Annotated in this window: 48 protein-coding genes (1 of these 48 running past the window's edge); 30 read left to right on the plus strand and 18 right to left on the minus strand. The window is 64.2% G+C overall.

All coding sequences use genetic code 11. The features are described 5' to 3' along the window. Positions 1-1,089 (plus strand): hypothetical protein (locus NQJ30_RS00005; protein ID WP_255767579.1); only part of this gene is annotated, 1,089 nt, incomplete at its 5' end. On the opposite strand, the gene NQJ30_RS00010 is transcribed toward NQJ30_RS00005, so the two are convergent. Further along, entirely contained in the window at positions 1,086-3,443 is a 2,358-nt protein-coding gene (locus tag NQJ30_RS00010) for a HelD family protein (protein WP_255767580.1), read from the minus strand. The genes NQJ30_RS00005 and NQJ30_RS00010 overlap by 4 nt on opposite strands. Positions 3,444-3,679: 236 nt before the next feature. Here NQJ30_RS00010 and NQJ30_RS00015 point away from each other — a divergent pair, with 236 nt between their 5' ends. Beyond that, positions 3,680-4,609 carry an HNH endonuclease gene (locus tag NQJ30_RS00015; protein ID WP_255767584.1) on the plus strand — a complete coding sequence of 310 codons (930 nt, stop codon included), beginning with the start codon at positions 3,680-3,682 and terminating at the stop codon, positions 4,607-4,609. Between the two features lie 6 nt (positions 4,610-4,615). On the opposite strand, the gene NQJ30_RS00020 is transcribed toward NQJ30_RS00015, so the two are convergent. Beyond that, positions 4,616-4,930, minus strand: coding sequence for a hypothetical protein (locus NQJ30_RS00020; protein ID WP_255767585.1), 315 nt, complete (start codon positions 4,928-4,930; stop codon positions 4,616-4,618). Positions 4,931-5,124: 194 nt separating this feature from the next. On the opposite strand from NQJ30_RS00020, the gene NQJ30_RS00025 reads away from it, so the two are divergent. Further along, on the plus strand, positions 5,125-11,559 hold the full coding sequence (locus tag NQJ30_RS00025; protein WP_255767588.1) for a DUF4011 domain-containing protein: 6,435 nt from the start codon (positions 5,125-5,127) through the stop codon (positions 11,557-11,559). A 930-nt stretch (positions 11,560-12,489) separates the two neighbouring features. Here NQJ30_RS00025 and NQJ30_RS00030 read toward each other — a convergent pair. Both NQJ30_RS00030 and NQJ30_RS00035 read right to left on the minus strand, forming a co-directional pair. Further along, a complete protein-coding gene (locus NQJ30_RS00030; protein ID WP_255767594.1) occupies positions 12,490-12,717 on the minus strand; it encodes a hypothetical protein in 228 nt (75 codons plus the stop codon). A gap of 69 nt (positions 12,718-12,786) precedes the next feature. Further along, positions 12,787-14,067, minus strand: coding sequence for a hypothetical protein (locus tag NQJ30_RS00035; protein ID WP_255767595.1), 1,281 nt, complete (start codon positions 14,065-14,067; stop codon positions 12,787-12,789). Between the two features lie 316 nt (positions 14,068-14,383). On the opposite strand from NQJ30_RS00035, the gene NQJ30_RS00040 reads away from it, so the two are divergent. Then, entirely contained in the window at positions 14,384-15,001 is a 618-nt protein-coding gene (locus NQJ30_RS00040; RefSeq protein WP_255767598.1) for a DUF4230 domain-containing protein, read from the plus strand. A 278-nt stretch (positions 15,002-15,279) separates the two neighbouring features. On the opposite strand, the gene NQJ30_RS00045 is transcribed toward NQJ30_RS00040, so the two are convergent. Next, the gene (locus NQJ30_RS00045) at positions 15,280-16,197 is read right to left on the minus strand and encodes a GIY-YIG nuclease family protein (protein ID WP_255767600.1); all 918 of its coding nucleotides are present in this window, start codon (positions 16,195-16,197) and stop codon (positions 15,280-15,282) included. 315 nt (positions 16,198-16,512) lie between these two features. On the opposite strand from NQJ30_RS00045, the gene NQJ30_RS00050 reads away from it, so the two are divergent. From NQJ30_RS00050 to NQJ30_RS00065, 4 genes are all read left to right on the plus strand, one after another. Next, positions 16,513-17,178, plus strand: coding sequence for a DUF3841 domain-containing protein (locus NQJ30_RS00050; protein ID WP_255767601.1), 666 nt, complete (start codon positions 16,513-16,515; stop codon positions 17,176-17,178). A 187-nt stretch (positions 17,179-17,365) separates the two neighbouring features. Continuing rightward, positions 17,366-18,727, plus strand: a complete 1,362-nt coding sequence (locus NQJ30_RS00055) for an NAD(P)H-dependent oxidoreductase (RefSeq protein ID WP_255767603.1) — start codon at positions 17,366-17,368, stop codon at positions 18,725-18,727. Positions 18,728-18,799: 72 nt separating this feature from the next. Further along, positions 18,800-19,540: a FadR/GntR family transcriptional regulator gene (locus tag NQJ30_RS00060; protein WP_255767604.1), complete on the plus strand. Its 741-nt coding sequence runs from the start codon at positions 18,800-18,802 to the stop codon at positions 19,538-19,540. Between the two features lie 94 nt (positions 19,541-19,634). Further along, positions 19,635-20,960 (plus strand): MFS transporter, encoded by a 1,326-nt coding sequence (locus NQJ30_RS00065; RefSeq protein ID WP_255767606.1) that lies wholly within the window; start codon positions 19,635-19,637, stop codon positions 20,958-20,960. Between the two features lie 137 nt (positions 20,961-21,097). Here the strand turns inward: NQJ30_RS00065 and NQJ30_RS00070 are convergent, their stop codons facing one another. Beyond that, on the minus strand, positions 21,098-22,396 hold the full coding sequence (locus NQJ30_RS00070; protein ID WP_255767607.1) for a GAF domain-containing protein: 1,299 nt from the start codon (positions 22,394-22,396) through the stop codon (positions 21,098-21,100). A gap of 183 nt (positions 22,397-22,579) precedes the next feature. Between NQJ30_RS00070 and NQJ30_RS00075 the strand changes: the two genes are divergently transcribed. The 5 genes from NQJ30_RS00075 (at position 22,580) to NQJ30_RS00095 (ending at position 27,653) form a co-directional block, all read left to right on the plus strand. Then, entirely contained in the window at positions 22,580-24,370 is a 1,791-nt protein-coding gene (locus tag NQJ30_RS00075) for an NAD(P)-binding domain-containing protein (protein ID WP_255767608.1), read from the plus strand. Positions 24,371-24,394: 24 nt separating this feature from the next. Then, complete coding sequence (locus tag NQJ30_RS00080; protein ID WP_255767609.1) at positions 24,395-25,450, plus strand: 2,3-butanediol dehydrogenase; 1,056 nt, start codon at positions 24,395-24,397, stop codon at positions 25,448-25,450. Between the two features lie 114 nt (positions 25,451-25,564). Further along, positions 25,565-26,602, plus strand: coding sequence for an AAA family ATPase (locus tag NQJ30_RS00085; protein ID WP_255767612.1), 1,038 nt, complete (start codon positions 25,565-25,567; stop codon positions 26,600-26,602). 67 nt (positions 26,603-26,669) lie between these two features. Then, positions 26,670-27,254 carry a class I SAM-dependent methyltransferase gene (locus NQJ30_RS00090; protein WP_255767613.1) on the plus strand — a complete coding sequence of 195 codons (585 nt, stop codon included), beginning with the start codon at positions 26,670-26,672 and terminating at the stop codon, positions 27,252-27,254. A 21-nt stretch (positions 27,255-27,275) separates the two neighbouring features. Continuing rightward, positions 27,276-27,653, plus strand: coding sequence for a VOC family protein (locus NQJ30_RS00095; protein WP_255767614.1), 378 nt, complete (start codon positions 27,276-27,278; stop codon positions 27,651-27,653). A gap of 175 nt (positions 27,654-27,828) precedes the next feature. Here NQJ30_RS00095 and NQJ30_RS00100 read toward each other — a convergent pair whose 3' ends face one another. Beyond that, complete coding sequence (locus NQJ30_RS00100) at positions 27,829-28,671, minus strand: hypothetical protein (RefSeq protein WP_255767616.1); 843 nt, start codon at positions 28,669-28,671, stop codon at positions 27,829-27,831. Positions 28,672-28,888: 217 nt separating this feature from the next. Between NQJ30_RS00100 and NQJ30_RS00105 the strand changes: the two genes are divergently transcribed. Both NQJ30_RS00105 and NQJ30_RS00110 read left to right on the plus strand, forming a co-directional pair. Next, positions 28,889-29,566 carry an aspartate/glutamate racemase family protein gene (locus NQJ30_RS00105; protein WP_255767618.1) on the plus strand — a complete coding sequence of 226 codons (678 nt, stop codon included), beginning with the start codon at positions 28,889-28,891 and terminating at the stop codon, positions 29,564-29,566. 34 nt (positions 29,567-29,600) lie between these two features. After that, positions 29,601-30,110: a DUF2087 domain-containing protein gene (locus NQJ30_RS00110; protein WP_255767619.1), complete on the plus strand. Its 510-nt coding sequence runs from the start codon at positions 29,601-29,603 to the stop codon at positions 30,108-30,110. A 25-nt stretch (positions 30,111-30,135) separates the two neighbouring features. On the opposite strand, the gene NQJ30_RS00115 is transcribed toward NQJ30_RS00110, so the two are convergent. After that, entirely contained in the window at positions 30,136-30,612 is a 477-nt protein-coding gene (locus NQJ30_RS00115; RefSeq protein ID WP_255767622.1) for an HNH endonuclease, read from the minus strand. A 122-nt stretch (positions 30,613-30,734) separates the two neighbouring features. Then, positions 30,735-31,181, minus strand: coding sequence for a hypothetical protein (locus NQJ30_RS00120; protein ID WP_255767623.1), 447 nt, complete (start codon positions 31,179-31,181; stop codon positions 30,735-30,737). Positions 31,182-31,902: 721 nt separating this feature from the next. On the opposite strand from NQJ30_RS00120, the gene NQJ30_RS00125 reads away from it, so the two are divergent. The 4 genes from NQJ30_RS00125 to NQJ30_RS00140 all read left to right on the plus strand — a co-directional run bounded on the left by NQJ30_RS00125 (position 31,903) and on the right by NQJ30_RS00140 (position 35,783). Next, the gene (locus NQJ30_RS00125) at positions 31,903-32,637 is read left to right on the plus strand and encodes a DUF5058 family protein (protein WP_255767625.1); all 735 of its coding nucleotides are present in this window, start codon (positions 31,903-31,905) and stop codon (positions 32,635-32,637) included. A gap of 22 nt (positions 32,638-32,659) precedes the next feature. Further along, a complete protein-coding gene (locus NQJ30_RS00130; RefSeq protein WP_255767626.1) occupies positions 32,660-33,391 on the plus strand; it encodes a hypothetical protein in 732 nt (243 codons plus the stop codon). Between the two features lie 57 nt (positions 33,392-33,448). Next, entirely contained in the window at positions 33,449-34,693 is a 1,245-nt protein-coding gene (locus tag NQJ30_RS00135; protein WP_255767629.1) for an amidohydrolase, read from the plus strand. 100 nt (positions 34,694-34,793) lie between these two features. Then, positions 34,794-35,783: an Lrp/AsnC family transcriptional regulator gene (locus NQJ30_RS00140; RefSeq protein ID WP_255767630.1), complete on the plus strand. Its 990-nt coding sequence runs from the start codon at positions 34,794-34,796 to the stop codon at positions 35,781-35,783. Between the two features lie 83 nt (positions 35,784-35,866). On the opposite strand, the gene NQJ30_RS00145 is transcribed toward NQJ30_RS00140, so the two are convergent. The 6 genes from NQJ30_RS00145 to NQJ30_RS00170 all read right to left on the minus strand — a co-directional run bounded on the left by NQJ30_RS00145 (position 35,867) and on the right by NQJ30_RS00170 (position 45,364). After that, positions 35,867-37,243: an MFS transporter gene (locus tag NQJ30_RS00145; protein WP_255767633.1), complete on the minus strand. Its 1,377-nt coding sequence runs from the start codon at positions 37,241-37,243 to the stop codon at positions 35,867-35,869. Positions 37,244-37,458: 215 nt separating this feature from the next. Then, positions 37,459-38,532: a tellurite resistance/C4-dicarboxylate transporter family protein gene (locus tag NQJ30_RS00150; RefSeq protein ID WP_255767637.1), complete on the minus strand. Its 1,074-nt coding sequence runs from the start codon at positions 38,530-38,532 to the stop codon at positions 37,459-37,461. After that, positions 38,529-39,869: a Wadjet anti-phage system protein JetD domain-containing protein gene (locus tag NQJ30_RS00155; RefSeq protein WP_255767644.1), complete on the minus strand. Its 1,341-nt coding sequence runs from the start codon at positions 39,867-39,869 to the stop codon at positions 38,529-38,531. Before NQJ30_RS00155 ends, NQJ30_RS00150 begins: the two co-directional genes overlap by 4 nt. Further along, positions 39,859-43,266 carry an ATP-binding protein gene (locus NQJ30_RS00160; protein WP_255767646.1) on the minus strand — a complete coding sequence of 1,136 codons (3,408 nt, stop codon included), beginning with the start codon at positions 43,264-43,266 and terminating at the stop codon, positions 39,859-39,861. Before NQJ30_RS00160 ends, NQJ30_RS00155 begins: the two co-directional genes overlap by 11 nt. Continuing rightward, positions 43,263-43,925, minus strand: coding sequence for a DUF4194 domain-containing protein (locus NQJ30_RS00165; RefSeq protein WP_255767647.1), 663 nt, complete (start codon positions 43,923-43,925; stop codon positions 43,263-43,265). Before NQJ30_RS00165 ends, NQJ30_RS00160 begins: the two co-directional genes overlap by 4 nt. Continuing rightward, the gene (locus NQJ30_RS00170) at positions 43,922-45,364 is read right to left on the minus strand and encodes a DUF3375 domain-containing protein (RefSeq protein WP_255767650.1); all 1,443 of its coding nucleotides are present in this window, start codon (positions 45,362-45,364) and stop codon (positions 43,922-43,924) included. The genes NQJ30_RS00165 and NQJ30_RS00170 overlap by 4 nt, the downstream gene beginning before the upstream one ends. Before the next feature lie 244 nt (positions 45,365-45,608). Here NQJ30_RS00170 and NQJ30_RS00175 point away from each other — a divergent pair, with 244 nt between their 5' ends. From NQJ30_RS00175 to NQJ30_RS00190, 4 genes are read left to right on the plus strand one after another with little or no spacing between them, the layout of a single operon-like run. After that, a complete protein-coding gene (locus tag NQJ30_RS00175) occupies positions 45,609-46,124 on the plus strand; it encodes a hypothetical protein (protein WP_255767651.1) in 516 nt (171 codons plus the stop codon). Further along, positions 46,121-47,350: an Nramp family divalent metal transporter gene (locus NQJ30_RS00180; protein ID WP_255767654.1), complete on the plus strand. Its 1,230-nt coding sequence runs from the start codon at positions 46,121-46,123 to the stop codon at positions 47,348-47,350. The genes NQJ30_RS00175 and NQJ30_RS00180 overlap by 4 nt, the downstream gene beginning before the upstream one ends. After that, positions 47,347-47,757 (plus strand): hypothetical protein, encoded by a 411-nt coding sequence (locus NQJ30_RS00185; protein ID WP_255767655.1) that lies wholly within the window; start codon positions 47,347-47,349, stop codon positions 47,755-47,757. The genes NQJ30_RS00180 and NQJ30_RS00185 overlap by 4 nt, the downstream gene beginning before the upstream one ends. Next, positions 47,744-48,091 (plus strand): PRC-barrel domain-containing protein, encoded by a 348-nt coding sequence (locus tag NQJ30_RS00190; protein WP_255767656.1) that lies wholly within the window; start codon positions 47,744-47,746, stop codon positions 48,089-48,091. Before NQJ30_RS00185 ends, NQJ30_RS00190 begins: the two co-directional genes overlap by 14 nt. A gap of 27 nt (positions 48,092-48,118) precedes the next feature. On the opposite strand, the gene NQJ30_RS00195 is transcribed toward NQJ30_RS00190, so the two are convergent. Beyond that, positions 48,119-49,702: an alkaline phosphatase D family protein gene (locus NQJ30_RS00195; protein WP_255767658.1), complete on the minus strand. Its 1,584-nt coding sequence runs from the start codon at positions 49,700-49,702 to the stop codon at positions 48,119-48,121. A 268-nt stretch (positions 49,703-49,970) separates the two neighbouring features. Here NQJ30_RS00195 and NQJ30_RS00200 point away from each other — a divergent pair, with 268 nt between their 5' ends. The 5 genes from NQJ30_RS00200 (at position 49,971) to NQJ30_RS00220 (ending at position 53,773) form a co-directional block, all read left to right on the plus strand. Beyond that, entirely contained in the window at positions 49,971-50,708 is a 738-nt protein-coding gene (locus NQJ30_RS00200; RefSeq protein WP_255767659.1) for a hypothetical protein, read from the plus strand. Between the two features lie 188 nt (positions 50,709-50,896). After that, positions 50,897-51,187, plus strand: a complete 291-nt coding sequence (locus tag NQJ30_RS00205) for a hypothetical protein (protein ID WP_255767660.1) — start codon at positions 50,897-50,899, stop codon at positions 51,185-51,187. 246 nt (positions 51,188-51,433) lie between these two features. After that, positions 51,434-51,796 carry a cupin domain-containing protein gene (locus NQJ30_RS00210; RefSeq protein ID WP_255767661.1) on the plus strand — a complete coding sequence of 121 codons (363 nt, stop codon included), beginning with the start codon at positions 51,434-51,436 and terminating at the stop codon, positions 51,794-51,796. Between the two features lie 220 nt (positions 51,797-52,016). Continuing rightward, on the plus strand, positions 52,017-52,538 hold the full coding sequence (locus NQJ30_RS00215; RefSeq protein WP_255767664.1) for a MarR family winged helix-turn-helix transcriptional regulator: 522 nt from the start codon (positions 52,017-52,019) through the stop codon (positions 52,536-52,538). Positions 52,539-52,645: 107 nt separating this feature from the next. Continuing rightward, positions 52,646-53,773, plus strand: a complete 1,128-nt coding sequence (locus tag NQJ30_RS00220) for an FUSC family protein (RefSeq protein ID WP_255767666.1) — start codon at positions 52,646-52,648, stop codon at positions 53,771-53,773. On the opposite strand, the gene NQJ30_RS00225 is transcribed toward NQJ30_RS00220, so the two are convergent. Together NQJ30_RS00225 and NQJ30_RS00230 are read right to left on the minus strand one after the other, a co-directional pair. Beyond that, on the minus strand, positions 53,659-55,155 hold the full coding sequence (locus tag NQJ30_RS00225) for an APC family permease (protein WP_255767672.1): 1,497 nt from the start codon (positions 55,153-55,155) through the stop codon (positions 53,659-53,661). The two genes, NQJ30_RS00220 and NQJ30_RS00225, sit on opposite strands and share 115 nt — an antisense overlap. Before the next feature lie 418 nt (positions 55,156-55,573). Then, positions 55,574-55,981: a cupin domain-containing protein gene (locus NQJ30_RS00230; RefSeq protein ID WP_255767673.1), complete on the minus strand. Its 408-nt coding sequence runs from the start codon at positions 55,979-55,981 to the stop codon at positions 55,574-55,576. 493 nt (positions 55,982-56,474) lie between these two features. Here NQJ30_RS00230 and NQJ30_RS00235 point away from each other — a divergent pair, with 493 nt between their 5' ends. Both NQJ30_RS00235 and NQJ30_RS00240 read left to right on the plus strand, forming a co-directional pair. Then, the gene (locus tag NQJ30_RS00235; protein ID WP_255767674.1) at positions 56,475-56,855 is read left to right on the plus strand and encodes a cupin domain-containing protein; all 381 of its coding nucleotides are present in this window, start codon (positions 56,475-56,477) and stop codon (positions 56,853-56,855) included. A gap of 73 nt (positions 56,856-56,928) precedes the next feature. After that, positions 56,929-57,527, plus strand: the start of a protein-coding gene (locus NQJ30_RS00240) for an NAD(P)-binding domain-containing protein (protein ID WP_255767675.1). 802 nt of this gene lie beyond the right edge of the window; 599 of the gene's 1,401 nt are visible here — the first part of the coding sequence; its start codon is at positions 56,929-56,931; its stop codon lies beyond the right edge, outside the window.

Consider the following 57,527-nt stretch of genomic DNA (forward strand, 5'->3'; position numbering starts at 1 on the left):
CTGGAGCTGCGGCTAACCCCGCCAGCCATAAAAGCGTTGTCTGGTTGGGGGACACAAGACGAACCTTCCGCCCTACCTACGTCTGAGTCGACAGAAACTCATGATGTGGCGGAAGGGGAGGCCGCGGTTTCGACGTCCAGCACGTCTGACATCGTGAAGGCTTCACAGGCTGCAACGGACGGGTATTCGGAAGCTCAGACAACCGATGCCCCCTTGGGCGAGCAGGCCGAGATTTATTTGGCGCTGCGTTCACTGGTCGAAGAGTATGCAGGCGGTGAGACGTCCCTCGCGGCCGTGGAGACTGTCCGAGGACTATTGGAAGCCGGTGTTGCAGCTGAGGCATTGAGCACGCGTCTCCTGGCCAAGATCGACCAGAAGTCGGCCGCGCTCGATGCAGCAGCCGTTGAACAGGCGAAGCTGCGCCACCTCATAGACGACCTCGAGCTAGACGCCTGGGACACATGGGAGCAGCTCGAAGCCCAGTATTCGCGAACCCGAAGTGCCCATGACGCAGAACTCAAGCTCCGGGCGATGCTGGCGAAAGCGGGCGGTGACGTCGACTGGACCCAGCTAGATGAAGCTCCACCTGCCGAGCTTTCCGTGCCGCAAAACTTCAACAGCCTGGTGGAAGCCTTTGCTGACCTTCCCTATGTCTTGTACACGGGGGACAAAGACGTCACCGCAGGCCTTGACAACCATGATGCGGTTGGCCGCTGGTGTGGCATGACATGGAGCATTCTGGTGGCGCTCAACGACTACGCGCGATTCAAGGCCCAAGGGGACGATATCGGGGGCGTGCAGGCTTACCTAGAAAGCCCTCCGCCAGGTGGCCGAACGTACCATCCTGGGCGACACGCTCGAGATGAAAGCGAATCCGTCAAGAACAATCCAAGCTACTCCGTTCCGCGGACCTTGGTCGTCCCAACGATGGTTGATCCTAGTGGCGAGGCGTTTATGGGGGCGCATTTCCGCATAGCAAAGCATGGATTGGTGTCCCCGAGGCTGCACTACCTTGATGCGACCGCAGTCGCGGGAAAGATCATCGTTGGCTACATCGGGCCACACCTGCCGAACACGCAGACTAACTAGCTGTCAGGGCCTGAGCCTTCTATATTGTCCCAAAGGAGATCAACGACTCGCTGCTGAACGCTGGGGCCCATTTCGCGAAGAACCTCAAAGAAATCCCTGGCAATACCCTGAGCCACATGTTCAAGCATGGGTTTCAGCTCGCCGTTCGAAACCGACACTGCCGGTGATGCCTCGTCGTCAGTGCTGGGAGTATCCTTCTCGGCGCTAGTGCCCTGATCGCTTTTTGCGGCGTAATTTTCGATGTTTAGCGGCTCGGCCCCAGCTTTAGGTTGGCCGTCGCCGCCTTCTTGGGAGTCCGCAGCTGGGTCTACAGCTTCGGTGGCACTGGGGACGATGAAGTCCGCAAGCATTTCCGGAACCCTGTCGGCGCGCAGGATAACGTCGAGATGGTGGACTGTACGCGTCAAAGCAATGTAAAGGAGTTTGTCCCCTTGCGCTAGTTCCAGTATTGCTTCTGGCTCGACGACTACCACGGCATCAAACTCAAGACCCTTGGACTCCTCAGGGGAAACCAAATTAATGCCCTGCGACAACCCACCATCGGCCGATTCGCTGTACTTGATTCCAGCTGAGCGGAATGCGGTGCGAACGGAAATCATCTGGGCTTCCGCGACAACCACGCCGACAAACAAGCCTCGTGAACTGTAATCCTTCACCGACATCACTACCGAGTCCATCAACTCGTCTGCGGCCACAACATGCCATCGTGGCTCTTCTTCGATCTGCCGCGGGAATGCCTCCGGCGCAGCCAGCCCGGGCGCTGCCGTGGCGAGGACTCTTGCTGCGACCGCCAAGACAGGTGCCGGGACGCGATAACCGATGCTCAGCTCAGCTTCAGTGAAGTTACCTTCGGTGCCAAGGGTCGTTAGGACTTGGTTCCAGTCTTTGCGTGAATAAGCTGAAGTTGCCTGAGCGATGTCGCCAACCACAGTCATGGACCCGTTCTGGCTGCGCCTGCGGACTGCTCGGAGCTGCATATAGGAGAGGTCCTGTGCTTCATCGACGACAATGTGCCCATATCGACTGAGCGTGCCACTAATTGCATCTGCCGCACAGTCGATGACGCCCAAGTCCGCCATCGTCCACGGCTCGTCCCCGATTTTCGGGACCGCTGGCCTGTAAAGAAGCCCAACTTCAGATTCTGTGGCGCCTGCTCGAATGAGCCGATCCTTCGAGCCGTATAACTCCCGAACAAACTGCTGGGGAGAGAGCGATGGGTACACCCTCTCGGATTGCTCTTCCAATGAAGCTCGGTCGATCAGCGGTGCGGAGTCCCTTCTTCCGGCGTCTATCCTGCCAGCCACGGCAGTTTGTAGGGCAGCTCGGAATTGAGCCCGACGGCGATTATATAGACCGCTGTTGGCGATACCTGCCAGGAGCTGTTCGACCTCCTCCTTCGAGACGGAGACAGACAGTGCAGTATCGGTCCGTTTCACCTCAAGCCCATCGGCTGGGACGCGCGCTCGTCCACCCAGCCCCTTCTGGACGATTGACTCCATTTTTGCAGAGCCCTTTTTGCGCGCCACGTCTGGCGTGTCGAGGCCCCGCGGAACGAAGTCGCCCGCAAGCAACTGTGCAAGCGACTGTTGAACAACGTCGATATCTCCGAGAGTGGGCAGTACGCGCCGGATGTACTTTGTGAATGTCGGGTTGGGCCCGACGACCAGTACGTCTTTCGGCTGCAACTCTTCTCGGTGGTTGAACAGGATCCAGGACACACGATGAAGGGCTACGGCGGTCTTGCCCGTCCCTGGGCCGCCCTGAATAACGAGCAGTTGGTCCTTGGGGGCTCGGATGATCCGGTTTTGTGCGGCTGTGATGGTCCGCACGATATCTCTCATGAACTCGCCGCGACCACGCCCAAGGTCCTCCAGCAATGGGTCTTGCTCACCGACGAAAGTTCCCGCCGAGATATCGTCGGAAAGCTCCTGGAAGATCACGTCGTTGAACGATTCGATTCGGTTAAACTTCGTGGTGAAGATTCGCTTACGCGTAAGCCCTCGTGGTTCTTCGTGCGTTGCCTCATAGAAGATTTCGCCGACTTGCGACTGCCACGGAGCAACAAGGAGGTCATACTTTTCGTCCCGGATGGCGACGCTGCCAAGGTAGATGGTCTCGCCATCCTCCAAGTCCATTCGGGCCGTGGCGACCGCCTCGGAGGGCTCAAGGGTTCTGCGGTCCATCAGCGCCGCGCGCTGACTTGAGCGCTCGTGGACGTTGCCGCTGACTGTCGAGGAGCCGACGTCGGCGCGCCGCTTGTCGTAAGCCTGCTTTGCTACGTCAAAATAGTCTTGCTCCAGTGCCTTTTCGGCCTCAAAAGCGTCGTGATCTGTGTCCTGCAACTGTGCAGTCATGGTGCCCCCTGTGACTCGTGGAACAAATTAAAGCAGAGGGGAGCGACAACGACGGTATATGGCATGCGCGTCTATGCGAAGGTCGACCTTGCGTCGAACGCCACTGAGGTATTGGCGGTCAAGACCGGCTGGATGCCAAATACGAATCGTCACGAGTACGCGAAAAATTTCTGCCTTTCCGCTGGTGCAGGGGCTGTACGATTTACAGGCAAGAATCTGGGCAATAGCCTGGTCCAATGTCTAGTAATGCGGGCCGAGTGCCGGACGATTTCGATACGAGGCTTCGCGCTGCTGCTTTTGCCTGGCTCACGAGCAAAACGCTCCAACGCACAGGGAACCTTACTTACTCCGAAGTCCAGAGTTTTATTTTTGACGGACGGCCAATTCCGCTCAAGGATCGAGTCAAGGGGATATGGAAACCCGCAAGCTTATCTTCGGCACTTTCGATAACGACGACCTATCGTCCGCCGGGGGTTCTTCGGCCCTACGACGATCTAATTCACGAGGATGACGGGCTGCTGAGGTATAAGTGGGAGGGACTCAAACGGGATGAGTCGACAAATCGCTCGTTGAGATCGGCGATGCAGTCTGGTGTTCCGTTGATCTGGTTTTTCGGTGTCGGAAAAGGTGTCTTCAAGCCGATTTTCCCGGTTTACGCCGTCGATGAGGAAGAGGAGAACAGGCAATTCATTATTGACGCTGACCCCGCAGCTATTGCCGATCATGCGGAAGGCATCGCGGAGCAGTTCCTTCGTCGATACCTCAAAGTAGAAGCGCGGCACCGACTTTTCCAAGCTGTCTTTCGTGGAACAGTGATGCGCGCTTACAAAGGGCGATGCGCGGTGTGCCGTCTTCAGCATGGCCAACTGTTGGACGCTGCGCACATCATTCCGGACCGCGACGAGGACGGTATTGCGAGCGTCGTCAACGGGATGGCGCTCTGCAAGATTCATCATGCAGCGTTCGATGTCGGCATTCTGGGCATTCGGCCGGACCTCGTGGTCCAGATACGGTCAGAACTGATGCGTGAAGTAGATGGCCCGATGCTTCGGCATGGACTGCAGGAGATGCACGGGAAGCGAATCGCAGTGCCGAGTGCGAGAGCTGAGAGGCCACGAGAGGACCTTCTTGAGCGCGCTTTCGAGCGGTTCCGGCGGGCTGGCTAAAGAGAGTCAGAGCTTGTCAATCCAGGTGTCTTCATCTCGATTGTCCCAAGCAGATCCCGAGGTGGGCTTGGACGGGAGGCTTCTCTCTGCGATACGCCGGAGTACGAGGCGCACATCCTTTGCCAGAAGGTCTCTTATGGTAGTTACCCGACGGACAGTGCAGCTCTCGATAATTGCTCGCCGCTCGTCCATAGAGTCGATACCAGCGGCGGCAAAGGCATCCCGGAGCTGCTGCACCTGGATGTCGCGGATTGGTATGTCGGCGAGGCCTTCAGGCACGTTGTCGGGCTGGGCAAAGATGTCAAAGGTGCTGTCGTTCAAGGTGCTTCCTCGTCAATTTCTCAGGGCTCTAATCCTCCCATGCACCGGCTACTCCAAGGAAGCAAGGATATCGGCGCGTGAACGTCCAGTAGCTCCCGGGCGGGCGTTGACGACTTCAGGATTGGGAGAGCCCTCTCGTGGCATTACTCTGAGCTAAGTTGATGGTCGGCGATCGCCGAAGATGGGGGAACACAATGGGGCTTTCCAACCGCGAATACGTCGGACGTGCACTGGAGGCGTTGGCCACGGATCTTGGGTCGTACATTGCGTCCGTGCTTGCGGGCGTCGCGCCTGGCATCTCCTGGCCCAAGCTGCTGGAACACAAGGACGCAAGCGCGGGCCGAGCACCCACTACGTATTCCGCCTCTGATCTGAGCGTGCAACTGCGGGTTATGACGGAACCGTTGGGATCCCTTGGTTATCCATTCAACCTCGCCCACGACGCCCGCAGCTACACATCGGAGCTCCGCCAGACCCGTAATCTCTGGGCCCATAACGAGGCATTCGACGACGCAGACACCTACCGCGCGCTCGATACTGCTGGGAGGCTAGCCAAGCACTTGGAGCTAACCGGAGCAGCGGAAGAACTTGGCACTCTTCTCGACGAATTCAAGACGCGCGGAGAAGTCGTCTTAGTACCCGAAGTCACAGAGACGACCGTTGGAACCGAATCTGATCAGCCGGTCGGCCAGCCCGACGCGGAAAACCACAAGCTCCTGCAGCATGCGGTGAGCGTCGAGATCACGGCGGCGGAGTCTCTCAGTTACGCCATGGTGCACAACGGCTTCAAGTTCGTGCGGCAGATCAAAATCACCAATCCCGGTGTTGAGATCCGCGGCGCCGTCGTTCGGATAGAGGTCCATTCCAGCGCCGGCAAGATTTCAGAAGACTTCCAGCAATACGTGGATCTTGCGGCAGGCCAGGCCATGGTCCTGGACGACGTCGACGTGCACGTGTCCGCCACGACCATGTATGAACTCAACGACAAACAGCCAGGGCGCCTACTGGTAACGATCGAGTCCGCTGCCGCCGGCGCGGAAGCCGCCGAAATCGGCAAGGGAGAAGCGAGTCTGCAGCTCCTCCCGGCCCAGCTCTGGATCGCAGGCAAAGGACTCGTTTCCTACGAATTCCTGGCAGCATTTGTCCAGCCACATCACCCTGCTGTTGCCCAGCTTGTCTCCGAAGCATCCGATGCTCTAGGAAAAGCCACGGGCCGGAGCAGCCTGGACGGCTACACAGAAGGCGCAGAGCGCGTGGACGACATCGTCTTCGCTCTCGCCCAGGCAGCCAGCCAACGCGACATCCGCTACAGCATGCCACCCGCCAGCTGGGGCTTGCAGGGCCAGCAGGTACGCACACCAGCCCAGGTTCTTGAGGGCCGCCTAGGCACCTGTCTCGACACCACAGTCGTGATGGCAGCAGCGCTGGAGTTCTGCGGAATCGCGCCGCTCCTCTGGGTCGTGGACGGTCACGCCTTCCTCGGATACTGGCGAGAAGACATGACCTTGCCGACGGCAGCATCGGAGGACGCCCTCGAACTCGTGAGTCTCGTCCAAAGAGGCTTCATTGGCTTGGTCGAGACCACCGTGCTTACCGGCAGCCACCCGATCACGCCAGCACTGCTGCGGAGCAGCCCCGAATCTGACTACATCGAAACAGGCCACGACAAGATCCAAGCCGTCACCGACGTCCGGCGGGCGCGATTGGACGGAATTTATCCTCTACCTGCGCGGACAACCAACGAGTCCGGGGCGCCCGTAGTCACCAACTACGTCCCGGAAGCCAAAGCCGCGCCAGTAGCACCCGAAAAACACGGCCGGGGAGCGGCGCCCGGCCGTTCGACGTCGAGCATTCCGCCCCGGGTTACCCAATGGAAGAACGCCCTCCTGGATCTCAGCCTCCGCAACCGGCTGATCAACTTCACGGACACCGCCCGTTTCCCGCTCGCAGTCCCCAGCTCGTGGATGGGCCGGTTTGAAGACCTCATCAACAACGGCACTCCCATCAGCCTGCTCCCGGCCAACCAGCTCAGCGCCATCCACCAGGAACGCGGGATCCGGTTCGGCAGGGACCTTCCCCAGGACGAGCTGATTGCGTTGCTGAGCTCGAAGAAGGCCGTGTTTGCCGAGGTGACTGAGGACGCCTACAACGCCAAGATGCGTGGCCTGGCGTACAAAGCCAAAACCCAGCTGGAGGAGACCGGCGCCAACAACCTTTACCTGGCCCTCGGCAGCCTCCTCTGGGAACTCGATGGCCGCACACTGCGCTCGCCGCTGGTGCTGGTACCCGTGAACCTGACCTCCGCCGGAAAGCAGGGCCTCTATCGGGTCACCCTTGACGAGACGGGTCAGTCAACGCCGAATTACTGCCTGCTGGAGAAGCTGTCCCAAGCGCACGGGCTCAAGATTCCCGGGCTGGCCGAACCTGCCGAAGACGGCTCGGGCATTGATCTCGACGCCGCTTTCCACGCCGTCAGGGAAGCCGTCTCCGCCAAGGGCCTCGCTTTCCGGGTGGAGAACACGGCGGACCTGTCGATGCTGCAGTTCGCAAAGTTCCGGCTCTGGAAAGACCTGGACGAGAGCTGGGAGCAGTTCGGGAAGAACCGCCTCGTGGACCACCTCATCAGCAGCCCGACCGAGCTCTTCCAGGATCCCGTGAAAGCAGCTGAGGAGCCTGACCTCGACGCCCTCGCCGCGACATGCCCGATCCCCGCAGACTCATCCCAGCTGCAGGCCGTTGCTTCCGCCGTCGCCGGCCGGACGTTCGTGCTCGAAGGACCTCCGGGGACAGGCAAATCCCAGACCATCACCAACCTGCTGACGCGGGCCATCGTCGAAGGTAAACGGGTCCTCTTCGTTGCTGAAAAACGGGCCGCCCTTGATGTCGTCCAGAAGCGTCTCGAAGAGGTGGGCATGGGTCCCTTCTCCCTTGACCTGCATGACAAGGGAAGCAAACCAGCCATGGTCCGCGCCCAGATCAAGCAGGCACTGGAGCTTAGTCTCAGTTCGGATCAGCAGCGTCTGGACACCGCTTCTACAGACCTGGCTGCTGCACGCCGGGGACTCGTTCGCTACGCCAGCCACCTTCACGAGGAGAACGGCGCTCAGCTGTCGCTGTACAGCGCGCGCACTAAAGCGCTGACTTTCGATCCCAGCGACCCTATGCTCCCGCTGACTACGCAGTTCACGTCCACCGCCGACGGCACTGTCCTCGAGCCGGTCCGGGCGCTGCTTCGGGAACTGCCCGAATTCACCGACAGGGCCCGTCCAGCAAAGAACCATCCGTGGCGCTTCCTCGCGACTCCACCGGATGCAGCCGACGCCCTTCGGATTACGGATGCGGGCCGCCGCATCGATGAAGCGCTCGACGCCGTCCGTTCAGTTGATGAGTTACTTTCAGTTGCGGTGTCGGCGACCTCCTCCTCGGAGCTTCGCGTCCTTGCTGCCCTGCTTGAAGACCGCAGTGTCCCGGTTGGGACACTGGACGACGTTAGGTCCGGTCAGTGGTCAGCCGGAGCGCAGCATCTTGAAAACTTGGTGGCAGCATTCGCGGCTGTGAATCATCCCGGTCTGGACAAAGTCCGGCCGGAGGCCATGGATCTGCCTCTTCCGGAGATTCTCGGACGCGCCGAGCAGGCCGCGGCCAGCGGCTTCTTCGGGCGCAAGAAAAGGCTGCTTGCGGTGGCCGCCGAGCTCGACGCCGTCATGCACCCGGGGGCCGGGATCCGGCCCAAGGAGCTGGTACCACTGCTGCAGAATCTCGCAAATACGCAGCATCAGATCCGTGGTCTTCAAACCGAGGCACATGGCATCCCCGGTGTGGCCGTCCCGGAAGGCTGGAACCCTCTTACTGAGCCTGCCAAGGAGGCCCTCAACCGCAGGCTCGGCTGGTTGCGGTGGGCAGCGCAGGCTGTCCAGCCAAGCGCCGGCAACGAGGCTCCGTTCCAGACCCGGCTGCGCGCGTTCCTTGAAAGCGGCCGACCGGTACATGAAAATGTGATCGCGTGGCTGTACGAACTGGCCGCTTCGTGGGATGCACTCACCGAAATTCCTGCCGTGGACGCTACTGAGCTGGAGCGGTGGACGGGAGCCACTCCGTTCTTGGAAGTCTGGGGGGACACTCGTGGAGCACGTGCCCTCGACGCCACAGGATCCCACAGCCTGGACCGGTGGCTTGAGCTGCTGCGCCACGTAGAGCCGCTGAGGTCTGTAGGGCTTCCGGACGTCCGGTCGTCGATCCTCAATGGTGAACTCGAAGCCGATGACGCGGCAACGGCCTTTGAACGGGGACTCGCCGAGAGCTCCCTGGAAGAACGGAAGCTGGCGACCGGTCTGCAGGATTTCGATGCCAGTTCCCACGAACGCGCCATCGACCGCTTCACGACGCGAGCCACGCTGGTCCGTGAGCTTCTGAAACGAAACTTGGCCGCCGGCGTCGTAAATTCCCGGCGCGTTTCCTCTTCGTCTACATCTGGACGCATGGGGGAGCTGCAGCGCCAGCTGACCAGGCAACGCGGTGGCCTCACCGTCCGCAAGCTGATGGAGGGCTATGCGGACCTGATCACACAGATCATGCCCTGCACGCTGGTCAGCCCTGATTCGGTGGCGCGGTTCTTCCCGGCGCGAGCGGATCTCTTCGACATCGTGGTCTTCGACGAGGCCTCCCAGATCCGTGTGGCTGATGCCGTGGGTGCCATGGGGCGCGGCGCGTCAGTGGTAGTGGTCGGTGACAGCAAGCAGATGCCGCCAACGTCGTTTGCTGAATCTTCCAGCGATTCCTTGGACGAGGTGGAGAGCGAGATCACCGCAGTCGAGGACATGGAGTCGATTCTCTCCGAGTGTGTCGAGGCGCGGGTCCCGCGGCAGTGGCTTTCCTGGCACTACCGCAGCCAGGATGAGTCCCTAATTGCGTTCAGCAACCAGCAGTACTACGACAGCAAGCTGTCATCGTTCCCGGGCCCGTCGCACGGCGCACCCAATCCGGGGATCCATGGTCACGGCGTGAACTTTGTCCGGGTCAACGGCCAGTTCCATCGCTCGGGCCCCTCCAAAGTCCTGCGCACCAACCCTGTGGAGGCGGCTGCCGTCGTCGAGGAGGTGCGGAAGCACTTCAACGGTGCCAGCGACTCGCCGTCAGTCGGCGTGGTCACGTTCAACCTGCAGCAGCGGGCGTTGATTGAGGGGCTCCTGCGAGACACGGACGATGCCCGGATTATCAAAGCCCTCGATGAAGATCCCGAAGGATTGTTCGTCAAGAACCTGGAGAATGTCCAGGGTGACGAGCGGGACGTCATCCTCTTCTCGACGGGCTTCAGCAAGAACGACAAGGGCTACCTTCCGCTGAACTTTGGACCACTGAACCGTGCCGGGGGAGAGCGCCGGCTCAACGTGGCCGTGACACGTGCACGCCGGCAGGTCATCGTGTTCTCCAGCTTCAGCCCATCAGAGCTGCGGGCCGAGGAGACGAGCTCCGTGGGCATCAAGCACCTGCGTTCCTACCTGGATCTCGCCGAGCAGGGGACGGGCGCCCTGCCCTATGACGGACGCCGTAGCGCTGCCGTGGACCTTCACCGGGAGGAGATCGCGGACGCACTGCGGGACCGGGGCTTTGTGGTGGCCACTGACGTGGGATTGTCGGACTTCAAAGTGGATATCAGCGTTGCCACACAGGACGCGCCCGGTCGGCAGTTGATGGCCGTTCTGCTGGACAGCCCTGCCTGGGCGGCCCGGCGCACGGCTGGAGACCGGGATGGTCTTCCCGGTGACGTCCTGACTCGGATGATGCGCTGGCCGGCTGTGGAGCGGGTTTGGCTGCCGGCGTGGCTTAGCGACCGGAACGTTGTGCTGGACAAGCTGGAGGCTGCTTTTACGAAGGCCAGTACAGCCGCTGCGGGGCCCGATGAAGAACCAGCTCTCTCCGGGGGAGACGAAGACTTGAACGACGAGCCGGACGCTTTCATGCCGGGCGTCAATCCTCTTCCGCCAGCCTTCACTTCCGCGTCAGCTGATACGCCTGCCTCGTTGCTGTCTACGGCGGGTGGAGGATCCAGGCAAGCGACGGTCATCGTCGAGTCGGGCCGCCTCAAATACAAGCCATGGGCTGTCCGTCGCCTTGGAGGCAGGGACGTGCTGGACGCGCTGCCTTCCCGGCGTTCCGTGTTTGCCGTTCGTGAAGCCCTCCAAGCGATCGTTGAAGCGGAAGGCCCTGTCCACCAGGAGCGTCTTGCCAAACTTGCCTGTGCCGCGTTCAACCTGAACAAGATGAACCCGCAACGCGCAAACTCAGTCCTGGATGTGGTGGATGAGTCCGTTCACCGCAGCGATGCGGACGGGTTCATCTGGGACGCCTCAATAGACCCCAAAGAGTGGACTGAATTCCGGGTGAACGGAGAGGAAATCGACCGGAAGCCCGAACAAATCAGTGTGGTCGAGCTACGCAATGCGATGGTCCACGTCGTTGGCCGTTCTGGGGGTATCTCCATCCGCGACCTGCACCGAGAGTCTCTTAAGTTGTTCGGTAAGACCCGAAGGACTCCGGCGGTGACGGCTCGGCTTAACGAGGGGCTGCAGTATGGCTTGGATACGGAACGCCTTGAATTGCGTGGCGAGGTGGTGCATCTTGCGGGGTAGCTCAAGCGAGCAGCGCCGGCTTTCTCACCGCGCACGAGAGTAGAGGCCGATGGGCTGGCGGGTAGCGGGCGTTGTCATAGCCTGGATTGCGTTCAGTATTGCCTTTCAGCAACCTCCGCTGGCCGTCCCCTTGGCATGTTTGGCCGGTTGGCTCTTCGGCCGCGGGCGAGAGCAGAGGGTATCGACGGCTCAACCGCCCGTCCCAGAGGATATCCAACCCCTGGAAAGAGCGCAGTCAGCGCCGGCCACGCCTGGCCCAGTGCCGGTGTCAACAGCAGCTGTGCCGACGGCAAGGTCAACAGCCGTGGAGGCGCCGAAGACGGCAGAATCCCCGAAGGCTCCGCGGCAGCTGGACAAGCCTGTACCGCAAAAACGGCAGCCGCGTGCCTCGGATGGGCCGGCACGGCCGAGTGCCCCGGCTATCGTGACGAGAACCTCGACCAATGACTCTGGCACCAGACTCCTGGACCCGTATGTCGGAACTGAACGCCGCTGGACTCGGAGTGAACAGGTGCAGCTCCTGGACCACTATGAGCGGGGACGAGACATACCGGGGATTGCCGCAGAAATGCGGATAGATCAACGAGAAGTCGCCATCCGGCTCATTCGATTGCTGTTGTCTCCTTCGGGAAACATCGCAGACGAAAGCGGTTGTCCCCGGCACGGCAAGAAATACGACACAGACGAAGTCCTTAAAATCGAAGATCTTCACAAAGGCGGCCTCCGGCTCCGCTCCATTGCGAATGAGGTCGAGCGAACGCAGCTCGGAGTAGGGTGGAAGCTATTAAGCCTCCATGTGCCGAGCGTCCCAGCAAGTTTGCGAGGGGACCTGCGCTCCGACAACATGACCTGAATTTGAAGGCGTGGCCGGGCATGGTCCGCCTGCGTTTTACACACGCAGGCGTTACGTGGACGCGACGGTGTCCGATGTTATTTCTTCCGCGCCTTCTTTATGATTTCCGCTGCTTGACGGTAGGCCGCTTTGGCCTCAGGGCTTGTGGCTGCACGATACATCCTCTTACCGTCTTCGAATAGTTTCTTGGCTTTAGCCTGCGAATCCGGGTCTTTGGCCAGGGAGTAAAGCTTGGCCCCACCGGCTTTTGCTTTGCCCTTTGCGTCTATCAATAACGCTGCAGCTTTGTTTACTTTTCCGGCCACCGCTGACTCCTTACCCTCCATTGTTCTTTTGCGTGAGACTAGTCCTGCATGAGCATGCATCAGCCGCGTTTAGCTGGCGTCACTGTTCGGCGAATCACTTGTGACGACTTCGTCACGGCGACGCTCTTCGGGCTCCACCTTTACCGAGCTGCTGGCTCGCTGCGCCTCAATTTGGCCAGCAACGCGGATAACCGCATCCCCACCAGCCTTTGCAATGCCCACCGGCACCGCTCGGGCTCCCGAGGAGACCACATTGCCAGTGGTTTTGGCGAAGTCGGTCAAGGACTTGCGCCAGGACTCCCGTTCCACTTCGCCGGTGGTCAGGCCGTCGAGACCGTAGATCTGAGCGAAGACCCCAATCAACTCCACAGCGCGCTCCGCGGAATCCAGCAGCATCTTGCTTTTCTGCGGACTACGGACCCGATTGAAGTCACTCACATTTGCTGCTGCCGTCAAGGAATCAACCAGCTCCTGAACCCTGGCAGTGACAGCAGTGGATCGATTGGCTGCAGCTGATCGGATCGCAGCAGCATGCGCTTCAACTGCATCGGGATCGTGCTGGCGTACATGCACAAGTTCGAGGGTCTCGAGCCGCTGCTGATTTGCCTGGGCCGCGGCAAGGATAACGAGCCAAGAGCGCAGCTCTTTGGCGGCAATGGTTTCCGCAGCAGAGGCCTTTTCTGCCAGCGACTTGGCGTTGAGCGTCTGGGTCATGGTATTGATCTGGGCCAGAGCATGAGAGCTTGCCTGTGCCAGAGACGTCGCGTGGCCGGCAATCTGAGACCAAGCCGTTTCGCTGATTCGTCCTGTCGCCTCATAAAGCTCGAACGCGCGGGTCAGAACCACCGTTAGGCCCTGCACGTCGCCCAGAGCCTTGGTTCTGTTGTCGTTCAGCAGCCGATCGAGCTTGACGTCCATGGCTTCCGCCAGATCTTCCAACCGGGCAACTGCGCTCCTCAACGCCATCGTCGCCGTCAACGTGGCGAGGTTCGCCATAGCCACCGGATTGATACCGCCCGTGGTGAACTGCGCAAACGAATCAATGCGGCCCATGGAACCGCGAAAGACTCCGCTGAACAAGCCATCTTGGGACAGATTGAACTGGGCAAGTTCTGCAAGCCTACGGGTGGACTCCGGAGTGAGCTGCACCCAGCTACCATCTATGGCGGCCGCTACTGCGGCAATCCCCGTTGCTTGGGCCAGGAGGTCAGCGGATCCTTGCCCCAACCGATCTGCATGCGTGCTGTCAATGTCCAACTTTGCCATCAAAGATTTAACCAGGCCAGGGTCTCCTGTCAGGACGGCTGCGTCGCCGGAGACGTGGATGCCAACTTCAGTCGTTTCGCTCATGTGAGCATTCTGGCACAGCGAGTAACCGACGACGGCACGCCAGTAACGAGGGGGAGAACGGCGTCCACGTGAACGCGCTGGCGAAGCATTTTGCGATCCGCCTGGCACCGCGGATCCGTCCTGTTGACAAAACCGTTAGTGCGTTTTGAACAGGGACTTGGGTTAGCCGCCACTGACGGCCCCGTAACCTCGGCGCACACACGCCATTCGAGTCGCGCCCGGGCGCTACACTGAGGCTGAATTAGCCCACCTGGCACCTGCCGAACGGGTCAGCAATCGGAACGGCTTTATGCGTTTCATGGGGGAGAAGGAGCCGATGATCGGCAAACTCACTAGGCGTATCGCTTTGGTTGTGGTTGGTGCGCTCATTGCGGTTCTGGCCGTTGCTGGTGTCAATATGAACGGGTTCAACCCCTTCCAATCAATTCGGACCGACCGGAGTCAGCCCGCGCTGCTGAAATCGATCAAGGACGTAAGTCAATACCACGCCGCCATTGGCAATTTTGAAGTGGTGGTTGACGTCGAGGACGGCGCCGGGTGGATGCCTGACATCATCGCCGGACGCCGGACACTGTTTGTCGCGGCGGGCACCGTCAACACCTACGTCGATCTCTCCGGCCTCGCCGACAAAGACCTGATGCTGTCCCCGGACGGGAAGACGGTGACGGTGCGGCTGCCCGAGGCGCAGCTCGACAGGCCCAATCTCGACCACGACCGGTCATATGTCTTCAGCCAAGCCCGTGGCGTGCTGGACCAGATCGCTGACGCGATCGAGGTGCCTCAACAAGCACAGTTCTTCAAACTCGCTGAAACCAAGATCACCACCGCGGCGGAGGAGTCGGAGCTTCGAAAGCAGGCCCAGGACAACACACAAGCGATGCTGACCGGCATGTTCAGCCGGCTCGGACTTCAGGTCACGTTCCTCGACAATTAAGCGGGCTGGGCCAACTGATCATGGGGTTGTGTTCCGAATCTCGATACGTCAATTGCCGCAGGCTACAAGTTTCGCCGTAGTGCCCCATACGGCTTGGCCCACGCCCAACAGTTGAACGTTGGCGTGGGGGCACTTACTGGTCCCGCAGTGTCGTTCGGCGGAACCGCTGAGCGCCCGATTCCGGTCTCGTGTGTATCTATGGCGGGCCCGGCGTCGCTCGGCATACGGCTCGTCACAGTCGGTCACGACCGAGGCGCTGGCTGAGGCGGTGTCTAGATTTATTTCCCCTCGGGCAGCGCGATTCCCTGTTCCTGCCACTGACCGTAAGTCATGCCCGTTGAAGGGATACGCCAACTGGTCCGGCCGTTGGTGGTCCGTCCCGCAATGACAGCACCCGCCGCACTGGGACTTTTGAAAACATGCGTCTTCCCGAAACGGGCTGCGGGCCCATCAGCAATGAGTACGCCCGCGGCGATCAGTTTTTGGTGAAGCTTGTCGTAGGCGTGATTGGTCCCGACCCACGCGGGCCGAGCTGCCGATCCTTCAAGAACGGCGAATTCGCCGTCAGTCTCTTGAGCATAAGCAGTAATTCCGAGGTTGGTAAGCGTCATCTCAAAGACCGGGGAAGTGCTTCCCGTGCCTGCCGGGCCACTGGCAGCTTCGCTTGGGGTGGGCAAGCTGCGTAATGCGTCGACACCAAGAACCGGAAGAATGATCTTGGCCTGATCGATGAAGTACTCCATGTCCGACCTGTCGGCTTCGGGGAGCGGAAGGGGAGGCGGTGCAGTCCCGTTGGTGACAGTGGTGCGGCCTGCGGTCTTGGCGATGTTGATGAAGCGGCTTTCCAGGTATCTGGCGTGCGCTTTTGTGAGGTTAGCGTCCTTACTGGTAAGGACGATGGCGCGGTTCCAGAAATCCTTGCCGCCCTTGTCTTCGGGTTTATGGTGCATCTTTAGGCGTTCGCCGACGTTGTCGCCTTCGCCGATGTAGATGAGCGTTTCATCTGGATCCTCCACACCATATCCGACCAGGACGTAGATGCCCGTGCGTTGGACTTCTTCACGGTGAAGCAGCTCAGCAAGGTCAGACCGGCTGGCCGCGATGACGTGCCCAGTCCAGTTCATGATCTCTGCCGTCAGCATTCCCCCTGGAGTGCCGTCGACCAGAAACAATCGAACCTGCTTACCAACAGCCATGAGTCTCGTCCTCTGAACGTGTGCTTAGGCTCATCCAGCCACGAGCCGAAATGAGTCTAGGGCATTTCCAGCTCTTGTCTCGGCAACGCTTGGAGCGCGATATTCCTGGATTCCCATGAAGGCGTCGGAGTTCCCTAATCCGGTTTGCCGTTCACCTGTGTTTCCCAGACGCCACGCAGGTACGACGACTTAACGATCAACAAACGGCACTATGCAGTATGGATAGGGACATGATCAGGTCGTTTCCCGATGCACCGCGTAGAGCAGGTTGATCTCCCAGCGCCGAATGTCAGAGCCTTCCCCTATGCTCCTCCTGTGCCCAAGTTTCCTGTCCGCCGGTCTTTCCCCAACTGTGCGATTGCCGCCGGTCGCGTCGGCTACGACCTGAGTGCTGACCGTCTGCTGCTTCATACTTTCCAGACTGAGGAGGCCTTCGAGGAACTCCTCTCGACCGGGCAACTCCTGCCGGACCAGCGCTTGGCGGAGCCACTTTTCGCCGATGCCTATGGCTGGATGCAGCGGGAGATGGACCGTCGCTTGCCCACCACTGGAGACGGTGCGCTCTGGTTCTGGGCGCGCACAACCCGTGACTGCCTGGTGGACAGCAGCAGGAACCACCGGGGCGGGGTGCTGCTAACCTGCCGGATCCCTAGGGAGCGGGTGCTGCTCTCACACTACGTAGACTGGCACTGCGCCCTGAACGGATCTCCGCACGTACTCGAACTGCCCGGTGAAAGCGACGACGCTTACGACTCGCGGCGGCACAAGATCTGGGACGAGCTCGATGATCGCAAGCGCGCCGCCGGCGTCTTCCATGAAGGATTCCGGGACTGGCCCGCGGATGTCCGGTGGGACCTTGAGCAGGGCTGGGAGCACTTCCTTGACCCGGCAAACTTTGGTCGCTGGGACGCCGTTCAGGCAACCGCGCACCTGCTGCGCGCAGGAGACGTCGTGGAGGCAGTGCGGCTCATTTCGCGTTAGGCGCTCCTACCCGCATCGCCGCTTCTGTCACTATGAGGTAGACCACACAGGCCCAAGGGGTGCTTTTTTTCAGTAGGTGGAGCACCCCTTTCCACTCAACCCTTGACAGCCAAATCACCTTCTGAGACTGTTAATGCCAGATGGTCAGACCAACGGACCAAGTAACCACTACAAGGAAGTAGCAGCTGTGAATCTCTACTCATTGATGCAGAAGCGCACCGCCACCCAGGGCCCCATCAGGGTGGGCGTGATCGGCGCCGGCAAGTTCGCCTCCATGTTCCTGACGCAGGCCCTCAACACCGAAGGAATTCACGTCGTCGGCGTCGCGGACATCGACGTTCCCAAGGCGAAGGGCGCCCTTCAGCGCACCGGCTGGCCGGCTGAGCGTTACGCCGCCTCGGGTTTCGCCGAGGCGCTGCGCAACGGCACCACATTCGTGACCGACAGCTCGGTGGACCTCATCACGCAGCCGCAGATCGAGGTGATCCTGGAGGTCACCGGCAACCCGATCGTCGGCACTGCCCACGCCGTGCAGAGCATCGACAACGGCAAGCACATCATCATGGTCAACGTCGAGGCCGACTGCATGGTGGGCCCCATTCTTCAGCGCCGCGCCGAAGCGGCCGGCGTGGTCTACTCCATGGCCTACGGCGACCAGCCGGCCCTGATCTGCGAAATGGTGGACTGGTGCCGCACCGTCGGGTTCGACATCGTGGCCGCGGGCAAGGGCACCAAATACCTGCCCGAGTACAACTACTCCACCCCGGACACCGTCTGGAACTACTACGGCTTCTCCGACGAGCAGCTCGCCAGCGGCGACTTCAACCCCAAGATGTTCAACTCGTTCCTGGATGGAACCAAATCCGCCATCGAAATGGCCGCGGTGGCCAACGGCACCGGGCTCATTCCCCAGGATGAGGGGCTCTTCTTCCCGCCCGCCGGCGTCGACGATCTGCCCAATGTCTACCGCGAAAAGTCGGTGGGCGGCATGCTCACCCGCCGCGGTACCGTGGAAATCGCGTCCAGCTTGAACCGGGACGGCACCGAGGTGGACCGCGACCTGCGCTGGGGCGTTTACGTGACCTTCGAGGCCAAGACGGACTACGCCGTCCAGTGCTTCGCTGAATACGGCGTGAAGACCGATCCCACCGGCCGCTACGGATCCCTCTACCGCCCGTACCACATGATCGGCCTGGAACTCGGGGTCAGCATCGCCTCGGCTGTCCTCCGCGGCGAAGCCACCGGTTCGCCCACCGGCTTCCGCGGCGACGTTGTAACCACGGCCAAGAAGAACCTGAAGGCGGGGGAGGTGCTCGATGGCGAAGGCGGCTACACCGCATTCGGCAAGCTCGCCCCCGCACACATCTCCCTGGAGCGCAACGCCCTGCCGCTGGGACTCGCCCACGGCATGAAGCTCAAGCGCGACGTCCCCAAGGACGGCACCGTCACGTGGGACGACGTGGACGCCGACGAGACCCTGCTGGCCGTTCAGATCCGCCGGCAGCTCGAAAGCGAATTCCGCAGCGAGATGCTGTCGGTCCAGCGGTAAGACCATCAGGCCGAGAACTACGATTGAGGGAGTCCGGTGAAGGCCGGGATGAACAATCGAAAGGGAACCGGCATGCCAGCACCAGCATGGGAACCAGTACAGCGGGTCCGCACCTACGAACAGGTCATGACCCAAATAGAAGACCGCATCCTGGACGGCAGGCTCAAAGCCGGGGACAAGCTCCCCAGTGAACGGGACCTGTCAGCCCTCCTCAACGTTTCCCGGCCGTCACTGCGGGAATCACTCCGGGTCCTGGAAGCCCTCGGCATCGTGGACATCCGTCCGGGCGGCGGTGCCGAGGGCGGGGCGGTACTCGTTGGCGAACCCGGGTCAGGCTTCGTGAACCTCCTCAAGCTCCAGCTCGCCCTCGGGCAGTTCGACCACACCGAGGTGCTGGAGACCCGGATCGCGCTGGAAACCTGGTGCTGTGAGGAGGCCGCCCACCGGGCCACGGACGAAGACCTCCAGGATCTCGAAGTGATCCTGGACCAGATGGAAGACCCGGATATCACCACGGCGGAGTTCAACCGGCTGGACGCGGCATTCCACGTCCGCATCGCAGAATCCACCGGCAACTCCCTCACGGCACATCTGATGGGGTCCCTGCGGACCGCCATCAAGCGCCAAATGATCGAAGCCTACGCCCGGCTGGAGAACTGGAAGGAAACCGCCAAGGTGGTCCGGAAGGAGCACCGCGACATCCTCGAGGCCATCCGCCAACGAAACGCTGAAGAAGCCCGGCGTGAAGTTGGAAACCACATCCGCAGTTTTTACAACATCGAAAACGCAGAGGCGCTGACACACCAGCAGTGACGCCGGACTCCGGCGGCACACACGGGGGCAGCAGCGCTTAGCGGCACACCACCGCAGGGACAAAAGGTCCCGTATCAAAGGAGATATGAACGCGATGAGCGCTCTCACACAATCCCATGCCCGCCAGGCCGAGCATGGATCGCCGGACAAGCTCAAGGTTGCCATCGGCAGCGCCGTCGGCACCACCATCGAAAACTACGACTTCCTCGCCTACGGAACCGCCGCCGCCCTCTACTTCGGCACCGCGTTCTTCCCCGGCCAGGACCCGCTGGCCGCAACCCTGCTGGCCTTCGCAACTCTCGCCGTCGGGTTCCTCATGCGACCCCTGGGTGGCCTGATCGGCGGCTACCTCGGCGACAAATTCGGCCGCAAACCCGTCCTGGTGGGTGCCCTGCTGGTGATGGGCGGCGCCACCTTCCTGATCGGCGTCCTGCCGACGTACCAGCAGGTGGGCGTCCTCGCACCGATCCTGCTCGTGGCCATCCGCATCGTCCAGGGCCTGGCCTTCGGGGCCGAATGGGGCGGCGCCATCATGATGACCTTCGAACACGCCCCTTGGCGCAAGCGCGGGCAGTACACGGGTATTCCCCAGGCCGGCGTCCCGCTGGGACTGTTGCTGGCAAACCTCGTGTTCCTGGGCACCACCGGCTGGAACAACGAGTGGTCCTGGCGCGTCCCCTTCCTCGCCAGCTCCGTGCTCATCATCGCCGGCATCATCATCCGCATGAAGGTCAGCGAGTCGCCGGAGTTTGAAGAGACCAAGGCACGCGGCGACCTGGTCAAGAACCCGCTGCTCACCGTCATCAAGGAGGACTGGAGGAACATCCTCCGCGTCATCGGCCTCCGTCTGGCGGAATCCGGCGGCTTCTACGTGATCGTCACCTACATGCTGTCCTACCTCTCCACCAACAAGATCGTCGACCGGCAGGTGGGCCTGACCGGCCTCGTCCTCGCAGCCGCCATCGGCATCGTCGCCACCATCCTCTGGGGCAGGCTGACGGACAGGATCGGCCGCCGCCCGCTCTACATCGCCGGCTGCGCCGGCATCATCCTCTTCGGATTCCCCATGTTCCTCCTGGTGAACACCGGGGTGCCGTTCCTGGTGGTCCTTGTCTACGTCATTGCCCTCCCCGTCCTGCACGACATGCTAGCCGGCTCGCAGGGCGGCTGGTTCTCCGAACTGTTCAACGCCAACACTAGGACCTCCGGGGCCTCCATCGGCTACCAGTTCTCCGCCGCCCTCTCCGGCTTCATCCCGCTGATCGCAACCGCGACGGCGGCAGCGTGGGGCTGGGGCGGCGTGTCAATCGTCTACATCGGCTGCGGCCTCATCGGCCTGATCGCCGCCCTCGCCACCAAGGAAACCTGGAGCGGCCGCGAGATAGCCGAAGTGGACCAGCTCATCGCCTCCGGCAAGTAATTCCCACAAAGGGCCCGGGCTTCTGCCCGGGCCCCTTGGCGTCCCCTCGGACGCAAGCGGGAACGACGACGGCGGCACGCACGTTCCGCCGTCGTCCGTCCTTCCCGCAGCCGCGGCTCAGCCGCAGCACTCCGGGGCTAAGGCGCCAAAGCCCGCTCCGCGGCTGCCGCCCCGGCGCGGAACGCCAGATACCTCGGATCCCCGGGTCCCACCAGCCGGCCCAGCGCCTCGACGGCTGCCACATCAGCGGAACCCATATCCGTGCACAGCCATCCAATCAGCAGTCCCGCGTCGCCGCTGGACCGCACGGCCGAACCAACTGCAAGATCCAACCGGTCCCGCAACAGTTGCACCGCCAGGACCCCGGACCTGCTGAGCAGGGGAGCGGTGTATGCCTCCAGCGCGTCGGCCACCCGCCCGTCGCGCAGCCACCGCAGGACCCGCGCCGCATCCGAACAGCCGGCCAGGCCCGCAGCAAACCGGTACGGGTTCGACTCCACGGCATCGCCCAGCAGGGTGCGGACCCGGAACATCTCCGTCCGGATGGCCTGCGGCGTCCCCGCATCACCGTGCAGCTCGTAGGCCAGTTCTTCTGCAGTCCAGCCCTGGACCCGTGAGTCCAGCAGTGCCAGGATTTCCGCGCGCCGCAGCGTCAGGGGTACCCGCCTGCCGTCCCGGAAACCCGCGGCGGGCTTGTCACCCAGCAGCTCCAACGCCTCCACCGCAGCCACTGGCCGGGCCGCCTGCCGGGACGCACTTCGGCCAGATGGGGCACTCAAGGACCTCCCGCCGTCGGACGTTCCCAACAGTGCCTCCGCCACCCGGACGGCGCACCGCACCATCCGCAGCGTGTCCGCGCTGATGGTGTCCAGCGGTCCCGAAACGTCCAGCACGCCCAGCAGCGCACCCGTCAAAGGGTCCGTGATGGGCGCCGCCGTGCAGGCCCACTCGTGGTGGGTGCGGACCAGGTGCTCGGCGGAGAACAGCTGCACGGGCCGGCCGGCGAGCAGCGCCTCGCTGATGGCGTTGGTTCCGATGCCAGCCTCGGACCAGTCGGCCCCTTCGGAGAACTCCAGCCGGTCCGCGCGCCGCAGCACGTCCGGGCTGCCCACCCGCCACAGGATCTCGCCGCGGGCGTCGGTGAGCACCAAGAGGTGCCGCCCGGAACTGGAATCGTCGGCCAGCAGGTCGTGCAGCGCCGGCATGACCAGCTGCAGCCGGTGCTCCCGCCGCAGCTCCAGGACGTCGGAAACGTCGTGCAGGTGCCGCGGGCTGTGCTGGTCCGGGCTGATGCCCAGGGCCATGGAGCGGCGCCACGACTCCGCCAGGTCGTGGGGGATTTCCGGGCGCGGGACACCGGAGATGACCAGTTCGTGGGCGCGGCGCAGGGCCCGCGAGTACTTCGCCGGGTCCGAAAACCTCAGGCCATAGTCCAAAACAGTGTCCTCCTCACCGGCGGCACCCTTGCCGACAGTGCCCGTGTAACGCGGATGAAACCCCCACTGCGTTGCAATGGTGATTGCAGCTCACGCCCGTACCAGCTTAGCGCAGGGGATTCCGGCGGGACGGGGCCGCCGGGACCAACAGACATACGGACCATACGACACAAAGGAGTGGACATGACCGAAACACCCACCGCAGCCGCGCAGGCCTGGCTGACCGAATTGGATACCGCGCTGCAGCGGCGCGACGTGGACGCCGCCGTCGAGCTTTTTGAGGACGAAAGCTACTGGCGCGACTTCGTGGCGTTCACCTGGAACCTCAAGACGCTCGAAGGCAAGGCGGACATCCGGCAGATGCTCGAGGCGACGCTGGACCACGTGCAGCCTTCTGATTGGGCCCTGTCCGAGGACGCCACCGGCGCCGACGGCAGCGCGGAAGCCTGGATCACGTTCGAAACCGCCGCCGCCCGCGGCTACGGCCACCTCCGGCTGCGGAACGGCAAATGCTGGACGCTGCTCACCACCATGCAGGAGCTGAAGGGCTTCGAGGAGAAGAAGGGCACCCGCCGCGAGAAGAGCGTGGCGCACGAGATCATCAAGGGCCGCCGTTCCTGGCTGGAACAGAAGGAGGAGCGCGAGGCGCGGCTCGGCTACGAGGAGCAGCCCTACACGGTGATCATCGGCGGCGGGCAGGGCGGCATCGGCCTCGCGGCCCGGCTGCGGCGCCTGGGCGTCCCCACCCTCGTCATCGAGAAGAACCAGAAGCCGGGCGACTCCTGGCGGAACCGCTACAAGTCCCTGCACCTACACGACCCCGTCTGGTACGACCACATGCCCTACCTGAAGTTCCCCGACGACTGGCCCGTCTTCGCCGCCAAGGACAAGATCGGCGACTGGCTGGAGCACTACACCGCGATCATGGAGCTGAACTACTGGGGCGGCACCGAGTGCGTGGGCGCCGAGTTCGACGACGGCACCCAGGAATGGGTGGTCCGTGTAGTCCGCGACGGGTCGCCGGTGACACTGCGGCCCAAGCAGCTCGTCTTCGCCCTGGGTGTCTCGGGTTACCCGAACATTCCAGCGTTCGACGGCGCGGGGTCCTTTTTGGGGGAGCAGCGGCATTCCTCGCAGCACCCGGGCGGTGGAGACTGGACCGGGAAAAAAGCCGTGGTGATCGGCTCCAACAACTCCGCGCACGATATCTGCGCCGACCTGTGGGAGCACGGCGCCGACGTCACCATGGTGCAGCGCTCCTCCACCCACATCGCCCGCAGCGAATCGCTGATGGACCTTGCACTGGGCGACCTGTACTCCGAGCGGGCTTTGGATGCAGGGGTGACCACGGAGAAGGCCGACCTGCTGTTCGCGTCCCTGCCGTACCGGATCCTGCCCGGGGCACAGGTGCCCGTGTACCAGGAGATGGCGTCCCGGGATGCTGAGTTCTACTCCCAGCTGGAGGCCGCCGGCTTCGACCTGGACTTCGGCGTGGACGGGTCCGGGCTGTTCGTGAAGTACCTGCGGCGCGGCTCCGGCTACTACATCGACGTCGGCGCCTCCCAGCTGATCATCGACGGCCGGGTGCAGCTGAAGTCGGGGCAGGTTTCCAAGATCACGGGCAACGCCGTGGTGATGGCCGACGGTTCGGAGCTCGAAGCCGACCTCATTGTCTACGCCACCGGCTACGGCTCCATGAACGGCTGGCTGGCGGACCTGGTCTCGCCCGAGATCGCGGACCGGGTGGGCAAGTGCTGGGGTTACGGTTCAGACACGCCGAAAGACCCTGGACCTTGGGAAGGGGAGCTGCGCAATATGTGGAAACCAACCAACGTCCCCAACCTCTGGATCCACGGCGGCAACCTGCACCAGAGCCGCCACTACTCCGCCTACCTGGCCCTGCAGCTTAAGGCCCGGATGGAGGGGCTGGAGACGCCGGTGTACGAATTGCAGCCCAGCCACCACACCCGCTAGCCACATTCACAGCATGGAGGAATCATGAAGGCAGCACGTTTCCACGCCCGCAAGGACATCCGGATCGAGGACATCCCGGAGCCGGAGCTCAGGCCGGGAGCGGTGAAGATCGACGTCGCGTGGTGCGGCATCTGCGGGACGGACCTGCACGAGTTCCTGGAGGGGCCCATCTTCTGCCCGGCGCCGGGACACCCGCACCCGCTCTCCCACGAGGAATCACCGGTGACCCTGGGCCATGAGTTCTCCGGGACCGTGTCCGAGGTCGGCGAAGGCGTGGAGGGGCTGACGGTGGGTGACAACGTCGTCGTCGAGCCTTATTTCGTGGACGGCGACTGCGACATGTGCCAGGCGGGCAGTTACCACCTGTGCCGGCAGATGGGCTTCATCGGGCTGTCCGGCGGCGGGGGAGGGCTGAGCGAGAAGATCGTGGTGGACCAGCGGTGGGTGCACCCGATCGGGGACATTCCCTTGGATGAGGCCGCGCTGATCGAGCCGCTGTCCGTGGCGCACCATGCGGTGGCGCGCAGCGGCGTCAAGGCCGGCGACGTTGCCCTGGTGGGCGGTTCCGGGCCCATCGGCCTGCTCACCGCGGCCGTCCTCAAGGGCATGGGCGTCACCACGATCATCAGTGAGCTCACGCAGGCCCGCAAGGAGAAGGCCACCTCCAGCGGGGTGGCGGACCACGTCCTGGACCCCAGCCAGGAGGACGTTCCGGCGCGGGTGCTGGAACTGACCGGCGGCACGGGTGCGGATGTCGCGTTTGAATGCGCGGGCGTGAACGCGGTGCTGGACACCATGCTCGACGCCGTCCGGCCCGGCGCCGTGGTGGTCAATGTGTCCATCTGGGGTGCTCCGGCCACGGTGGACATGCAGAAGCTGGTGCTGAAGGAGATCGATCTGCGTGGCACCATCGCCTATGTGCGGGACCACCCGGCCGTGATCAGGATGGTGCAGGAGGGCAAGGTGGACCTCAAGCCGTTCATCACCGGCCGGATCGCCCTCGATGACCTGGTGGAGCAGGGCTTCGACACCCTCATCAACCACAAGGACACGGCCGTCAAGGTGCTGGTGCACCCGTAGGCTCCGGTGGGAAGGCGCTAGGAAGGACGACGGCGGGACGCACGTGCCGTCGTCGTCCTTCCTGCCTGGAGGCGAACCTGCGCGGGGTCGGTAATCGAGGTCTACAGTGGATGCATGGCTTCCGGCCGCAAACCGCTCGACGAGCTGCGTGAGACCATCGGCCACCTGGCCGATCAGCTCAAGCTGCCCGGCGGTTCCGAGCGCGTCGACGACCTGGTGGGCGATCTCATCGGTGTACGGCCCGGGCCGGCCCGGCCGTTGTCCGAGCTGCAGGCTGAACTCGACGCGCTGGTGGGACTGGAGACGGTGAAGGAACAGGTGCGGGCCCTCGTGGCGCTGCTTCAGGTCCAGGCCCGCCGCAAGGCGCACGGCCTCCCGGAGGTGGCCACCTCACAGCACCTGGTGTTCCTGGGAAACCCGGGCACGGGCAAGACCACGGTGGCGCGGCTTCTGGCCGAGATGTACCGGGCCGTCGGCCTGCTGCAGAAAGGCCATCTGGTGGAGGTGGACCGTTCGGGCCTGGTGGGGCAGTACGTCGGCCAGACCGCCATCAAGACGGACCGGGTGATCCGGCGTGCCCTGGACGGTGTTCTGTTCATCGACGAGGCCTACGCGCTGGCCCCGGAGGACGGCCGGATGGACTTCGGCCCCGAGGCGATCGAGGTCCTGCTCAAGCGCATGGAGGACCACCGCCACCGCCTGGTGGTGATCGTTGCCGGGTACCCGCGGCTGATGGAGTCCTTCCTGCTCTCGAATCCCGGACTGCGCTCCCGGTTCGCCCGCGAGATCACGTTCCCCGACTACTCGGTGGACGCCCTCCAGACGATCTTCCACCAGATGCTGGCCCAGCACGAGTACACGCTGGAGCCGGGGGCGGACCAGATGCTGCGCCGCATCTTCACTGGGCTCCACGCGGGCGAGGACTCCGGCAACGCCCGGTTTGCTCGCACTTTGTTCGAGCAGGCGATCAACCGCCAGGCGCTGCGGCTCTCGCTCGACGAGGAACAAAGCCTGGACGCGCTCGACCGCGAGGCCGTCATGACCATCACCACGGACGACATCGTCGGGGCCGCGCTGGCCTTGGGCGAGGAGCCGGAGCCGGAACCTGGGCCGGAGCCGGAGCGGCCACGCTGGTGGCACTGGCTGGTCTGACCGCGACAGCCAGGGCTGGTCGCAGGAGGAGATCTGAACGCGTCAGGTCCACGAGGTTGATGAGGTCATGAACCGCCGCGGAGCCAGTGAACACCGCCGCCGCCTTGTGGAAGGCCTGCACGGATTCGTCGTGGAGCTTGGGGCTGGGGCCGGGCCCTCCTTCTCGCTCTACCCGCCGGCGGTCACCCATGTCCTGGCCGTTGAACCGGACGACTACCTTCGGGGACTTGCCCTGCAGGAGGCACGCACGGCCCCCGTCAGGGTGACGGTGATTCCCGGAACCGCTGAGCACGTCCCGGCGGACACTGCCAGCGTTGACGCCGTGGTGGTCAGCCTGGTTCTGTGCAGTGTCCAGGATCAGGGCGCTGTCCTGGCGGAGATCCGGCGCATTTTGAAGCCGGGCGGGACGTTGGCCTACTACGAACACGTCCGCTCCGAACGGCCCCTCGTGGCAGCGGTTGAAGACCTGCTGACGCCTGTCTGGCAGCGCGCCGCCGGTGGATGCCACCCCAACAGGGACACGCTCAGTGCCATCAGGGCGGCCGGCTTCACCGTTCGGGACCATGAACGGTTCGGCTTCGCGCCTACTGCCCTGGCCCCTTCCGTGGCCCACATCCTGGGCAAGGCCACGAGCCCGGGCTTGCCCGGCTGAACGAACCGTACACTGGGGGTCATGGTCTCCCGTATCAGCGAACTGGTCCTGAACTGCGCCGATCCCGAACTGCTCGCGCGGTTCTGGTGTGGCGTCCTTGGCTACGTCGAGCTTGACCGGGAGGACGGCGCCATCGAGATCGGCCCGGCCGATGCCGGGTTCGGTGGCTTGCAGCCCACCATCATCCTGAGCCCCAGCACCAATCCGCGGACCGGACGGCTGCCACTGCACATCGACGTGAACCCGATGGACCGGGACCAGGACGCCGAGCTGGAACGGTTGCTGGCCCTCGGCGCCCGCCCGGCCGACGTCGGGCAGGCCGGCGGCGAGCAGTGGCACGTGCTGGCGGATCCTGAGGGCAACGAGTTCTGCCTCCTGCGCAGGCGGCTCGACGCCTAAGCCGCGGCAGGGCCCCTTCGGTGAGGCACCCAAGGAGGCGCCGCCGTCGGACGTTCCCCGAAGCGACTCTGCCGTCGCCTGCTCCAACGCTCTCGCACTTTTGGGTGCCCGGCGGGTCCGAGGGGTCACAGACGTCAAGCAGTGCAAGTGCTGGCAAAGGGATGTTCGAGCCGGTCTACGCCTTCTCGATGAAGCCGTCATTGGTAAGACGGAGAGCCGCTGTCATCGTGGGGCTTCCAAGCTGAAGCTGACCTTCCTCGCGATTCACCCGGACGAACTTGCCAAGGTCATCGAGCATCGTGGGCTTCGATGCCAGGATCAAGTCGAGCGCATTCTCAACCTGCTTGGGCGTCAGCGCTTGAACTGCACTGGCCAGCTCAGCCGTAAGTCCCCCATCTTCTACGCGAGCATTGGCCAGGAGCCGCATCTTCATATTGACGAATTCCTGGGCGATGAGTGCTTCGGCGAAGTGCTGTCGCGCCTCGGCGCTGGTTATGTTTGCCTCGTACGTTCTGAGGGCGTCACCGACCGCGTACGTCTCTTCGACGGAGATAGTTTGGGCGTCAGTTGTAAGCACGTCCGATCCTGCATGCTTGTCTGCCCTGCGCCGCGCCTTGCGCTCCTGCCATTGGTCCCGCTTCTTGTTGAAGAACGGGATCATGCGCTCGTGCCAGAGGCGCTGTAGGCGCGGCTGCGCCCACTCAGTGGCTTTGGCGAGGGCGAGCATGACGAGGAGTCCGAGCACTTCCTCAAGTTCCTCTTGCTCACGTGTTTTTTGGCGCGGAAGCTCGATGTATTCATCGGAGAAGGTGAAGTGAGGGTCCCTAGGTGTCGGCTCGTTCGCAGCGCTCTCGCTACCATCCTTGAGGCGAATTTCGACGTGCTCGGGCCCCTTGTCGGTGGAATTAGGTGTGAAGCCGCGACTCCATCCTTCCGTCTTCTTCGAGTCCGCCAGGCGCCCACCCTTAGGCATCCGTATGACTGCATCTACCTCGATGTAGTCCTCGCTTCTAGCCACGATCCGCCTTCCGTTGGCGCCACGGGCACCGCGTGCCGCTCAATGTCATGCGCCTCACTATAGGCCTCGGGTGGGCTGAAAGGGGATCCTCGTGGGGCGGGCAAACATCACGGGGAGAATCGACCCGGGATGATTTCGAATGCGGGAAAGCCGGTCGGTGCCTTATGGAGTACGACCGCCTCCACGTTGCGAGGACGCTCTGTTACAGTCAGGCCCCATGACCGAACTCCGTCTCGGCCCTTCCGGCACCGTCGGCTTCCTCCACACGGCCCAGGTCCACGTGGCCACGTTCGAAACCCTGTCCCAGGAGCTCCTGCCCTCCGCCCGCACGGTCCACCGGGTAGATCCTGACGCTTTGGAGCTTGCCCGGCAGGACGGAACCGCGGAATCGGTGCGCGCCGTCGTCGCTGCCCACCTTGCGGAACTCCGGAAGGCCGGGTGCGAGGTGGTCCTGTGCACCTGCTCAACGCTCGGCGAGGTAGCGGAAGAACTGTCGGGCGACGGCCTTCGGGTGATCCGGATCGACCGGCCGATGCTTCGCCGGGCCGTGACGCTCGGCCCGCGAATCGGCGTCGTCGCGGCGATCGCCAGCACGGTCGGGCCCACCACGAGAGTCCTCGCCGAGGAGGCTGCGGACGCCGGAGCCGATGTGTCGCTTAAGGTCAGCGTCGTGGATGGAGCGTGGGATGCCTTCCTCAGCGGAGATGCGGAGCTCTATCACTCCCGCATCGCGGAGGCGGCGCGTGCCCTCGCAGACTGTTGCGACGCCGTCGTCCTCGCCCAGGCGAGCATGGAACCCGCCGCCACCCGGCTGTCCGGGCTCGCGACACCCGTCCTGACAAGCCCCCGTGCCGCGGTCGAAGCGATGGCCGCGGGCATCCCGTCCCTTGGGTAGCTCCGCTCCGAATAGCAATGGGAGGTGGAGGCACATGAACGGACCGTCCGCTCACAGCGGGCCGCACTGGCGCCGGGTGATGGCGGCGCTTGCCAACCGGGACGCGCGGACCGCTTATGCGCAGATCGTGCTCGGTGAGGATGTCCATGCCGACGCGAAGGAGCAGCGCCGTGCCCGGGCAATCGCCATCTTGCTGGTGGCCGGGCTGGTGGAGCCGTCCGGGGACAACCGTTACCAGGCAGCCGAGACGGTCTTCCGGGAGTTGCTGTCCCAGCAGCCCAAGCGCCAGCCAAAGACCGGGGTGGACCGTTTCCTGCGCCTGGGCAGGATCGACAGGTACCCGGCCAGTGCGGCGGACCGGCGCGAGCTCCTGGCCTGGATCGTCAGCGAAGCCATCCAGCCGGGGGAGGACCTCACGGAGCGGCAGGTGAATGAGCGGCTGCTGAGCTACACGGAGGACGTGGTGCTGCTGCGCCGCTACCTTGTGGATTTCGGGCTGCTGGAGAGGACCGCATCGGGGTCCTCGTATTGCCGGCCGGAATGAGCACCGGCAGCTTAATCACCAGAGCTTAGAGCGGCTGCCTTTCGCCGACGCCCACTGAACCGCCGGGCAGAACGTAGTTCCGCCGTCGTTCTTGTATACGTTCCTGTTGGCCCGGCGACGGAATTCTGGCGCCTTTCGCCCTGTTGCAGCGGGCGCACGCCGCGACGAAGTTTTGCAGGCTCGTGGAGCCACCTTTGGACCACGGGTAGAAGTGATCCCCGTGCTCGGCTGGACGGGAACACCGGCGCCTGAATCCGGCTTCCATTTCGCATTGGCCGGCTGCGCGGGCCATCCCCTCGCGGCGCTGCTGGCGCGTGAAGCGCCTAACCGGATCCCGGCGTCGGACGTCGCGGCCCACTACGACTGCCGCCACGATGGCAAGGGCCACCAGCAAGCCTCCAGGCAGTGCAATTGCCTCCAGGACGCGGCTGGCCATGCCCTGGAGCACGCCCGTTACGCCGGAGATGCCCGGTCCCGAAGCTGTCACCGCGCTATTCGGCATGAGGGACAGGAGTATCGAAAATCCCAACCACAGAATCGTTGCCGAATAGGCTAATTTGAGCGTCTGCCGGCTCCAGTAGATGCGTCTCAACTCCACCATAGAGTTATCCGCCACCGCGCCGGTTACCGTTCGCACCCCACACCGTCCCGATCGTTGTCGAGACCATAGATGTCTGTTCCAATGACGGTGACAGGTCCCCTCACATACGCAGGCCCGTTACCGCTTCCTCCGGCGCAATCGACGTCAGACGCGATGGGCACACATGCTCCCGCGTAGTTCGGGTCGCATCCGGACGGTGCCGCTGGGGCGGCAGGCCGCACAGGCGCCTGCACCTTAGCGGCTGCCGCTGCGGCAGCTGCTTGCTGCTGGCGGGCTGTCTCAGCGGCAGCGGCCGCCTGACGGGCCGCTTCCGCAGCGGCCTGGTCTGCTGCTGCCTTGGCGGCGGCTTCCTGGGCCGCCTTGTCCGCGGCCGCCTTCTCCGCGACCTTAGCTGCCGCCGCCGCCCTCGCATCAGTTACGCGTTTCGATTCCGACTGCTCCAGCCACTGCAGTTTTCCGGCATCGGTCATGGTGCAAATAAAGACCTTCGGCGAATACTTTTCGGTCGCATTTTCGGTGAGGCAGGCAGACGAGGCCGGCGCGGTTGGAGTGGGGGTCGGCGATGCCGTGGAGGATGCGGACTCGCTCGACGGGGAAACAGCGAGGGAGGCCGCGGATTGGCCTCCGCAGGCTGTCGCTGAAATGACTACGGCGACCGACAGAGCCACACCAGCCACCCGCCGTCGGGAAATCCGTGGCTGCGGCCAAGGCCGGACCAAAAGGCCAACTCCTTTGTTGACAGGCTTCGGCGCGTCATTGCGACCAAAGAATGTATTCATTTATTGCCCCCATTTGTTCAAGTAGATGCGAAGCGTTCGCACAGCATGACCCGCGGCCTGCTGTTGGCAGGGAAATGAGCAGGGCCATCCAAGCAAGTCTGATGCCCGAGCCTCAACGTCTGCTCAACTTCGTCCCAGGTTTGGCGCAGGAACAGGGACGACTCGATAGGCGGCTCGTGACCGTCACGGCGGCCGACGGCATTGGCGACGCGGGCGAAGCGCTGCAACCGCACTCCGAAATGGTCTTCAGGTGCCCATAAAGCGGGATTATCGACACCATTCACCAAAATTGCTTGACTTATAGACACTAAATAGCGTTTCATGGTGGAAATCAGTAATCATGATGTGGATCACAGGCAGGCTAGACCGCCGTCACACCTGACCCGCAGATGAAACCGAAAAAGGAGTGCGAATGCACAGCTTCGCCGTTGACCCGGGTTCCACCGACATCACACCGGTGTCCTTCCACCCCGTCCTCTGGATCTGCGCCGCCGCCGTGTTTGCGGTCATCGTGCTCCAGTCCGTCATTTACCTGCGGGCCATCCGCAAGGCCGCCGGCTCGGCCAACCTCACCGACGCACAGGTGACGGGTTCGCTCCGGCGCGGCGGCATCGCCGCGATCGGCCCCTCGCTCGCCGTCGCCCTCGTTGCCGTCTCGCTGCTCCCGCTCTTCAGCACCCCGGCCGTGCTGACCCGCATCGGCCTGGTGGGCTCCGCTGCGTTCGACGTCGCCGCGGCCGGCCTCGCCGCGCAGTCACAGGGTGCGCAGCTCGGCGGCCCCACCTACACCCAGAAGGTCTTCGCGATCGGCTTCGCCGCCATGACCCTGGGCGGCCTTGTGTGGATGCTTACCGCGCTCATCCTCACGCCCATCCTGTCCAAGGGCGACAAGACGCTGCGCAAGGTCAACCCCGCCATCATGACCGTGGTCCCCACGGCCGCCATCCTCGCCGCGTTCTTTACGCTCGCGTTCACCGAAACCACCAAATCAGGGGTCCACATTCTGGTGCTGCTTGTCTCGGCGGCCGTGATGGGCCTCTGCATCGCGGCCGCGAAATTCCTGGACAAGCCCTGGCTGCGCGAGTGGGGCCTCGGCATCGCCATCTTCGTGGCCCTCGCCGCCGCCTTCTTTGTCACCGCCAAGTAGCACGAGCCCAGGAGAACCGCTCATGTCAACCAAGACCGCATCCCTCGACGGGCTCGCCCAGTTCGACCGCACCACCTCCATCTGGGGCCCCATCACCCTGGCCCTCGGCTTCCTTGTCTCCCTCGCCGCCGCGCTGTTCGCCGCGTTCGGCACGGGCCTCGGCATCACGGGCCAGGAGGTGTGGACCGCCTTCGGCATCGTCTTCGCGACCTTCGGCATCATCGCCGTCGTCGAACCGATCGCCTATTACCCCATCCTTGGACGCTCCGCGATGTACCAGGCGTTCATGATCGGCAACATCGCCAACAAGCTGCTTCCCTCCGCGCTCATTGCCCAGACCGATCTCGGCGAGAAGCCGGGCACCCGCCGGGCCGAGCTGATCGCGGGCGCTGCGATCATCGGTGCCGCTTTCGTCCACATCATCACGCTCATCGTCCTGGTGGGCTTCCTCGGCACCTGGCTCCTGGGCCTCCTGCCGGCCGGCGTGGTCGCGGTGGCCCGCCTCTACATCCTCGCCGCCGTCTTCGGCGCCGTGACCGTCCAGGCCGTCGTATCGATGAAGAACATGCGAATCACCATCATCGCCGCGGTGGTCTCCGCCGTCGTGGTCTACGGCGTAATCAAGCTCGCACCGGCGCTCGCCAACTACGCCACCGCCATCGCCGTCGTCGCCGTGATCCTCGTCGCCTGGTTCGCCCGCAAGCGCACCGAGGAGTCCGGGGCACCTGACGCGCCGGTGTCCGCCGGGCACTGACCCCGCGACCAGCACCGACCAGCACTGACCTGAACCTGAGTGATACGAAAGGCCATCATGACTGACACCACCACCGTCGCCCTCGCCAACGGTATCGAGGTCCCCGCGGACTTCGTCACCGAGCACATCGCCCTCTACAAGGACTACCACCGCGCGCCGGAGCTGTCCTCAGAAGAGCACCGCACCGCGGAAGCGATCGAGGCGCGGCTGACCGACCTGGGAATCGAGCATTTCCGCTCCGGCGGTACCGGCGTCGTCGGCCTCCTCACCAACGGCGAGGGCCCGGTGGTGGGCTTCCGCGCCGACACGGACGGCCTGCCCATCGCCGAGGCCACCGGACTGGACTACGCGAGCACCGCCACCGGCACCCTGCCCGACGGCAGCGAGGCACCCACCATGCACGGCTGCGGGCACGACACCCACATCACCGCCGCCCTGGCCGCTGCGCAGTACCTCACTGCGAACCGCGACGCCTGGCACGGGACCGTGGTGCTCCTCTTCCAGCCCGGCGAGGAAACCGCATGGGGCGCCAAGGCAATGGTCGACGACGGACTCTGGGACCGTGCGCCGCGCCCCGAGGTGGTCCTCGCCCAGCACGTGATGCCCCTCGAGGCAGGCAAGTTCTGGCTCCGCCCGGGCAACATGGCCAGCCTCGCGGACTCCTGGCGGATCACCGTCCGCGGCCGCCAGGCCCACGGCTCCCAGCCGGAGAAATCCCTCGACCCCATCGTCGCGGCCGCCTCCATGGTGCTCCGCCTGCAGACCATCGTCTCGCGCGAGCTCGCCCCCATCACGCCGGCCGTGGTCACCGTGGGCACCTTCCACGCCGGCCTCAAGGAAAACATCATCCCGGAGACCGCCGAGTTCAGCGTCAATGTGCGCACCCCCGACGAGGATGTCCGCGCCCACGTCCTGGCCTCCATCCGCCGCATCGTCGCCGCCGAGGCCGCCGCCTCCGGCATCGACGAGCCCGCCATCGTGGAGATCAACCGCTTCCCGCGCCTCTTCAACGACGCGGAGCACACCGCTCGCGCCACCGCCGCGCTCGAAGCCGCGTATGGCGCCGGTTCCGTCATTGCCCAGCCGCTCGGCATGGGCTCCGAGGACGCCGGCTGGCTGGGCGACGCGATCGGCGTCCCCGTGGTGTTCTGGTCCTTCGGCGCGTTCCCCGCCGAGGCCTTCGCCGACGGCGCCGCGCCCGCCGGCAACCACTCGCCGCAGTTCGCGCCCGACGCCGAGCTCGCCGTGATCAACGGCACCGGCGCCGCACTCGCGGTGCTGCTCGAGTACCTGGGCAAGTAGGTGACGTACGACGGCGGGTGCGCATCCGCCGTCGTACGCTCGCCTGAAGCGCCGGGGAGGTTGTCCGGGAGAGGCCAGACGGGATGGAAGGATGGTACGCATGCTCGACGACCTTGACCGCCAGATCGTGGCGGCCCTCATCCGCAACGGCCGGGCGCCGTGGCGGCTCATCGCGGAAGTGCTGGGGCAGCAGGAGCGCACCGTGGCCCGCCGCGGCAACAGGCTGCTCGCGTCCGGGGAAGTGCGGGTCCAGTCGTTCCCAAGCCCCGGTGCGCTGGCGCCCGTGGACCTGTACCTGCTTCGTGTCGCCGCCGCACCGTCGGCCGTCGCGACGATCGGGACCTGGCTTGCCGAACGGCCGGAGACGCACTGGATCAGCGCGCTGGCCGGGGCGAGCGAATGCGTCGTTGAGCTCTTCCTCGAGCCCGACGCCGTGGGTCCGTTCCTGTACGGCGAACTCGCCGCGCTCGACGGCGTCCGCGACCTCTCGCTCGAGCCGATCTTTGAGTACTACCGCACGGTCTCAGGCTGGCGGCCTGACGTCCTCACCCCGGAACAGTACGAGGCACTCAGCCCCTCCGAACACCCGCAGTTCGCCACCCGGTACACGGAACTCGGGATGCCGCAGCTCGACGAGCAGAACCGTGCCCTGGCCGAACTCCTGCGCGCCAACGGCCGCATCACCATCGACGAACTGGCCGCAGGGCTGGGGGTGTCCAAAGCCACCGCCAGCCGGCGGCTCGAAACCCTCATCGACGACGGCGCCGTGTATGTCCGTGCCGTCCTGGACCCCTCAGCCATCGGGTACCCCGTCGAGGGGATCCTGACCGTGCGCGCCGAGGCTGCAGCCCTGGATGCCGCCGGCCGGTACGTCGCCGACCTCCCCGCCAGCCGCTGGGCCGCCAACATCGCCGGCACCATCCTCGTCCAAACCGCCACCCGGACCCTCGCGGAACTGCGCGGGGTCATGGAAGGGATCGCGGCGCATCCCGGCGTGACCGGCGTGGACCTCTCGCTGGTGGCAGGGATCTACAAGCGCAGCACGGTTGCCTACGTGGACGGCAAGCTCCCGCTTCTTCAGGCCGGCTGATTCCTTCCAACAGCAACGCGGGGTCACTCCCTGCCCGATGAAGTCGCCTCATCGGGCAGGGAGTGACCCCGCGTTGGATGTGGTTATGGGCGGACGGCGCCTGCCAGTTCTGTGGAGCTGTCATCGGAGTTCACTTTGTCCGCCTCGCCGAGATCCTTTTCCTTCGACTCTTTAGCGAGGTAGGTGGCGACGATGCTGATCAGGCAGATACCTGCCACAAAGAGGGCAACCATCGGGTAGTTGTTGCCATTGCCGGTGGCCAGAATTGAGATGGCGATTAGCGGGGCAAAGCCTGAGCCGATTGTCGACCCGAGTTGGTAGCCCAGGGAGGCGCCTGAATACCGGTTTCCGGTGCCGAACATTTCGGCGATGAAGGACGCCAGGGGTCCGAAGATGGCCGAGTGAATCAGCGCGTTTCCTACCAGCAGCGCCACAAGGCAAAGCCACGTGTTGCCCGTGCTGAAGGAATAGAGCATGGGGTAGGCGAAGAGCAGACCCACGGTGGAGCCCCCAAGAATTACCGCACGGCGTCCCACCTTGTCCGAAAGTGCCCCAAAGAACGGCATTGAGACGACGTGGACAATGGCGGCCACTGCCTGGACCATGAGCGCGTCCGGAACGGAGACGCCATTCTTGGTCATCATGGAAAGAGCGAATGTGCCCATGAGCGCCAGGTAGACGAAGGCGCCGACTGAACTGAACGCCGAGATGGCCACGGCCTTCGGGTACTTCGTCAGAACGATCCACAGCGGCGAACGGACCTTCCCGCTCTTGTTCTTCTCCGCTTCCTCCATCATTTCCTTGAAGAGCGGGGACTCCTGGACGGAAAGGCGAACCCAGAGGCCTACGGCCACGAGGAGTGCACTGAACAGGAAGGGAATGCGCCAGCCCCAGGCGAAGAACTGTTCGTCCGTCATGACGGTCCGGACGCCCAGGACGATGGTGGTTGAGAGCAGGGTGCCAGTGGCGGCGCCAACGTTAGCGATGCTCGACGCGAAGCCGCGGCGGCCCTTGGGCGCGTGTTCCAGGGCCAGCAGTGCTGCGCCGCCCCATTCGCCACCCACGGCGATGCCCTGCAGCAACCGCAGGGCCACAAGAAGGATGGGCGCCGCGAGGCCGATCATTTCAGCCGGCGGAATCAGCCCGATCAGCACGCTGACGCCGCCCATAAGGGACATGGTGATCACCAGCATGGACTTGCGGCCCACTTTGTCGCCAAAATGGCCGAAGATTATTCCGCCAAGGGGACGGGCGACGTAACCCACGGCGAGCGTCGCGAACGATGCGAGCAGGCCTCCGAGGTCGCCGGCGCCGGCAAAGAACACCTTTGAAAAGACGCCCAGGCTTGCGATGACGCCGTAAAGGAGGAAGTCGTAATATTCGATGGAACTTCCCAGGTACCCGGAAAGTATGACCTTCTTCAACTGGGGCGAAAGTTTTTTATCATTAGTGGTTTGCATGCCGGTAGCCATGGCGCTCCAAGGTGCATCGAAGGGTGTGAGGGAAAGCCTCAGTGCTTTCCCCGAAAATCTGTCCGTCATCAGTGACGGCAGTCACCTAGGGCGTTCCCCATAGTAGGAGCGTTATTCTAGAAAGACCTAATAGCTATAGATTAGGACTCCTCAAATATGAATCTTGCCGGTGGGACGGCGATGACCATTCAAGCGGGCGTTGGCTAGGACTGCCGGCGCGGGCGGACCAGCGTGGTCCACAGGTGCCAGAGCATCGCGACGAGCGTGGCCAGGTAGGCTGCGACTGCCAGCCAGAGTTCCGCCCTGCCGATCCCCGCGACCACGGGCAGATGGTCGGCCCTGCCCAGGTAGATTCCGGCGACGGCGTACATGCCCAGGGGGAAGATGACGCTCCAGAGGCCGGGTTCGTAGGACAGCGGCACCCGGTGGATGATGTGCCGCCACCACCCGGCCGCAATGAGGACGGGAAAGAGCCACGACGCGAAGGACCAGAACACCACCGAGGCGCCAGCCACCAGCCCCCGGGTCACGTCCACCATGGGCGCGCCGGCCATCTCCACGATCCGGGCGCCGGCCAGGACGCTGATGGCCATGGCGCCCATGGAGACGAAGTACTGGGGCCGGAGGTCCTCCGGCCGGATGGGGTAGGTCATCAGCCGCAGCGAGACGAAGACCCCCACCGCCGCGTACAGGATGAGGCCCACCGACCAGGCCACCACGGCCACGAGCGCCAGGGCCGGGCGCCAGTCCGGGCCGGCGAGCGGCTCAACCGACGCCGCTGCCACGGACACGGACTGGCTGGCCACGCACCAGATGAACCAGCTGCCATTGGCGTCCTTGACCACGGGCCGCTCATCCCGCCCCAGCACGGCAGTCCACGGCACAACATAGCCCAGCACCAACCACGCGAGCACCGCCACTGACAGGAGCCCCGCCGTCGTGCCTTGCCACCCCGCCATGCCCAGCCGCACGCCGAGCACATTGGCCCCGGCGATGAACGTGAAGAAACCGAACGCCCGGGCGGGGTCCAGGAAGTCGCGGCGCATTGCCGCCGGGAACCGGAACAGCCGGAACAGGCTCAGCGCCAGGATCACCACGAAGGAGACTGCACACACCGCCAGCAATGCAACGGACAGTTCATGGAAGCCCTCGAGTTCCAGCCCCACCGAGATGATGCCGCTGGCCATGGTGAGGGCGAAATACCCCGGCGTGAGGGTCCGCACCGCCTGCGCCGCGCGGGAGCCGAAGGAAGCCGGAACAGCGGCAGGGGTGTTCATGGGTCCAAGTTTAGGGATTCCGTGTGCGGAGCATCGCGGCTGAGTCTTTTCAGCGCCCAGTCCCAGTTGACCAGCTCCTGCTCAAGGCGGACGCCGGTGCCGAACCTGCCGTTGCCCAGCCCGACGTACATCGCACTCTCTTCCGGCGTCAGCCGGCTCAGGGCTGCCGTCGACGGCGCCGGCTCGGCCACCCATGCATCCCGGTGCGCCAGCAGGGTCTCCTCATCCATCAGCACGCTCTGAACATGGGGGTGCACTGCCCGCAGCTGGTCCAGGATGCGGAAGCCGTGGGTATCGACGTCGCCCCAGTAGAGGATCCTGCAGTCCCGCAGCCAGTCGGCGTGCCGCAGCGAACTGAACCCGTAGCCGCCCCCATACAGCGCCAGTGTCCCGGCCTGCTCCGGCAGCGCCAGGAAATTCACCTGGTTTTCCGTGGCGATCACCGTATCCACCATCAGCCGCAGGGAAGTGAAGGCCTCCGCCGTGACGGTAACGTCCCGGGCACCGGCGAACTGGCCGGCATTCGGGTCCAGGAGCCGGAACCGCACCAGCTCCGGCGGATGCAGGAATCCGTGCCGCCGCGCAAAACGGGCCGCCGGTGTCCGGCCGGCGCCCTCCTCCAAGGCCGCGTCCCCCTCCCCGAAATCGGACGGGGGCCCCTCCACGGTTTCGGCCCCAGCGTCCGTGCCCGGATTCGCGTCCGCGTCCGGATTCGCCTCCGCGTCCGGTCTGCCAGCAGCAGGCCCGACCGCGGCCAGCAGCTGATCGATGACCTGCCGGTGACGCTCGACAAACTTGGTGTGCACGCCGGCCATGCTGAGCTGCCGGACGTAAATGCCGGGCTCGGGGTTCTCCCGGAGCCAGAGAGCCACCCGGCCCGCCGTCAGTGCGTCCGACCCCAGCTCCAGCAGCTTGTGGTGCCGTTTCAGCGCCCAGCCGCGGAACAAAGGATGCAGCCGGCACAGCTCCCCGGCTAGCTCCATAAAACCGGCAGCCTCCCGGGCCTTGCCGATAAACGCAAGCTCGTCCTCCACCGCGGCGAAAACGGCCGCCGCCGGCAGCTGGTTGGAACCCACCGTGGTGCGCCCCACTTCGGCAGTCTCCAGCGTGAATGGCCCGACGGCGGCAAAAAGCTCCGCCGCCCACGCACGGGCCGCAGCATAATCCCGCAGGAGGGCCGCCGCCGTCGGACGTTTCAGCGGACGACGGCGGGGGTACAGTCCGCCGGGTTCCAGCACCTCCCGGAGCAGCGCACCGCTGCTCCACGCCTTCTGTGATTGCTCGCGCAGGTCGGCCAGGGTGGTCCAGCCGTGGGCGCCGCGTGCGTCACCGCCCATGCCGGTCCTTTTCCGCGCGGTATTCCTGGATGGTCATGTTCCGCAGCTGGGAATCGTCGCCGTTGGTGTTGGCTACGAAACCCACGTGCGAGACGAACGGTTCGATCACGTGGATCTTCTGCAGGGGAGTGACAATAAGCAGCTGAAGCTTCATGCGCTGAAACAGCTCCAACCCGTACCGTGCGGATTCGTCCGAACCCCGGCCGAACGCCTCGTCAATGACCACGAACCGGAAACTCCGGCCACTGCCCGCATTCCTGCCGGCGCTCTTGCCGGACCCCAGCCCGAACTGGAACGCCAGCGCCGCGGCCAGGATGGTGTACGCCAGCTTCTCCTTCTGCCCGCCGGACTTGCCGCCCGAATCGGTGAAATGCTCGTACTCCTCGCCGGTTTCCGTCCACTTCTCCGAGGCCGAGAACGTGAACCAGTTCCGCACATCGGTGACCTTCGCGGTCCATTTCCTGTCGAGGTCCGTTAGCCCTTCCCGTCCCCGGAACCGGTCGATGAGCCGCTCCACCTGCAGGTACTTCTGCTCGGAGTACTGGTCGTCGTCGCCGATGGTTCCTTCCGAGCAGGCCCGCAGGTCGTTGCCGAACTCGCGCACGTCCTGGTCCGACGTCTGCTGGTGCTCCAGCTGGATGTGGCGGCCGGTGTTGTACGGAATGCCCGCCAACGACTCGTTGATCTCGCCGATCCGCTTCACGATGTCCTGCCGCTGGCTGTCCAGGTACGCGTTGAAGGCCACCACCTCGCGGATGGTGTTCTGGTTCAGCAAATCCTTGAACTGGTTCTCGAACCGCGGCAGGTCGTTGCCCTCCAGCTGCTCCAGCAGCCGGCTGTAGTCCGCCGCGGCTTCCAGTGCGGCGTCAAAATCGGTGGTCTCGTTGGGGTACCTGTTCCGGAAGTCCGCCATTTGCCGGACCGTGTTTTCGCCGGCCCGCGCTATCCGCCTGGCCAGCGCATCGATGGTGTCCGTGAGACCGCCCCGCACGGCACTTTCCACGGTGCCCGTGGTCCGGTAGGTGAGGGTTTTGCCGCCGAGCGCGGCTTCGGTGAGGCGTCCGACGGCGGCCAGAACCACGGCGTCGTCCGTCACCGGCGTCTCGGTCAGGACGCCGCGGCACTCCTCGATGGCCTCGGCGATGTCCCTGGCGTCCTTCTCGTTGGCGCCGAGCCGCTGCTGCAGTTTGCCCGACTTGTCCTCAAACCGTTCCAGGTCTTCGGCGACCTGCGTCTGCTTGGCCATCAGCTGCCGCAGGACATCACTGGTGGTCTCCAGCGCGCGCTTCTCCGCCTTCAAATCCTCGATGCTGCGCGCCGTGGCCTGCCAGCTGATCTCGCCGAATTCCTTCACCGAGCTCACCAGGCCGAGCTGCCGGTTCTGCCGCCCCAGGCCGCCGAGTGCGTCGTTGACCCGCTGCAGCTGGCCCGCCACCACCTTCAGCCGGCCCTGCAAGTCATCCTGCTCACTGCGGAACCGGGCGATCTTGTCGTGGTTGTCCCAGCCCAGCACGTAGTTGCGCCGGTCCGCCAGGTCCTTCCGGTCATCCTTCTCGTGCCGGCCCCGGCCGCCCTTGAGCTGGCCGTTGGCGGTCAACGCCTTGGGGTAGCGGCGGAAGTCCGCGAGGTTTTCGCAGCAGAAGTAGTCGAACCGGTTGCTGAGTTCGTCCTGCAGGAAGTCCCGGAACGGCGTGCCCTGCTTGATGGCGATTTTGGCCGCAAGAGTACCCGGCTCCGCGGCCTTCGGAGCGTAGGTATCGCCGATCCTCAGGTAGACGAGTCGGCCGCGCAGGTTGTTGGCGTCCACCCAGCTACTGACCTCGGGGTAGTGCTCAGCCGGCACCAGGAGGGAGAGGGCGAACCCGTGCAGAGTGCGTTCCGCGGCCCCTTCCCAGGCGGACTCACCGTCGCGGATTTTGAGGAGCTCACCCACGTAGGGTAGCTCGGAGTCCTTGATTCCGGTTCCTTCGCAGAGCCGGCGGCGGATATCCAGCTGCGGGAGCGGGATCAGGTTGCGCCGGGCCTGCAGGCTGGTGAGCTCGGCGGTGATGTCTGCGGCCTGATTGGTCAGGACGGTCCGTGTCATGGTCAGCTCGGTGCGCTGGTCCTGCAACTCGTCCGACGCCCTGCCCAGTTCTGCCTCCACCTCGGCGAGCCGTGCCCGGTTCGCATCAAACAGTATCCGGTCCTCGGGCGCCTGCAGCCCCAGCTCGGATGCGGCAGCGGCGTAGTCCTCGAAGCGCTGCCGCTGCGCCGCGGACTCTGCCGCGAGCCGGGCAAGGTCGGCGTCGATCGCGGCGAGCCGGCCGCCGCCGTTGGTGCGGATGTCCTCCTCCACGCCAGCCAGGTCCCGCCGCAGCTGTTTGATGTCACCGGTCAGGCGGGCCGAGTCCTCATGGAGCCGGGCGCCCGTCCGCTCCAACTCGAGCTGATGCTCCAGACTCAGCTGCAGTTTCCGGTCCGTGAACCACGGGCGCAGCTGGTCCCGCTGCTTCCGGGCCAGGAGATCCTCGGCACTGAGCGTGGCGTGCTGAGCGGCGCCGGCCCTGATGGGCGTCAGCAGCGTGATCTGGTCCTTGGCGCGGAGGACGGCGTCGTGGGCCTTCTTGAGATCGTCAAAGTGGTGGATCAGGTTGGTGATGCGGTTAGCGACGCCGTCTTCTTCCAGCATGTTGCCGCGTACGAACGAGGTGATGTTTTCCACCTGCTTCATGGACACTGTGCGGTGGAACAGCTCCATGGCCTGGTTGCCGCTGATGCCGAACTGCCGCTTAAACGCAGCCGAGTACGGCTCAAAGGAGTCATGGACCGAGGCTCCCGCAGCGCGGAGTTTCTTCTTCAGCTTCAGCGGGTCCTGGCCGAAGTTGCTGAAATCGGCGGCGATGGACTGCTCCGCCTCCGCGAGAGAGTAGAAACGGTTGGGCTGCCCCGCTTCCTGGGTGGCCCACAGCGTGATGCCCAGCGTGACCCACTTGCCCAGCACTGCATTGTGGAAAACGCCGAGCACCACGGTCAGCTGGCCCGTCCCGCGCAGGGCAACCGGCTTGGAATACTCGCCGCCGGTGCTGCGCGCACTCTTGTGGAAGCCCCGCACATACGACATCAGGGAGCGTTCCTTCTTTTGCGCCCCTGCCGCCTTGTTGTACTCAATTCTGTGCGCGGGAAGGAGCAGGGTAGTGATGGCGTCCACCACTGTGGACTTGCCCGACCCGATGTCGCCGGTGAGCAGGCTGTTGGCCCCGTCCAGGCGGAACGTGCGCACACCTTGGTGGAACGTGCCCCAGTTGAGCAGTTCCAGACGGTGTAGCCGGAAGCCCGGGGGAGTGCCGCCGTCGGCCGCTGTTTCATCCAGGCTGAACAGGCTCTCCTGCAGGTCCGTGCGCAGGTCCGCTGTCACTTGTCCTCCTCCGTATCCGTCGCTCCAGCGGCAGGGGCGTCCCCGAGCGGCTCGCCAGCGAGCGTGGCACGGTAGTCAGCCAGCCGCGCGTCGAACTCCTCCATCCACTGCGCGTCCACGTACGCCTTGAGGATCCGCGCCACCTCGTACGTGTCCGCCTGTCCCTTGAGCCTGCGGAGAAAACCGAGCTCCACTACTTTCCTGATGTCCGTGCCCAGCCGGTCCAGGACCTTGGCCTCGTTGCTGGACTCGGGGAGAAACACCGCCACCAGGTCCGCGATCTCCTGGCCGGTCATGATGAGCCGGAGCTCGCTGCTGTTGACGTCGAACTCCATCATCCGGCGCCGGAGGAGGGCCAGCAGCAGGCTGACGTTGAAGGTCAGGGTGCGGCGGGCGATCAGGCGGGGAAGCGTGCCGTCCGGATCCTCGCGCGAGCGCAGGAACGCGTAGCCCTCGGATTCGTCCACGATGAGGTCCAGGCCCAGCACGGAAACGTAATCCCTCGCGTGGGAGGTCAGACCGAGCAGGGACTGCCACACCTTCTCGTCGTTTTCCGCATAGAGCACGCCTTTGAAGAGCCGCGTGACGACGGCGGGGAGATCCTCCGGCGTGCTGGTTTGCGTTAGTGCTGGAGTGGAGCTTGGAGTGGCGGAGTTCATGCCGGCCTTCCGAAAATGATTTGATCGATGGTTGCTTCGCGGGTGCTGCCGTCCGGCAACTGCCACGCCAGGCGCTGGGACTGCTCCGGGTTGATGGTGGCCCACGGGGATTCGGTGGCCAGCTGGTAGTAGGCCACCACCTCGGCCAAACCCTGGGTCAGCGGAAACGCCGCGGTGATCTCCGCGAGGGTGGCCTGCTCACTGTCAGCAAGCACGGAGTCCACGTTGACTTGCAAGAGTTCCTTGTCCACGTAGAACTGGCTGAACAGGGCAGCTGCGTCCACATCGGCGTCGTCGGCGGTTTGCACCTCGTCGTCCACCAGCACCTTCCGGCTCGGCTCGTACAGCGGCCGTTCGAACGGCAGCACCACGTCCACGGACGGCGCATCGATCTCCATAAAAACGCCCGACGGCGGCGCCTCCCGGGTGCCCAGCGCGCCGGATTCGATGCTGCGGATCAGTTGCATAATCCGTTTGTTTTCCAGGAACACCTTGTCGTCCAGGAGCCGGCGCATTTGCTGGGAGAGCTGACGGACGGTGGCCTGGGTCTGTTCCACCGCCGGCAGCCAGTCCTGGTGGAGGTGTGTGACGGCGTCCAGGCTGTCGCTGTGAGCCAGGGCCTCGATCCGGGCAGCCCGGTAGAGCAGGTCCTGCAGTTCGGTACGCAGCTGAGGGGACATCAGGTAGTCCCAGAATCCCTGGAAAGTTCTGCCTTGGAGCGAGCTGCTGATGTCCTGCTGGTTGTTGAAGATGGATTCGAGCAGTTCGCCCTGCGTTCCGGCCCAGGTGGCGATCTGTTCGCGTACCTGGCGGTCCAGCTTGCGGAAATTCTGCTCGACCTCGCGGAAATCTGACAACAGGTCCTTGGCCAGGGACCTGAGCTGCTGCAGATGGTCCAAGGCTTCCGGGCCGGTCATCACGCGGACATGCCCGTCGCGGATGCGCTGCATCTCGCCGTCTATCCCGTTCCGCTGGCGCTGCAGTTCGGCCAGCCTCACTTCAGGATCTGTTTCAGACTGCTGTACCAGCTGCTTCAGTACCGCGAAGATGCTGGTCAGGCGGGATTGAGTGGCCACGAAGTCCCGGCCGCGCAGGCTCTCCACCCAGCGGACCACATCCTCCGCCGCAGCGGTGAGGTCGTAGTGCGGCTCGTCTTCGCCCGGCACATAGTACTTCCGCAGCCATTTGCGTTGGTCGGCGGCCCAGTCGTCCAGGTAGTCGCCGGCGGGGCGCGGAAATTTGTCTTCACCCTCGTTATCACGGAGGCCGAACAGGACATCCTCCAGGACGTCGATGAGTTCCTGCCGTCCCAGGTTCCGCTGGTTGGGCCCGGTGAACGCCGCCATGAAGAACGTCACGGCCAGCGGCGCATTCTGGGCACGCAGGAGCGACCAGCCTGCGTGGTTTTCGCGCAAAGAATTGATCGCGTAGAAGTCCATTGGGGTCCCGTGTTTGGTGCGGCACGTCGTCGTTCTTCACTCTAGGCGACACCCCGGACATTCCCACCCCACGGTTTCCGGCTGCACCTGCGCGCCGATACGCCGGGATGGCGAGAACGGCTGGGTGCAGGTGTTTGCAAGCCGCCAACTATGGGTAATCCTGTAGATATAGCCCGGGGCAACTAAAATCCGGCTGCCTGCAGAGGCGAACCCACCCGGGCCTGCCCCGGAGGCTGGAGGCACGGTGCTGCACAGGTCAGACCCGCCGCGGCAAGCCACAACTCCGTCCGCCCGCCGCGCGCCGCTGCTCACCACCTGCGTGCTGGCGCTCGCCGTCCTGACCGGCTGCGGCGGGGCGACCGAAACTGTTGCCACCGCCGTCGAGAATTCCGCCTCCGCCGTTGCCACGGCCCGCCTCGCCCTGTCGCAGGACATGGCCGGAAAACTCACCCGCGCCGCGACATCCACCACCCTGGACGACTCGCTGAAGGAATTCCAGACCAGCCGCAGCACCGTCCTGAAACTCTCCCCCTCCACAGCCGAAGACCGCGACGTCCAGCACCAGGCGCTGGAGGTCCTCGACGGGTGTGCTGCCGCGTTCACCACCGCCCGCGCCGCGGTTTCAGCGTCCGACGGCGGCGCCCCACCTTCCGGGGGTTCCCCCTCCTCGGGTGCTCCCTCGCTCGCCGACGGCGATCGGGCCCTCGCCGCCGCGGCGGACGCCCTGAAGAACCTTCAGCAAAAGGTGGGGGAGAAGTGAAACGGCTCCTCGGCGTCGCGCTCGGTGTCCTCACCGCCATTGGCGGGTTCGTGGACATCGGGGACCTGGTGACCAACGCCGTCGTCGGTTCCCGGTTCGGGACCTCGCTCGTCTGGGTGGTCCTGGTGGGTGTGGTGGGGATCTGCCTGTTCGCCAACATGTCAGGCCGGGTGGCCGCCGCGTCCGGGCGGGCCACGTTCGAGGTCATCCGTGAGCGGCTGGGGCCGCGGGCAGGCATGGCCAATCTGGCGGCGTCGTTCCTGATCAACCTCATGACCGTGACGGCGGAGATCGGCGGCATTGCCCTGGCCCTGCAGCTTGCCAGCAGTGTCTACTACCTGCTGTGGATTCCGGTGGCGGCGGTGGCCGTCTGGCTGGTGATCTGGCGGGTCAAGTTCTCCATCATGGAAAACGTCACCGGGCTCCTGGGCCTCACCCTGATCGTGTTCGCAGTGGCCCTGTTCCTGCTCAAACCGGACTGGGGTTCCCTGGCCGGGCAGGCGTTGGCCCCCGCCGTACCGGAGGCCGAGACCGCTCCGACCTACTGGTATTTCGCCATCGCCCTGTTCGGTGCCGCAATGACGCCCTACGAAGTCTTCTTCTTCTCCTCCGGCGCTGTGGAGGAAGGGTGGACCGTCAAGGACCTGGTCCAGTCCCGGATCAACGTCCTGGTGGGGTTCCCGCTCGGCGGTCTGCTGTCCCTCGCCATCGCCGGCTGCGCCGCGGTAGTGCTCCTGCCGGCCGGGATCGCCGTCACCTCCTTGTCCCAGGTGATCCTGCCGGTGGCGGAGGGCGCCGGCAAGATTGGCCTGGCGTTCGTCCTGGTGGGCGTGGTGGCGGCAACGTTCGGGGCCGCCCTGGAGACCACCCTGTCCAGCGGCTACACCCTGGCCCAGTTCTTCGGCTGGTCCTGGGGCAAATTCCGCAGCCCGGCCCAGGCCTCCCGGTTCCACCTGGCCATGATCATCTGCCTGCTGGTGGGGGCAGGAGTCCTGTTCACCGGCGTGGACCCCGTGCTGGTGACCGAATATTCGGTGGTGTTCTCTGCGATCGCGCTGCCGCTAACCTACCTGCCCATCCTCGTGGTGGCCAACGATCCCCAATACATGGGCGAGCACGTAAACGGACAAGTGGTCAACGTCCTGGGCATGGTCTACCTGGTGATCATCCTGGTGGCCTCCATCGCCGCCATTCCCCTCATGATCGTGACAGGAGCCGGAGCATGAGCACTTCATCCCAGCCGCTGGCGCCCGTCCCGAAAGTGGCCGGCCGCACCCTCGACGCGCAGCTGCACCTGATGGACCGCCAGGTCCTTGATCACGACGGCGTTCCGGTCACCACGGTGGACGACCTCGAACTCAGCGGTCCGGCCGTGGGCGAGGACATTCCGGCGGGCACGCCGGCGCCCGTCCTCACGGCGCTGCTGACCGGGCCGGTCCTGGGCACGCGCATCTTCGGCGGCAGGCCGCCGTCGTCCCGGCTGATCCGGATCCCTTGGAAAGATGTTGCCGACGTGGACGTGGTGCTGAAACTTGGCGTGAGCGGCGAACATCTCGACGCCGGCTGGGTGGAGCGGTGGATCCGGACGAAAATCATCGCCCGCATCCCAGGAGGCCGCCATGATCCTCGGTGACCTCCTGGGCACGCCGGTCCATGATTCCGACGGCGGCAGGCTGGGCCGCGTGGCCGACGCCCGCTTTGTGCTGGACGGGCCGCCGCAGCAACTGATGGCCGAACCGCGCCTCCTGGGCCTCGTGGTCAGCCCGCACAGTGTCTCCTCGTTCCTCGGCTACGAACGCACCGGCCTCACCCAGCCGTGGCCGCTGGCGCACATGCTCCGCTGGCGGCACCGCGGCTCGTTCCTGGTGATGTGGGAGGACATCGCCTCAGTTGGCGAACAGTCCGTCAGGCTGCGTCCCGGGTTTACCCGCTACAGCCCGGCGCTCGACGGCGGCGGCCAGGAGTAGCCTGCCCCGCGCAAGGGTTCCTCGTCGCTACCGTGCCTGCAGCCCCGGGACACCGTCCTGGATGGTGAAGGAGGCCTTCGTCGAAACGGCGGCGCCCGGCGTCGTGACGTAGTCCAGCGTGCGGAAGTCGGCGGTCATCGCGTCCTTCGTGATGCGCGTGTTCACGTAGCCGCGGTTGTCGTTGTAGAACTTCAGGTGCGGGTTCCAGGCCATGACGGGATCCGCGGTGGAGCCGTTGCCGTTGCCGGTGGAGGTGATGGACGTGCACACGAGCTCGGCGCCGACCACGGGGGAGGCGGGGTCCTTGTAATCGACCTTGACGTCGTTGGCCCAGTTGCGGTGCACGTCGCCGGTGAGGACGACGGCGTTGCGCACCTTCGCGTCCACCCAGCCCTGGGTGATGCGGCGGCGGGAGGCCGCGTAGCCGTCCCAGCCGTCCATGGAGACGTCGTCGATCTCGGGTGCGCCGTTGCGGTCGCGCTCGGCGAAGAACACCTGTTGGCCCAGGATGTCCCAGCGCTGGGTTGAGTTTTTGAAGCCCTCCAGCAGCCATCTCTCCTGCTCGGCGCCGGTGATGGTGCGGTCCTCGGCGAGACGCTCGGTGACGTTCTTCTTCCAGCCGTCGCCGGCGAGCTGGTCGTCGCGGTACTGGCGGGTGTCCATCATGTGGAAGTTGGCCAGCTGGCCCCACTGCAGCTTGCGGTAGATCTTCATGTCGGCACCGGCCGGCACGGTGGAGGGCCGCAGCGGCATGTTCTCGTAGTAGGCCTGGAATGCGGCGGCCCGGCGCTGCAGGAAGTGCTCGGTGGTGTCGTTCAGCTGCCCGGCGTCCTTGTTTTCCGGCACGTCGTCCGCCCAGTTATTGTCCACCTCGTGGTCATCCCACACCACCAGCCACGGCGCGACGGCGTGCGCGGCCTGCAGGTCGGCGTCGGCCTTGTACTGCGCATGCCGCTGCCGGTAGCTGGCCAGGCTCACAGTCTCCGGGCCCTCGTGGTCGCGCGGGTTGCCGCCGCCGATCACGTAGCTGTCCTTCTTGTACTCGTATAGGTAGTCGCCTAAGTGCAGCACCAGGTCCGGGTGGTCCTGCGCCAGCCGCTGGTACGCGGTGAAGTAGCCGTGCTCGTACTGCGCGCAGCTGGCAAACGCCATGGCCAGCGCCGCCGGCGTCTCGTGCGGCGCCGGGCTGGTGAGAGTGCGTCCCACCGGGCTGATGTGCTTGCCGGTGCGGAACCGGTAGAAGTATTCGCGGCCCGGGCGCAGCCCCTTGAGCTCCACGTGCACCGAGTGCGCGGTCTCGACCCGGGCGTGCTCGACGCCGCGGGCTACTACGGTGCGCATGCCCGCGTCCTCCGCCACTTCCCACTGCACCGCGACGTTGCGGGAGGGCATGCCGCCCAGGCCGTCCTCGGCCACGGGGTTTACCGCCAGGCGCGTCCAAATCACGAAGCCGTCCGGCCACGGCTCGCCGGAGGCGATCCCGAGCATAAACGGATCGGTGCGGAGACCGGCGTCGTCCGCGGTTGAAGCGAAGGCCGCACCCGGAAGCGCGGCGACGAGACCGGCTCCGAGGCCGGCGGAAAGGAGGGACCTGCGTGAAATGTTATCCATGCATCCGACCGTAGGAAGCGCGCCTAGACAGACCCTGAGGAGGATGTGAATGGGCGGTTAAATGCGTGACAAGATTTGTTGATGTGTTTCCGGCCCCAGGACCATGCGCTGCGCCCTCCGCCGAAAGGGTATCTTTGGCGAGGGGGGCCGTACCGGTCAAGTCCTACACCGGTGTCCGGGTTTGCCCGCGGCCAGGCCGAGCAGCAGCACGTCTCCGGTGTCCACGTCGACGATAGTGAGTCGTCACCACGACTGAGGAGAGTAACTGGTGAACAACGCCGGTGAATGGACTGCCACGCTCAAAGCATTCCACGAGAAACAACTGGACCGTCCCCGCCGTGTGTACCGGCTCGGCAAGACAAAGGTCATCTTTTCGGGTGGCCATGCCGCCTGCACTGTGGGTGCAGCAGTTGTGGCATCATGGCTGGACTTTCCTACCTTGGCGTTCTGGATTGCCATCGCCATCGGGTTTGTACTCGGAAAGTACCTCTTCCCGGTCCCTCGCAGCAGCGTGGCGAGCCGATATGGCTTCAGGCCGGTGGCCAGGAAATCTCCCGGCGAACTGGACTACATGACGCCGGAGGAGATCCGGGCCTACCAGTACAACGTCCAGTTCATCCAGAAGGGCGTTACCCCTTTGGCGCTGGGGACCGAGGAGGCCCTTGGCCGCCAATCGGAGGCGGTCAGGGCTGTTTCCCTGGCAGTGGGGGCTGACGCCGGGCTGCTGGCACACCTCTCATTGGCGGATGTCAACGAATATCGGAGGACCGCCGACCGTCACGATCTGCTGAAGCGGCGGTGGCTCACCTACGAGGTGGACCCCCGGATGCAGTTCGATTTCCCCGCAATGTCTGACGTCTCCTTGCCCAGCACCGCGACCATGATTCGGGCGATGCACGCCGCCGATCATGAGAGAACCACGGGTAATGCGGCCGGCTACAAGCAGGCTGTGGACAGGTTTTCGCAGAGCCTCGCAGAAGCGGAACGGGCGGCCGGCGTTCCGTAGGCGGAACGCGTCAGAACCTGGTTGTTGGCTGCTGGTTTGGGCCTTGCGTTCTGCAGGCGCCGGGTCCTAACTGGTGAAAGGTACTCGAGTCCTGCTGCCGGGCAGGAGAAAGTTCCTGCCGTACTGACGGGTTCCGGTAACCCGGGCCTGCCCGGCGGTTCCATCCAGCTATGAGGGAGGAAAGTTCGATGTTCGCCAGAATCAGCACCTACAAGACCAGCCCCGATACCGTCAGGGAGGCGCCAACGGACGACATCATCGCCAGGGTGCTTCAGCTTCCGGGGTGCAAGGGAATCTACTATCTAAAGGGCAAGGAAACCAACAAGGCCCTATCCATAACGCTGTGGGACGCCGAGGAAGCCCTGGTTGCCACCCGGCAGGACGCAACCAAGATCCGCGAGGAGACCAGCCAAGCGGACAAGACCCAAATCGTCTCCGTGGAGGAATTCGAAGTGACCGCCGAGAACCTCAAGCAGTGACCGCAGCCGCCAAGAAGTCTTCCGGCGAGAAGGTCTAGCGTTCGCTGCTGAGAAGGCCTTGGCCCGTTCGCTGCTGAGAAGGCCTTGGCCGCCGGGCAGCGGTCCTTCAAAAAGTTCTTGCGGGGGTCCATTTGCAGGCGGACAATGGCCTCACTGGCGGGGTTTCATCTCCTTCCCCGCCGTGGGCATCGAGGCCCCGCCGGGCGTCCTATTAGCTCAAGAGCCTCACCGTTCATAGGAGATGAAATGCCAAATCTAGTCCGCATGAGCCTGGATTCCCCGGAGGAAACCCGCCCCTTCGAAGGTGACAAGGGCCAGCTTCAGCTCGTCAACATGGAAAAGGGTGCCGTCGGCCGCGCTACCTTCCTGCCCGGCTGGCGCTGGTCCGAACACGTCAAGCCGATCGCGAAAACGGAGAGCTGCCAGGCAGCCCACATGGGGTACTTCGTTTCCGGCCGGATGAAGGTGGTCATGGACGACGGCGAAGAAATGGAATATGGACCCGGCGACTTCGCCACCATGGCCCCGGGCCATGACGCATGGGTTGTCGGAGACGATCCCTGCGTGGTGATCGACTGGCAGGGGTTCGCCGACTACGCCAAACGCTGAACGCCGCGGGGACTCCGGTCCGCCTCGGCAAAATGCGGTCGACGAGGCTGTAGTCGGGGCCCATTCGGCGTTTTGGTGCGCGGTCACGAAGGGACCGAGCAGTCAGTTTCAAAAATCCGCACCAGTCTGCGCGGAGCCGCGTGGGTTGCCCGCTCCGATGATCGCGGCGCGATACTTTTCTGGTAAAGTAATAAGTACTTAGCCAGTAAAGGACTTTCGGATGCCAGAGAGCCAGCCCGCCACACCGCCGGATTACGTGGACCGTGTGCGCCACCAGTGGGAGCAAATCTTTCCCGGCCTGGAGACAAGCTCGGCGGACATCGTGGCGCGGATCCACCGGATCGGCCAGATCATCCAGCTGCGCAGCGATGCCGTGCTGGCCGAAAACGGCATTACGCGGGCCGAGTTCGACATGCTCTCGCTGCTGGCACGCACAGGAAGGCCGATGGGCCCCACCGAACTGGCCGGCGAACTGCTCATCTCGGGCGCCGGTGCCACCAAACGCATCAGGAAGCTCCTCGATGCGGGTCTGGTCCAGCGGGACACCAACCCGCAGGACGGCCGGGGTGCCCTGGTCCGGATGACCCCCGAGGCACGCACCCGCCTCCGGCCCATCCTGGAATCCGTCCTGACGTTCGAGGCGGGCATGCTCGCCGCCCTTGATACCGCCGCGGCCGGCCACCTTGCCGGGGACCTGCGCAGCCTGCTGACTGCCCTCGAACCGGGGCCCGGCGCTTCCTGACGCCCGCCGGCCCGTCCCCATCCCAACCAGTGCCAGGAGGCGCAAGCCAACCCGTGAAGCAGTACGCCAAAGAGTTCTTTGTTGTTCCGTCCGGCCGGGGACACCGCATGCCCGCACTCCGGGTAGCACTCGGCATCGCCATTCCGCTGCTGGCACTGGTCCTGGCGGGCCATACCGATCTGACCATTTACGCGCTGTTCGGGGCGCTGACCGGCGTCTACGGCCGGGTGGAGGCGCACTGGCTGCGGCTCAAGCACCAAAGTTTCGCCGGCCTGATCATGTGCGCCAGCGTGATCGGCGGCGTGGCGGCCTCCATGGCGGGCCTGGCCGGGTGGAGCCTCGTGGCACTGAGCACGGTGATCGCCGGTGCCCTCTCACTGGCAGCCGATTTCCTGCGGCTCCGCCCGGCAGGCCCCTTCTTTTTCCTTTTTGCCTTCACCGCCAGCGCCTCCATCCCGTTCCGCCAACCACCCTGGGAGGCGGCCGCCGCAGTGGGCGCCAGCGTCGCCGTCGTACTTGTCCTGGGGTTTGCCGGACGGCTCCGGGCCCGCCGCCGGGACCCGGGCCGGATGCTCCACGAGCCGCCGCACCGGCCCTGGCCCAGGATGCTCGCACACGCCGGACGGTATGTGCTGGCAATTGGCGTGGCCGGATCCATTGCGACGCTGGCCGGCCTGGGCCACAGCTACTGGGCGATGGTGGCGGCGGCCGCCCCCATCGCCGCAGCCGACGCCGGCGGCGGACTGGTCCGGGCGGTGCACCGCATCCTGGGAACCTACGGCGGGGTGCTCCTGACGGCGTTGTTGCTGACCATGCAGTGGACGCCGCTGCAGCTGGCCGTCCTCCTCGCCGCCCTGCAGTTCGTCGGCGAGGTGTTTGTGATCCGCCACTACAGCATCGCGCTGGTGTGGATGACTCCAGTGGCGCTGATGATGACCGAATTCGTGGCACCGAAGCCCGCCGGGGTGCTGGTCTTCGACCGGGCCCTGGAAACCACCCTCGGGGCCGGGATCGCCTTCATCGTCATCCTGCTCACCACGCGGGGACTGCGCCGGGGTGTGCGCCAGACGGCTGCGGGGCGGCCGGCAGAACAGCTGGCCGCCCCGCCGTCGGGCGTTGTTCACCGAGGAGACGGGACCGGTTCCAGGTCTTCCGCATCATTGTCCGAGGCGGTTTCCGGGAACCCGGCGGCGGCCGCCCTATCTTTGCGGCGTCCCGCTTCGCGCTGCGAATAGAACCAGATGGGGATGTACAGCGACAGCACCAGGAAACCGAGCCAGGTTGAGGTCCAGCCGATTTCCTGGCTGTTCAGGTAGACCACACCGGTCAGGCACAGCGGCAGGTTGAACAGGCCGAAGATCATGGCGACATGCTTCCAGCCTTTGGGGGCCTTGAAGGGACGTTCCAGGCTGGCGAAGGCCGGGTGCTTCCTGGCTTTGACGTACGCGAACAGGCTGATGCCGTTGGCGCAGGTGTAGCCAATGGCCGCGGCCGCCAGAATTGCGGCGAGGGATCCCATGGAAATCAGGACCATGTTGAAGGCGGCCGTCACCAGCAAGGCTACGAACGGGGTGCCGTGGCGGTTCGTCCTGCCGAAGGCCTTGGGAAGATTGCCTTCGGTGGTCATGGAATGCAACGCCCGGGACGACCCCAGGTAGGCCGTCTGGATGATAAGGATCATGGCGGCGATCAGCATCACGATGGTGATGACCGAGCCGGCCTCGCCGAAGACGGCCCGGGCCACCGGGATCAGGGGCGACAGCGGCTCCGCCATCACACCGTCAACGCCCAGTACGCCGATCACCGACGTTTGAACCAGCACGTAGGACACCAAGCAGATGAGGCCGCAGGAAAACAGCGCCTTCGGGACATCTTTGGACGGGTTCTTGTACTCGGGCGCGTAGATGGCTGCCGTTTCCCAGCCGCAGGCACTCCACTGTGCGATCGCGAAAATACCAAAGAGAATCAGGACGTGGTGCATGTCCCAGGCCCAGTCCGCAGGCCACCAGTTGCCGGTGATGTTGGCCATGTCCACGTGTCCGGTGGCGAACGGTGCCACGGCCAGGACGATCAGCGGAATCAGGGAAACAGCGGCGAGGACGTAGCCCAGAATGGCGCCGTCTTTGAGGCCGAACCAGTTAACGACGAACAACCCGGCAAAGATTACGAGGCCTGAGATCAAGGACAGCTGGTACTCGGTAAAGGACTCGGCCAGGACTGGAAACAGCCCGTGAAGGTAGCCGCCCACCAGGATGGCGAAGATGGCCAGTACGGGATTCCAGGCAAACCAGTAGCTCCACGCGGAGAAGCCGCCGATCAGCTTTCCCTTGTCGTACTTGCCTTTGTAGTTCTCGGTGCGGAAGACGTGCTGGGCGAAACCCGGCAGGCCGGAGGCCTTCGGGAAAGTGGTGGCCATCTCAGCGTAGGCCGCGTTCTGCATGAAACCCTGCATCACCGACAACCCCCAGATCAGGATTGCTGCTGCAGCCATGTACATGGGCAGATAGCCCAGGGACGGCAGAATCAACAACGGCACACCCAGGGCTATGGCCAGCCCCTGCTTCCAGTTGATGGATCGCTCCAGGTGGCCAACGCCATCCGAATTACTTTTACTCATAACAGTCTCCTTAGGCGACAAATCGCCTGGTCTTGTCGGTGATTCATGAGATTTGCGGGTTGTAATTGGCCGCTCAGGCGCGGCATTCCCGCGCGGTAATAACCGCAATGAAAAGACAGATAAACCCGGGCATTTTGATGCACGCTGGATTGCCGGCATCTTGGGGGGATTTGAGGCTCGGCTAAACCCTGCAACCGCGATCGGCAGTTCCAGGTATTACGGACGGCGGAGCTGAAGTCCGGCGCGTGAATATCCGCAAATCGACCTCAAAGCGGAAAATAATTCCGGGGCCTGCGGATGTGAAATGAAGATCATGCCCGGGGAGCCCGGTCGCGCTGCGACGGAACGCAGGAGCGCCGGACGATTCACCGGGGTAGCGCCGGCACCCGGTCAGGTGCGGCGGGGGAGCGGTCGGTGCCTAGAGCTCGTAGTACCGGAAGGAATGCGACACTGCACCCTCGGGGTTGGGGCCGTAGACGGTGACCATTTTGGCGTAGACAGGTGCCCAGTACCGGCCAAGCTGCCCGGGATTGACGCGGGCCGAGTCGCCGGGCCTGAGGACAACGGTTTTACCCTCAGACTCGATGTAGAGCTCGCCCTCGACTACGAAGTTCGTTTCGCTGTGGGGGTGGAAATCCTCCCAGCCGCAGGCTTCCAATTCCCATTCCGAGAGGCGGAAGTCATCCCAGGGGCCGTCGGGATTCGCATTGATAAACCTGCAGCGCAGTCGCGGCCATTCGTCCTTCATGACCTTCATGGACGTTGCTGACCAAAAGTCGATGGATTTCCCCGTCGTCAGTGACGGGGCCTGGGTGGCTGTGGTCATAGTCTTTCACCGTTCTTCAGTTGAAACTGCTTGGGAACATTTCGGTGAATCCAAATATCAAGTGCATCAACGTGATCTGGATCACGGATTGAAATACTCTGACATTGACAAGCGTCCTAGTCAAGAGTCCAAGAGTAGGAAGATGGGTCGCTTGAGTGCCTGGCATCTGAGTGTCAGTTCTCAAAAAATAATCTCAGAAAAACATTCCTGAACGATTGACTTGCACGGTTGTTCGTGTGAAAGTCGGTGAACGAGCAAACGTGATTCATCTCACACCGCAGGACTCAAGGTGGAGTCCAGCCGGTCCCGTCGTGAATCAGGAATGTCGGATTTGCAGCTCTTCCTCCCGGAGCCATAACCCGGTTTCAGAGGCCTCACCCAATGCATCCCCTTACGCGTCAAAAGCGCAATTCCCCCTGGCCACTTATGCCCGCATGAACAGTCCCGCATGAACAGTTCTGACGAACTGTTCGCCCGATTCACAGGAGTCATCATGGAAACCACCCTCGTAGGAAACCTGAGCAAGGCCGGCGCCATCCACAAAGTCGAAAACGGCTTCTCCGGACTGCCGTCGATGAATGAGCCCGGAACGGACGCCGCGATCGGCGACTCCCTCCACAACCCCGAAGGCTCGGTCATGTGCGCCGGCTTCTTCGAGCTGAAGGCCTCCGAGCCGCTGGTGTACACCTACACCTACGACGAAATGAAGATTGTCATCAAGGGCGAGTTCATCCTCACGGACCAGACCACGGGTGAGGTCACGCACGCCAAGGAACGCGACGTGCTGTTCTTCCCCAAGGGCACCACGGTCAAGTTCGAAACCCCGGAATACGCCCTGGGATTCTTCACCGGCGACCGCACCTTCAACCCGTAAGGCCCATCCACGCAAACCTGACGCACGAACGCCGCGCAGCGGCGGCCCATCAACTTTGAAAGAGGAGAACATCATGGCACTTCGAGTCGGAATCATCGGTGCAGGCCCCAGCGGCATGGCGCAACTGCGGGCCTTCGAATCAGCACGTCAAAAAGGGGCCGAAATCCCCAGCATCATGTGCTTCGAAAAGCAGGACGAGTGGGGCGGCCAGTGGAACAACAGCTGGCGGATCGGCCTGGACGCCCACGGCGAGCCGGTCCACTCCAGCATGTACCGCCACCTCTGGTCCAACGGCCCCAAGGAATGCCTGGAGTTCTCGGACTACTCCTTTGACGAGCACTTTGGCCGTCCCATTTCGTCCTTCCCGCCCAGGGAGGTCCTCTTCGACTACATCAAGGGCCGCGTGGAGAAATCCGACGTCCGCAAATACGTCCGCTTCAACAGCGTTGCCCGGCATACCAGCTACAACGAGGCCACCCAGGAATTCACGCTGACAGTGGAGGACCTCAAAACCAACATCACTGAAACCCACGTGTTCGACAAGCTGGTGGTTGCCACCGGACACTTCTCCGTCCCGTCGGTTCCCGAGTTCAAGGGCATCAAGTCGTTCCCGGGCGAGGTCCTGCACGCCCACGATTTCCGCGGGGCCGAGCGGTTCTACGGCAAGAACCT

The sequence above is a fragment of the Pseudarthrobacter sulfonivorans genome (genome assembly GCF_024391045.1).
Taxonomy (GTDB): domain Bacteria; phylum Actinomycetota; class Actinomycetes; order Actinomycetales; family Micrococcaceae; genus Arthrobacter; species Arthrobacter sulfonivorans_B.

Excerpts from the sequence above, each read along its gene's own strand:
- NQJ30_RS00035 (WP_255767595.1), bottom strand. The coding sequence starts at position 14,067 with ATGAGCGAAACGACTGAAGTTGGCATCCACGTCTCCGGCGACGCAGCC.
- NQJ30_RS00205 (WP_255767660.1), top strand. The coding sequence starts at position 50,897 with ATGTTCGCCAGAATCAGCACCTACAAGACCAGCCCCGATACCGTCAGG.
- NQJ30_RS00015 (WP_255767584.1), top strand. The coding sequence starts at position 3,680 with ATGTCTAGTAATGCGGGCCGAGTGCCGGACGATTTCGATACGAGGCTT.
- NQJ30_RS00080 (WP_255767609.1), top strand. The coding sequence starts at position 24,395 with ATGAAGGCAGCACGTTTCCACGCCCGCAAGGACATCCGGATCGAGGAC.
- NQJ30_RS00170 (WP_255767650.1), bottom strand. The coding sequence starts at position 45,364 with ATGGACTTCTACGCGATCAATTCTTTGCGCGAAAACCACGCAGGCTGG.
- NQJ30_RS00120 (WP_255767623.1), bottom strand. The coding sequence starts at position 31,181 with ATGACCGATGCCGGAAAACTGCAGTGGCTGGAGCAGTCGGAATCGAAA.
- NQJ30_RS00215 (WP_255767664.1), top strand. The coding sequence starts at position 52,017 with ATGCCAGAGAGCCAGCCCGCCACACCGCCGGATTACGTGGACCGTGTG.
- NQJ30_RS00145 (WP_255767633.1), bottom strand. The coding sequence starts at position 37,243 with ATGCAAACCACTAATGATAAAAAACTTTCGCCCCAGTTGAAGAAGGTC.
- NQJ30_RS00115 (WP_255767622.1), bottom strand. The coding sequence starts at position 30,612 with ATGCCGAATAGCGCGGTGACAGCTTCGGGACCGGGCATCTCCGGCGTA.
- NQJ30_RS00045 (WP_255767600.1), bottom strand. The coding sequence starts at position 16,197 with ATGGCTGTTGGTAAGCAGGTTCGATTGTTTCTGGTCGACGGCACTCCA.
- NQJ30_RS00010 (WP_255767580.1), bottom strand. The coding sequence starts at position 3,443 with ATGACTGCACAGTTGCAGGACACAGATCACGACGCTTTTGAGGCCGAA.
- NQJ30_RS00130 (WP_255767626.1), top strand. The coding sequence starts at position 32,660 with ATGTCAACCAAGACCGCATCCCTCGACGGGCTCGCCCAGTTCGACCGC.
- NQJ30_RS00225 (WP_255767672.1), bottom strand. The coding sequence starts at position 55,155 with ATGAGTAAAAGTAATTCGGATGGCGTTGGCCACCTGGAGCGATCCATC.
- NQJ30_RS00195 (WP_255767658.1), bottom strand. The coding sequence starts at position 49,702 with ATGGATAACATTTCACGCAGGTCCCTCCTTTCCGCCGGCCTCGGAGCC.
- NQJ30_RS00085 (WP_255767612.1), top strand. The coding sequence starts at position 25,565 with ATGGCTTCCGGCCGCAAACCGCTCGACGAGCTGCGTGAGACCATCGGC.
- NQJ30_RS00185 (WP_255767655.1), top strand. The coding sequence starts at position 47,347 with ATGAGCACTTCATCCCAGCCGCTGGCGCCCGTCCCGAAAGTGGCCGGC.
- NQJ30_RS00235 (WP_255767674.1), top strand. The coding sequence starts at position 56,475 with ATGGAAACCACCCTCGTAGGAAACCTGAGCAAGGCCGGCGCCATCCAC.
- NQJ30_RS00150 (WP_255767637.1), bottom strand. The coding sequence starts at position 38,532 with ATGAACACCCCTGCCGCTGTTCCGGCTTCCTTCGGCTCCCGCGCGGCG.
- NQJ30_RS00210 (WP_255767661.1), top strand. The coding sequence starts at position 51,434 with ATGCCAAATCTAGTCCGCATGAGCCTGGATTCCCCGGAGGAAACCCGC.
- NQJ30_RS00190 (WP_255767656.1), top strand. The coding sequence starts at position 47,744 with ATGATCCTCGGTGACCTCCTGGGCACGCCGGTCCATGATTCCGACGGC.
- NQJ30_RS00065 (WP_255767606.1), top strand. The coding sequence starts at position 19,635 with ATGAGCGCTCTCACACAATCCCATGCCCGCCAGGCCGAGCATGGATCG.
- NQJ30_RS00025 (WP_255767588.1), top strand. The coding sequence starts at position 5,125 with ATGGGGCTTTCCAACCGCGAATACGTCGGACGTGCACTGGAGGCGTTG.
- NQJ30_RS00075 (WP_255767608.1), top strand. The coding sequence starts at position 22,580 with ATGACCGAAACACCCACCGCAGCCGCGCAGGCCTGGCTGACCGAATTG.
- NQJ30_RS00095 (WP_255767614.1), top strand. The coding sequence starts at position 27,276 with ATGGTCTCCCGTATCAGCGAACTGGTCCTGAACTGCGCCGATCCCGAA.
- NQJ30_RS00040 (WP_255767598.1), top strand. The coding sequence starts at position 14,384 with ATGATCGGCAAACTCACTAGGCGTATCGCTTTGGTTGTGGTTGGTGCG.
- NQJ30_RS00125 (WP_255767625.1), top strand. The coding sequence starts at position 31,903 with ATGCACAGCTTCGCCGTTGACCCGGGTTCCACCGACATCACACCGGTG.
- NQJ30_RS00060 (WP_255767604.1), top strand. The coding sequence starts at position 18,800 with ATGCCAGCACCAGCATGGGAACCAGTACAGCGGGTCCGCACCTACGAA.
- NQJ30_RS00105 (WP_255767618.1), top strand. The coding sequence starts at position 28,889 with ATGACCGAACTCCGTCTCGGCCCTTCCGGCACCGTCGGCTTCCTCCAC.
- NQJ30_RS00090 (WP_255767613.1), top strand. The coding sequence starts at position 26,670 with ATGAACCGCCGCGGAGCCAGTGAACACCGCCGCCGCCTTGTGGAAGGC.
- NQJ30_RS00140 (WP_255767630.1), top strand. The coding sequence starts at position 34,794 with ATGCTCGACGACCTTGACCGCCAGATCGTGGCGGCCCTCATCCGCAAC.
- NQJ30_RS00110 (WP_255767619.1), top strand. The coding sequence starts at position 29,601 with ATGAACGGACCGTCCGCTCACAGCGGGCCGCACTGGCGCCGGGTGATG.
- NQJ30_RS00230 (WP_255767673.1), bottom strand. The coding sequence starts at position 55,981 with ATGACCACAGCCACCCAGGCCCCGTCACTGACGACGGGGAAATCCATC.
- NQJ30_RS00220 (WP_255767666.1), top strand. The coding sequence starts at position 52,646 with ATGCCCGCACTCCGGGTAGCACTCGGCATCGCCATTCCGCTGCTGGCA.
- NQJ30_RS00165 (WP_255767647.1), bottom strand. The coding sequence starts at position 43,925 with ATGAACTCCGCCACTCCAAGCTCCACTCCAGCACTAACGCAAACCAGC.
- NQJ30_RS00155 (WP_255767644.1), bottom strand. The coding sequence starts at position 39,869 with ATGGGCGGTGACGCACGCGGCGCCCACGGCTGGACCACCCTGGCCGAC.
- NQJ30_RS00135 (WP_255767629.1), top strand. The coding sequence starts at position 33,449 with ATGACTGACACCACCACCGTCGCCCTCGCCAACGGTATCGAGGTCCCC.